At 67.5% G+C, this 57,671-nt stretch carries 45 protein-coding genes (2 of these 45 cut by a window edge); 20 read left to right on the top strand and 25 right to left on the bottom strand.

Annotation, left to right across the window (positions count from 1 at the left end; genetic code table 11):
• Positions 1-68 carry the beginning of a glycosyltransferase gene (locus FHS02_RS04645; protein ID WP_137313015.1) on the bottom strand. It extends 1,138 nt beyond the left edge of the window, so 68 of the gene's 1,206 nt are visible here — the first part of the coding sequence; the start codon lies at positions 66-68; its stop codon lies off the left edge, out of view.
• 347 nt (positions 69-415) lie between these two features.
• Here FHS02_RS04645 and FHS02_RS04650 point away from each other — a divergent pair, with 347 nt between their 5' ends.
• From FHS02_RS04650 to cphA, 5 genes are all read left to right on the top strand, one after another.
• Positions 416-1,852 (top strand): iron-containing redox enzyme family protein, encoded by a 1,437-nt coding sequence (locus FHS02_RS04650; protein WP_137313016.1) that lies wholly within the window; start codon positions 416-418, stop codon positions 1,850-1,852.
• A gap of 223 nt (positions 1,853-2,075) precedes the next feature.
• Positions 2,076-3,125, top strand: a complete 1,050-nt coding sequence (locus FHS02_RS04655; protein WP_229422547.1) for a methyltransferase — start codon at positions 2,076-2,078, stop codon at positions 3,123-3,125.
• Between the two features lie 24 nt (positions 3,126-3,149).
• A complete protein-coding gene (locus FHS02_RS04660; protein ID WP_137313017.1) occupies positions 3,150-4,046 on the top strand; it encodes an isoaspartyl peptidase/L-asparaginase in 897 nt (298 codons plus the stop codon).
• Positions 4,043-4,954, top strand: coding sequence for a cyanophycinase (locus tag FHS02_RS04665; protein WP_137313018.1), 912 nt, complete (start codon positions 4,043-4,045; stop codon positions 4,952-4,954). The genes FHS02_RS04660 and FHS02_RS04665 overlap by 4 nt, the downstream gene beginning before the upstream one ends.
• Positions 4,951-7,596: a cyanophycin synthetase gene (gene cphA / locus FHS02_RS04670; protein WP_137313019.1), complete on the top strand. Its 2,646-nt coding sequence runs from the start codon at positions 4,951-4,953 to the stop codon at positions 7,594-7,596. The genes FHS02_RS04665 and cphA overlap by 4 nt, the downstream gene beginning before the upstream one ends.
• A 21-nt stretch (positions 7,597-7,617) precedes the next feature.
• On the opposite strand, the gene FHS02_RS04675 is transcribed toward cphA, so the two are convergent.
• Both FHS02_RS04675 and FHS02_RS04680 read right to left on the bottom strand, forming a co-directional pair.
• Positions 7,618-8,628, bottom strand: coding sequence for an AraC family transcriptional regulator (locus tag FHS02_RS04675; protein ID WP_137313020.1), 1,011 nt, complete (start codon positions 8,626-8,628; stop codon positions 7,618-7,620).
• Entirely contained in the window at positions 8,625-9,521 is an 897-nt protein-coding gene (locus FHS02_RS04680; protein WP_137313021.1) for a GGDEF domain-containing protein, read from the bottom strand. The genes FHS02_RS04675 and FHS02_RS04680 overlap by 4 nt, the downstream gene beginning before the upstream one ends.
• Before the next feature lie 287 nt (positions 9,522-9,808).
• On the opposite strand from FHS02_RS04680, the gene FHS02_RS04685 reads away from it, so the two are divergent.
• The 6 genes from FHS02_RS04685 (at position 9,809) to FHS02_RS04715 (ending at position 21,255) form a co-directional block, all read left to right on the top strand.
• Positions 9,809-12,310: a TonB-dependent receptor gene (locus tag FHS02_RS04685; RefSeq protein ID WP_137313022.1), complete on the top strand. Its 2,502-nt coding sequence runs from the start codon at positions 9,809-9,811 to the stop codon at positions 12,308-12,310.
• A complete protein-coding gene (locus tag FHS02_RS04690; protein ID WP_137313023.1) occupies positions 12,310-14,130 on the top strand; it encodes a phytase in 1,821 nt (606 codons plus the stop codon). The genes FHS02_RS04685 and FHS02_RS04690 overlap by 1 nt, the downstream gene beginning before the upstream one ends.
• A gap of 171 nt (positions 14,131-14,301) precedes the next feature.
• On the top strand, positions 14,302-15,966 hold the full coding sequence (locus FHS02_RS04695) for an ATP-binding cassette domain-containing protein (protein ID WP_137313024.1): 1,665 nt from the start codon (positions 14,302-14,304) through the stop codon (positions 15,964-15,966).
• A gap of 134 nt (positions 15,967-16,100) precedes the next feature.
• On the top strand, positions 16,101-17,399 hold the full coding sequence (locus FHS02_RS04700) for an NCS2 family permease (protein WP_137313025.1): 1,299 nt from the start codon (positions 16,101-16,103) through the stop codon (positions 17,397-17,399).
• 674 nt (positions 17,400-18,073) lie between these two features.
• Positions 18,074-19,861, top strand: a complete 1,788-nt coding sequence (locus FHS02_RS04710; RefSeq protein ID WP_137313027.1) for a glycoside hydrolase family 2 protein — start codon at positions 18,074-18,076, stop codon at positions 19,859-19,861.
• Between the two features lie 110 nt (positions 19,862-19,971).
• Positions 19,972-21,255 (top strand): glycosyltransferase, encoded by a 1,284-nt coding sequence (locus tag FHS02_RS04715; protein ID WP_137313028.1) that lies wholly within the window; start codon positions 19,972-19,974, stop codon positions 21,253-21,255.
• A gap of 156 nt (positions 21,256-21,411) precedes the next feature.
• Here the strand turns inward: FHS02_RS04715 and FHS02_RS04720 are convergent, their stop codons facing one another.
• The 3 genes from FHS02_RS04720 to FHS02_RS04730 form a co-directional block, all read right to left on the bottom strand.
• On the bottom strand, positions 21,412-22,353 hold the full coding sequence (locus FHS02_RS04720) for an NAD(P)/FAD-dependent oxidoreductase (RefSeq protein ID WP_137313029.1): 942 nt from the start codon (positions 22,351-22,353) through the stop codon (positions 21,412-21,414).
• A 17-nt stretch (positions 22,354-22,370) separates the two neighbouring features.
• Positions 22,371-23,189: a hypothetical protein gene (locus FHS02_RS04725; protein ID WP_137313030.1), complete on the bottom strand. Its 819-nt coding sequence runs from the start codon at positions 23,187-23,189 to the stop codon at positions 22,371-22,373.
• A gap of 108 nt (positions 23,190-23,297) precedes the next feature.
• Entirely contained in the window at positions 23,298-24,479 is a 1,182-nt protein-coding gene (locus tag FHS02_RS04730; protein WP_137313031.1) for a DNA topoisomerase IB, read from the bottom strand.
• A 172-nt stretch (positions 24,480-24,651) separates the two neighbouring features.
• On the opposite strand from FHS02_RS04730, the gene FHS02_RS04735 reads away from it, so the two are divergent.
• Positions 24,652-25,398 carry a DUF481 domain-containing protein gene (locus FHS02_RS04735; RefSeq protein ID WP_137313032.1) on the top strand — a complete coding sequence of 249 codons (747 nt, stop codon included), beginning with the start codon at positions 24,652-24,654 and terminating at the stop codon, positions 25,396-25,398.
• A gap of 17 nt (positions 25,399-25,415) precedes the next feature.
• On the opposite strand, the gene FHS02_RS04740 is transcribed toward FHS02_RS04735, so the two are convergent.
• From FHS02_RS04740 to FHS02_RS04755, 4 genes are read right to left on the bottom strand one after another with little or no spacing between them, the layout of a single operon-like run.
• Positions 25,416-25,721 (bottom strand): hypothetical protein, encoded by a 306-nt coding sequence (locus FHS02_RS04740; RefSeq protein WP_137313033.1) that lies wholly within the window; start codon positions 25,719-25,721, stop codon positions 25,416-25,418.
• 14 nt (positions 25,722-25,735) lie between these two features.
• Positions 25,736-28,288: a cbb3-type cytochrome c oxidase subunit I gene (locus FHS02_RS04745; RefSeq protein ID WP_137313034.1), complete on the bottom strand. Its 2,553-nt coding sequence runs from the start codon at positions 28,286-28,288 to the stop codon at positions 25,736-25,738.
• Positions 28,285-29,268 carry a cytochrome c oxidase subunit II gene (locus tag FHS02_RS04750; protein WP_137313035.1) on the bottom strand — a complete coding sequence of 328 codons (984 nt, stop codon included), beginning with the start codon at positions 29,266-29,268 and terminating at the stop codon, positions 28,285-28,287. The genes FHS02_RS04745 and FHS02_RS04750 overlap by 4 nt, the downstream gene beginning before the upstream one ends.
• Positions 29,265-29,666 carry a c-type cytochrome gene (locus FHS02_RS04755; protein WP_229422548.1) on the bottom strand — a complete coding sequence of 134 codons (402 nt, stop codon included), beginning with the start codon at positions 29,664-29,666 and terminating at the stop codon, positions 29,265-29,267. The genes FHS02_RS04750 and FHS02_RS04755 overlap by 4 nt, the downstream gene beginning before the upstream one ends.
• An 82-nt stretch (positions 29,667-29,748) precedes the next feature.
• Between FHS02_RS04755 and FHS02_RS04760 the strand changes: the two genes are divergently transcribed.
• A complete protein-coding gene (locus FHS02_RS04760) occupies positions 29,749-30,612 on the top strand; it encodes a c-type cytochrome (RefSeq protein WP_137313036.1) in 864 nt (287 codons plus the stop codon).
• A 31-nt stretch (positions 30,613-30,643) separates the two neighbouring features.
• Positions 30,644-31,729 (top strand): AI-2E family transporter, encoded by a 1,086-nt coding sequence (locus tag FHS02_RS04765; RefSeq protein WP_229422549.1) that lies wholly within the window; start codon positions 30,644-30,646, stop codon positions 31,727-31,729.
• 43 nt (positions 31,730-31,772) lie between these two features.
• Here FHS02_RS04765 and msbA read toward each other — a convergent pair whose 3' ends face one another.
• The gene (gene msbA, locus FHS02_RS04770; RefSeq protein WP_137313038.1) at positions 31,773-33,584 is read right to left on the bottom strand and encodes a lipid A export permease/ATP-binding protein MsbA; all 1,812 of its coding nucleotides are present in this window, start codon (positions 33,582-33,584) and stop codon (positions 31,773-31,775) included.
• Positions 33,585-33,945: 361 nt separating this feature from the next.
• On the opposite strand from msbA, the gene FHS02_RS04775 reads away from it, so the two are divergent.
• Together FHS02_RS04775 and FHS02_RS04780 are read left to right on the top strand one after the other, a co-directional pair.
• Complete coding sequence (locus tag FHS02_RS04775; RefSeq protein ID WP_137313039.1) at positions 33,946-34,977, top strand: choice-of-anchor J family PEP-CTERM protein; 1,032 nt, start codon at positions 33,946-33,948, stop codon at positions 34,975-34,977.
• The gene (locus FHS02_RS04780) at positions 34,964-36,394 is read left to right on the top strand and encodes a PA domain-containing protein (protein WP_137313040.1); all 1,431 of its coding nucleotides are present in this window, start codon (positions 34,964-34,966) and stop codon (positions 36,392-36,394) included. Before FHS02_RS04775 ends, FHS02_RS04780 begins: the two co-directional genes overlap by 14 nt.
• A gap of 71 nt (positions 36,395-36,465) precedes the next feature.
• Here FHS02_RS04780 and FHS02_RS04785 read toward each other — a convergent pair whose 3' ends face one another.
• From FHS02_RS04785 to cyoA, 10 genes are all read right to left on the bottom strand, one after another.
• Positions 36,466-36,864, bottom strand: a complete 399-nt coding sequence (locus FHS02_RS04785; RefSeq protein WP_137313041.1) for a hypothetical protein — start codon at positions 36,862-36,864, stop codon at positions 36,466-36,468.
• 123 nt (positions 36,865-36,987) lie between these two features.
• Complete coding sequence (locus FHS02_RS04790; protein ID WP_137313042.1) at positions 36,988-37,995, bottom strand: 2-hydroxyacid dehydrogenase; 1,008 nt, start codon at positions 37,993-37,995, stop codon at positions 36,988-36,990.
• Between the two features lie 123 nt (positions 37,996-38,118).
• Positions 38,119-39,876 (bottom strand): putative bifunctional diguanylate cyclase/phosphodiesterase, encoded by a 1,758-nt coding sequence (locus FHS02_RS04795; protein ID WP_137313043.1) that lies wholly within the window; start codon positions 39,874-39,876, stop codon positions 38,119-38,121.
• 204 nt (positions 39,877-40,080) lie between these two features.
• A complete protein-coding gene (locus FHS02_RS04800; protein ID WP_137313044.1) occupies positions 40,081-40,620 on the bottom strand; it encodes a response regulator transcription factor in 540 nt (179 codons plus the stop codon).
• Between the two features lie 24 nt (positions 40,621-40,644).
• A complete protein-coding gene (locus FHS02_RS04805; protein ID WP_137313045.1) occupies positions 40,645-42,027 on the bottom strand; it encodes an ATP-binding protein in 1,383 nt (460 codons plus the stop codon).
• Positions 42,011-42,844 carry an SURF1 family protein gene (locus tag FHS02_RS04810; RefSeq protein WP_137313046.1) on the bottom strand — a complete coding sequence of 278 codons (834 nt, stop codon included), beginning with the start codon at positions 42,842-42,844 and terminating at the stop codon, positions 42,011-42,013. Before FHS02_RS04810 ends, FHS02_RS04805 begins: the two co-directional genes overlap by 17 nt.
• Positions 42,841-43,266 (bottom strand): cytochrome o ubiquinol oxidase subunit IV, encoded by a 426-nt coding sequence (cyoD, locus tag FHS02_RS04815; protein WP_137313047.1) that lies wholly within the window; start codon positions 43,264-43,266, stop codon positions 42,841-42,843. Before cyoD ends, FHS02_RS04810 begins: the two co-directional genes overlap by 4 nt.
• Positions 43,263-43,898 (bottom strand): cytochrome o ubiquinol oxidase subunit III, encoded by a 636-nt coding sequence (cyoC, locus tag FHS02_RS04820; RefSeq protein WP_137313048.1) that lies wholly within the window; start codon positions 43,896-43,898, stop codon positions 43,263-43,265. Before cyoC ends, cyoD begins: the two co-directional genes overlap by 4 nt.
• Entirely contained in the window at positions 43,891-45,894 is a 2,004-nt protein-coding gene (gene cyoB, locus FHS02_RS04825) for a cytochrome o ubiquinol oxidase subunit I (RefSeq protein WP_137313049.1), read from the bottom strand. Before cyoB ends, cyoC begins: the two co-directional genes overlap by 8 nt.
• A complete protein-coding gene (gene cyoA, locus FHS02_RS04830) occupies positions 45,875-46,930 on the bottom strand; it encodes a ubiquinol oxidase subunit II (RefSeq protein WP_137313050.1) in 1,056 nt (351 codons plus the stop codon). The genes cyoB and cyoA overlap by 20 nt, the downstream gene beginning before the upstream one ends.
• A 456-nt stretch (positions 46,931-47,386) precedes the next feature.
• Between cyoA and FHS02_RS04835 the strand changes: the two genes are divergently transcribed.
• Positions 47,387-48,736 carry an MFS transporter gene (locus FHS02_RS04835; RefSeq protein ID WP_137313051.1) on the top strand — a complete coding sequence of 450 codons (1,350 nt, stop codon included), beginning with the start codon at positions 47,387-47,389 and terminating at the stop codon, positions 48,734-48,736.
• Positions 48,737-48,831: 95 nt separating this feature from the next.
• Here FHS02_RS04835 and FHS02_RS31815 read toward each other — a convergent pair whose 3' ends face one another.
• Together FHS02_RS31815 and FHS02_RS04845 are read right to left on the bottom strand one after the other, a co-directional pair.
• On the bottom strand, positions 48,832-48,999 hold the full coding sequence (locus FHS02_RS31815; protein ID WP_217496910.1) for a PEP-CTERM sorting domain-containing protein: 168 nt from the start codon (positions 48,997-48,999) through the stop codon (positions 48,832-48,834).
• Positions 49,000-49,277: 278 nt separating this feature from the next.
• Complete coding sequence (locus FHS02_RS04845; RefSeq protein WP_137313052.1) at positions 49,278-51,791, bottom strand: sensor domain-containing protein; 2,514 nt, start codon at positions 51,789-51,791, stop codon at positions 49,278-49,280.
• Positions 51,792-52,123: 332 nt separating this feature from the next.
• On the opposite strand from FHS02_RS04845, the gene FHS02_RS04850 reads away from it, so the two are divergent.
• The gene (locus FHS02_RS04850; RefSeq protein ID WP_137313053.1) at positions 52,124-52,711 is read left to right on the top strand and encodes a hemerythrin domain-containing protein; all 588 of its coding nucleotides are present in this window, start codon (positions 52,124-52,126) and stop codon (positions 52,709-52,711) included.
• Between the two features lie 22 nt (positions 52,712-52,733).
• Here FHS02_RS04850 and FHS02_RS04855 read toward each other — a convergent pair whose 3' ends face one another.
• Positions 52,734-54,122, bottom strand: a complete 1,389-nt coding sequence (locus tag FHS02_RS04855) for an MFS transporter (RefSeq protein ID WP_137313054.1) — start codon at positions 54,120-54,122, stop codon at positions 52,734-52,736.
• 90 nt (positions 54,123-54,212) lie between these two features.
• A complete protein-coding gene (locus tag FHS02_RS04860) occupies positions 54,213-55,064 on the bottom strand; it encodes a class I SAM-dependent methyltransferase (protein ID WP_137313055.1) in 852 nt (283 codons plus the stop codon).
• A 156-nt stretch (positions 55,065-55,220) separates the two neighbouring features.
• Between FHS02_RS04860 and FHS02_RS04865 the strand changes: the two genes are divergently transcribed.
• Together FHS02_RS04865 and FHS02_RS04870 are read left to right on the top strand one after the other, a co-directional pair.
• The gene (locus tag FHS02_RS04865) at positions 55,221-56,225 is read left to right on the top strand and encodes an AraC family transcriptional regulator (protein ID WP_137313056.1); all 1,005 of its coding nucleotides are present in this window, start codon (positions 55,221-55,223) and stop codon (positions 56,223-56,225) included.
• A gap of 161 nt (positions 56,226-56,386) precedes the next feature.
• Positions 56,387-57,671 carry the 5' portion of an amino acid permease gene (locus FHS02_RS04870; RefSeq protein WP_137313057.1) on the top strand. It continues 86 nt past the right edge of the window, so 1,285 of the gene's 1,371 nt are visible here — the first part of the coding sequence; its start codon is at positions 56,387-56,389; its stop codon lies beyond the right edge, outside the window.

The following is a 57,671-nucleotide window of genomic DNA, read 5'->3' on the forward strand; positions in this document are numbered from 1 at the left end:
AGCGTCTTCAGCCGGGCCGCATGTCCCAGCCCGCCACCGATTTCCCAGGCAAGGTGTATGTGTGCCATGTTCTACCGTGCGTTCCAGTGTCCAAGGGGTCCTTTGGGCCGATGCCAGGGCCGCCGGTCGGCGGTGCGGTGGGTCGCCAATAAGTGGCGCAACCATTATACGAGAGCCGTGGGTGAGTGGAAATCTCATTCCTGTAATCCGTCTCTTACACGGGCACGGGATGCCAGCCGCTACTCAGCGCCGGGGCGGCACAGCATACTCGTTATACAGATGACAACGCTATTAATGGTAATCAACGCCCGCAATCACTGCACGCAATCAACGCACGCAATCAACGAATAGCCACGGAAGCCGCTCCAGGGTCACGCCACACGAGCCCCCTTCCCGCCCGCATAAAGAGACAAGAATGCCAGATACCGCCCTCGCTCAACGTCCCGCCTCCGGCACCGACCTCGGTGATGCCAAGGCCGTCTACCATGCCCTGTACGAAGGTGCCGATCCCGCCGTGGCCGCCAGCTACCTGGAAGACCGCCTCGCCGAGGCGGCCACGCTGCCTTGCGACCTGCCGGCCACCCTCGACGAGATGGGGCAATGGATCGCGCGCCACACCGATGCCGTCGGCACCGAGTATCGCGCCTACCTGGCGGCCCGCAAGAGCGGCGCGCCGCGCCGGTATTTCAAGACCCGCTCGCAGGCGCTGTACTTCCTGAAAGCCGTGGCGCCCACCAAGCTGGTCGATGGCGCATGGCTGTATGGCGTGCTCGACCGTTGGCAAGATCCCGACTACCAGGCCCTGATCCGCATCTACCTGGAAGAACTGGGCAACGGCGTGCCGGACAAGAATCACGTCACCATCTATCGCAAGCTGCTCGAACAGCATGGCTGCGAACACTGGCAGGGCTTGCCGGAGCCGCATTTCGTGCAGGGCGCGATCCAGCTGGCGCTGGCAGCGTCGGCGGATGATTTCCTGCCGGAACTCGTCGGCTACAACCTGGGCTACGAGCAGTTGCCGCTGCACCTGCTGATCACGTCGTACGAATTGAACGAACTGGGCATCGATCCCTATTACTTCACGCTGCACGTCACCGTCGACAACGCCGATACCGGCCACGCCCACACGGCGCTGGAAGGATTGAAGCGCGTGCTGCCGCGCGTGGGCGACAGCGCCGCGTTCCTGCGCCGCGTGGCGGACGGCTTCCGCCTGAACGACCTGGGCATCGGCACCGTCGAGGCGATCGCCTCGTTCGACCTGGAACGCGAAACCGTCGCCATGCTGGCGGCCAAGGCCGCCGTCGGCAAGAACATGCACTCGGATTACTGCCGCGTTGCCGGCCGCACCATCAACGACTGGCTGGCCGACCCCGCGCAGATCCCGCAATTCCTCGAAAAGCTCGAGCAGCAGGGCTGGATCCGCCGCGGCGAGCCGGCCGAGAACAGCCGCTTCTGGAAACTGATCCACGGCGAACGGGCCGAGATGTTCGGCGTGTTCAGCGCCTACGAACAGCAGTTGCTGGAAGACTGGATCGTCACGCCGCGCGGCGGCGGCGAGCCGCAGATCGCCCGCGTGCCGAGCCATCGGGCGCTGCGCCGCAGCCTCGATACGCTGGAATCCCCGCCTTCCCGCAACAACGCACCGCGCGGCGTGATCCGCCACACCTTCCCGGCCGACGAGCATGCATGGCAGACCATCGGCTGCGAACTGCGCCTGCTGGAAGCCCAGCTGGCCGCCACGGCGAGCAAGGACGAAGCGATGGCGCTGCTGATCGGCCTGATGGCGCCGAACCAGCACCACACGTCCGCCGGCCTGATGGCGACACGCGTGTTCACCCGGCTGGCGCAATGACCCGGCGACAGCGCCGCCAGCCGCCGCGACAGCCCGGCATGACGCCGGCAGCACATCCATCACCAGCACTTCGATGAGTACCGCATCGATCAGCACAGCATCAATCAGCACAGCATCAATCAGCACAGCATCAATCAGCGCCGCATCAGTCAATACCGCATCAATCAACAACATAACCAGAAACAGCGCCGGAAACAGCGCTACAACCAGCCGAGGGGATCCGATGATGAATGTGCTTGCCAGCGGGGGCTTTCCCGATTCCGGGACCGCCGCCGCGGTTTCCGACGACACGGGCGACCATGCAACCGCTGCCCCGCGCGCCCAGGCGCTGCCGGATCCGGCCGCGCTGGAAGAGCTGGGCCGGGCGCTGCGCGCCGCCGGCTACCGCTTCACCACGGTCACGCCGGCCACGCACAGCCGCGTGAAGAACCGCAGCGACCACGTGTGGGCGCGCAACGTCGCCGACATCTTCGGCTGGAGCCGGCCATTCCGCGCCGATGCACTGCCCGCCGACCTGCTGGCGCTGATGGTCCGCGCCGGCATCGCGCAGCCGCACCGCGACGGCTGGCGTTCCACGCTCCGGGCCTCCACGCTCGATGGCGAACTGTACTTCCACTCCGCGTACCCGACCAGCGAGGCCGATGCCGTATTCTTCGGCCCGGACACCTACCGCTTCGGCCGCGCGCTGCGCAGCGAGCTGGCCGTGATCGCCGCGGCCGGCCGCCCCGTGCGCCGTGCCGCCGATGTGGGTGCGGGTGCCGGGCCGGGCGCATTGACGATCGCCCGCCACTGCCCCGATGCGGAAGTGCTGGCACTGGACATCAACGACCGGGCGATGCACCTGTGCCGGGTGAACGCGCAACTGGCCGGGCTGGCCAACGTCGCTACCCGTCACAGCAACCTGCTGTCGGACGTGCCGGGCGAGTTCGACCTGATCGTGTCGAACCCGCCCTACCTGCTCGACAAATCCGAGCGCGCCTACCGTCACGGCGGCGGCGAGCTCGGTGCCGGGCTGTCGCTGGCGCTGACGAAGCAGGCGCTGACCCGGCTGGCGCCGGGTGGCAGCCTGCTGCTGTATACGGGCGTCGTGATGATCAACAACGACGACCCGTTCCTGCGCCGCATCGAACCGTTGCTGGCCCAGGCCGCCATGGACTGGCATTACGAGGAAATCGATCCCGACGTGTTCGGCGAAGAACTCGATACCCCCGCCTACGCCGAGGCGGACCGCATCGCGGCCGTCTGGCTGAAGGCGTCCCGCCCCCTGCACTGAACCCCCTATTTTTCCGGAAATTTCATGACCCGACAACTGCAAGCGACCGTCGTCACACACGGCGGCGCAGGCGGCAGCCGCGACCAGGACGACGGCTGCCGGTTTGCCGCCAATACAGGCCTTGACCGTCTTGCCGGCGGTGGCAGCGCACTCGATGCCGCCGTATCCGCCGTGGTGGCGCTGGAAGACGATGGCCGCTACAACGCCGGCAGCGGTTCCGTGCTGTGCCTCGACGGCCGCACCATCGAGATGGACGCGGCCGTGATGGATTCGCAGGGCGCGCTGGGCGCCGTCGCCTGCATCCAGCGCGTGAAGAATCCCGTGCTGGTGGCGCAGGCCATTACGCGCACGCCGCACTGGCTGCTGGCCGGCGAAGGCGCCGAACGCTTCGCCCGCACCGCCGGTTTCGCGATCCACCACGCGATCAGCGAACGGCAGCGCGCCAAACACGCCCGCCTGATGGCCACGCTGGGCGGCAGCGAGCCGGCCACGCCGGGCGTCGCCAATCGCGCCTTCAAGGATTACTGGAACTACGATACGCCGCCGGCCTTCACGCCGTGCGACACGGTCGGCGCGGTGGTGCGCGACGCCGCCGGCAACTTCGCCGTGGCCGGCTCCACCGGCGGTTCGGCACCGTCGCTGCTGGGCCGGGTCGGCGATACGCCGATCATCGGCAGCGGTTTCTATGCCGGCGCCGAAGGCGCCGTGGCCGTTACCGGCATCGGCGAGCACATCGTGCGCCACCTGCTGGCCCATACGGTCTATGCGTGGATCGCCGGTGGCATGGGCGTCGACGAGGCCGTGCGGCGCGGTGTCGACCTGCTGCCGCAGGAGATCGACGTCGGCGTCATCGCCGTCGGCCGGGAAGACGCGGCAATGCACAGCAACCGGGAGATGCCCTGCGCGGAGGCACGTGCATGAGCGGGCCGACTGAACATTTCGATCGCAGCCAGCATGGCCACCTGGTCATCGTCGGCGGCCACGAAGACCGTGAGAACAGCAAGCAGATCCTGTCCCGCTTCGTCCAGCTGTGCGGCGGCGCGCAGGCCACGATCGCCGTCATCACGGCCGCCAGCCGCGTGCCCGACGTGATGTGGGAACGTTACGACACGGTCTTCCGCGATATCGGCGTGCGCGAAGTGGTCCGCGTCGACCTGCCGGACCGTGCCACCGCCAACGACGCCGACCTCGCCGCCCGGGTACGGGCCTGCGACGGCATCTGGATGACGGGCGGCGACCAGAAGCGCCTGCTGGCGATGATCGGCGGCACGCTGCTGGACGAGGCGATGCACCGCGCGCTGAAGGAATCCGGCGCCTGCATCGGCGGCACCAGCGCCGGCGCGTCGGCGATGTGCGGCCACATGCTGGCCGACGGCAAGGCCGACCTGCTGCCGGAAAAGGGCTCCGTCAGCCTGGGCGCAGGCCTCGGCTTCGTGCAGCGCGTGGTGATCGACCAGCACTTCAGCGAGCGGCACCGCCTGGCCCGGCTGCTGACCGTGGTCGCGCAGAATCCCTACCTGCTGGGCATCGGCATCGACGAGGACACGGCGCTGGTCGTCGAGCGCGGCGTCGGCATCGAAGTGATCGGCGCCGGCAGCGTGACCGTCGTCGACGGCCGCACGATGATCTCGAACGTGGCCGACATCCCTGCGGGCGGCACGCCGCAGCTGATCGACGTGCGCCTGCACCTGCTGCCGACCGGCAGCAGTTTCGCGCTGCCCGAGGAAATCCACCATCCGCACCAGCTGCCGCCGGACGCCACGCGCGACACGCCGGCAGCCCTGACCGACTTCGTTCGCAACGTCACCAAGAGGAATCCCCTGTCATGAACATCCTGGACCAGCGCGTGCTGCGCGGCCCCAACCTCTACGCGACACGGCCGTGCCTGCTGACGATACTGGACCTTGCCGAGCTCCACGAAGTCGCCTCGAGCGATATCCCCGGCTTTACCGATGCGCTGCTGGCACTGATGCCCAGCCTGATGGCGCACCGCTGCTCGCCCGGCCACTACGGCGGTTTCGTCGAGCGCCTGCGCGACGGTACCTACATGGGCCACATCATCGAACATGTCACGCTCGAGCTGCAATGCCTGGCCGGCACCCCGGTCGGCTTCGGCCGCACGCGCCGCGTGCGCGGCCAGCCCGGCGTGTTCCGCGTGGTGTGCGCCTACAAGGTCGAGGCGGTGGCCGAACAGGCATTCGACCTGGCCATGGCGCTGGTGGGGGCACTTGCCCGGGGCGAGCGTTTCGACCTGGACGAACCGCTGGCCGCGTTGCGCGGCACGGCCGAGCGTCATGCGATCGGTACCAGCACGGCGGCGATCCTGAAGGCAGCGCGCCGGCGCCGTATTCCCTATTTCCGCATCACCGAGACAGGCAACCTGTTCCAGCTGGGCTGGGGCAGCCGGCAGAAGCGGCTGCAGGCCACGATGACGGGCGATGCCGGCAACATCGCCTGCCGCATCGCCAGCGACAAGGCGTTGACGAAGGCGCTGCTGAAGGAAGCCGGCGTGCCTGTACCGGGCGGCGCCGTGGTGGCAACCGTGGACGAAGCGCTGCGCGCCGCGCGCAAGCTGCGCGGCACCGTCACCGTGAAACCGCTCGATGCCAACCAGGGCAAGGGCGTCAGCACGCAGTGCAGGACGCCGGAGGAAGTGGCAACGGCCTTCGAAGCAGCCCGCAAGTTCTCGCGCAGCGTGATCGTCGAGCGTTTCATCGAAGGACAGGACTACCGCGTGCTGGTCGCCGGCGATGTCGTCGCGGCCGCTTCGCTGCGGCGCCCTCCCACGGTGGTCGGCGACGGCCGCCGGACGATCCGCGAACTGGTTGCCATCGAAAACGCCAACCCGGCGCGGGGCAAGGGGCATGCCAATATCCTGACGCAGATTCCCCTGGACGATCATGCACTGCAGGCCTTGCAGAAGCACGGCTACGGCTTCGACAGCGTGCCGCCGGTGGGCGTGCCCGTCACGCTGCGCGGCAATGCGAACCTGTCCACCGGCGGCACCGCCGAGGACGTGACGGACAGGGTGCCGGACGAGACCCGTGCTGCCTGCGTGCGCGCGGCGCAGAAGATCGGACTGGACGTGGCCGGCATCGACCTGGTCTGCCGCGACATCGCCCAGCCGCTGGCGGCGCAGGGTGGCGCGATCATCGAAGTGAACGCGGCGCCGGGCATCCGGATGCACCAGTACCCGGCCGCCGGCACGCCGCGCGACGCGGGCGATGCGATCGTCGCAGCGATGTATGGCGGCGACAACGGCCGCATTCCCGTCATCGCCGTGACCGGCACCAACGGTAAAACCACCACCACCCTGATGGCGGCCCATTGCGTGCGCATGGCTGGCCTGCGCACCGGCGTGACGACTACCGAGGGCGTGTACATCGATGGCCGGCGCATCGTCAGCGGCGACTGCAGCGGCTACTGGTCGGCGCGCACCGTGCTGACCGATCCGACCGTCGACTTCGCCGTGCTGGAAACGGCGCGCGGCGGCATCCTGAAGCGCGGCCTGGCGTTCGACCGGTGCGACGTGGCCGTGGTGCTCAATGTCAGCGCCGACCACCTGGGCCTCGAAGGGGTCAATACGATCGAAGAACTGGCGCGCGTAAAAGGCGTGGTGGCCAGCGCCTCTTCGCGCTGCGTGGTCCTCAACGCCGAGGACCGCCACTGCGTGCGCATGGCTGCCCGGCTGAGGGAGCGGCTCGAAGTGCTGTTCTTCGCGCTCGATCCGGACAACCCGGTGCTGCTGAAGCACCTGCACGGCGGCGGCCGCGGCGCCTATCTGCAGGATGGCGACCTGGTCATCGCCGACGGCGTGCGCCACCAGGTGCTGCTGCCGGCGGCCGCCATGCCGTCCACCCTCGGCGGTCACGCCCGCTACAACATCGCCAACGGCCTGGCCGCCGCCGCCGCGCTGCTGGCTTCGGGCTTCACGCTGGAGCGCATCGCGGCCGGGCTGGCCAGCTTCGTCTCGGATGGCCGCAACAATCCCTTGCGCAGCAACGTCTTCGACGTGCGCGGCGTGACCGTGGTGGTCGACTACGCACACAATCCGGCCGCCTATGCGGCGCTGTCCGGCATGGCGCGCGGCCTGTCGAAAGGCCGCACGGTCGGCGTGGTTACCGCGCCGGGCGACCGCCGCGACCAGGACCTGGAAGCGGTCGGCGACACCTGTGCGCGGGGCTTCGATGCGCTCGTGGTCTACGAATCGAACACCCGCGGGCGCGACGCCGGCGAATGCGCCCGGCTGATGCTGGCCGGTGCCGCCGCCAGCGGCAAGGCGCCGGAGCTGGTGCAGAGCCGGCTGAATGGCCACGAAGCGCTGCGGCACGGGCTGTCGCTGTGCCAGCCGGGCGACGTGATGGTGTTTGCCTGCGGTTCCTCGCTGAACGAGGTGGTCGAGGCCCTCCGGGAAAGCGATCCGGCCAGCGCCCGGCAGATCGCGGAACAGGCGGCGCTGGCGATGGCTTGAGTTCGCGGCTCAAGAACAGGGTCACGCCGACAGGCCCATCCTCAGCAACCACGGCGTCACGCCGGTCCAGCGCTTGAACGAGCGGCGGAAGTTCGCCGCGTCGTGAAAGCCCAGGTAGCGCGCCACTTCCTCGTTGTCGGCGCGCTGCGCATGAAACATCCACAGCGCTACATGCGTGCGCACCTGGTCCAGTTCGGCCTGGAAATGCGTGCCATGACGCGCCAGCTGGCGCTTCAGCGTGGCCGGGCTGACGCCGAAGTCGGCGGCAGCCCGGTCCAGCGAAGGCGCGGTGCGCACCCGCTCCAGCAGGTAGTCGTACAGCGCCGCCAGCAGCCCGGGCGGCCGCTCCGCTTCGCCCCCTGCGGCGCGCAGCGCGAGCGCGGCGGCCAGCGCGCTGCCGCGCGGCCACGGGCGGTCCAGCCACGCACCGTCGATCAGCATCGCATCGAACTGGCAGTCGAAGCGCAGCGCGCTGCCCAGGTGCACGTGGTGCTGTTCCACGTGCCGGGGCGCGGCGCGGTTGAAGCAGAAGCGCCACGGCAGCCGCTCGCCGCCCAGCCACCGGCACAGCGCCACCACGGCCGTCATGTGCATCTCCACCAGTGCCGGCCGCAGGCCCGGCGCGCCGTGGCTGTCGATCCAGTACAGCGCCGCCATGCCGTCCCACGTCTCGAACCGGGGCCGCAGCAGCGGCGTCAGGCGCGCGTGCCAGCGGCACAGGATCGCCAGCGCCTCGCGCAGCGTGGGAGCCTGCACCAGCGCATTGCTGGGCGCGCCGTCATGGCCCGGCAGCAGCTGCTGGCCCAGCATGAAGCTGGTGTCCGGGCTGTCCAGCATGCGCAGCGCGTTCGCCAGCAGTTGCAGATACTGGGCAGCAGCGACCAGCGCGCCGGGCCCGGGCGCCGGCGCCATGCCCGTGCCGCGCAGCAGCGCCGCTTCATCGACGTCGCGCGTAGCGGCATAGGCCAGTACCAGGGCCGGCTGCTGGTGCGCCGGAATCGACGGATCGGATGCGCCGCGCCACGCGATCACGCGTCCACCTGGCGGCACAGGTCGGCCAGTACCATGTCCGGGCTGCGGCCGGCCACGCCGCCGGCCTGCGTGCAGCTGTGGCGCAGCGTCAGCGGTACCGACCTGCCGGCGCCGCCGACGTCGCTCGCGGCGTTGCTGCCGACGCTACTCGTATAGTGCCGCATCATCGCCACCATCGCGCACAGGTGGCGCGCCGCGTCGCGCGCCGCGGCGTCGCCCAGGCCCGGCATCAGCACCGCGAAGCGGTCGCCCGCATAGCGGCACAGCAGGTCGTCGTTGCGCAGGTTCAGCAGCAGCATGTGGCTGACGGCCTGCAGCACGCGGTCGCCCTCGGCCTGGCCATGCTCGCGGTTGATGCGGTGGAAGCCGTCGATATCGAGCAGCACCAGCGCACAGGCGCCGCGCTGCCGTTCCAGCTGCGCCCGCAGGTAGCGGGCGTCGGCCAATTGCGTCACGCAATCGAACGCACGGTGGTCGCGGAACAGGCGTTCGCGTTTTTTCAGGTGTTCGGTCAGGCTGGCCTGTTCCTGGCGCCAGTACACCATGCCGGCGGTGAGCACGACCATGCCCAGCGGGACCAGCGCTTCCAGTGCGTGGTCCCACAGCGCCGCCTTGTCGACGGCGAAGATCTCGTCCATGCAGTCGGCCCAGGACCCCAGCATGATGGCCGCGAAGCCGGCAGCGAGCAGGCGCGTCACGTGGCCGTCCGGCCTGGCGCCCAGCACGATCAGGCACCACGCCGCGGCCACCAGCGCCGTGCCGCCCTCGCTGGCGATATCGAACCACTTCCATGCGGCGGATGCTTTGGCGTTGCCGCCGCCGGCATACACCAGCGTGACGAAGGTGCCGGCCAGGCCGGCGGCGATGAGTGTGTGGCGTTGGATCGTGTTCATGGCCGGCCAGCCTAGCCATCCGTTGTGACGGCTTGATGACAACGCGATGAAGCCGGACGGATGACGTTGCGGCGCCGCCCGGGGTGCGATCGGCTCACCATCGGCGGCGATTTTGCCGCAGCGGCGCGCGGGCGCCGTGCGGGCCCGCACGGGACGCCGGGTCAATTCAGCTCATTTCAGCGCATTCCAGCCCCCGGAGGGCCGGGTGGGCGCCGGCTGTCACCGATCGGTCACATGGGCTGCCTAGAATCCGCCCCACTTCAACCACTCGAGCAAGCCACCATCCCATGCGACATCTTGCCCTACCCGCCCTCGGCCTGCTGGCCGTCACCGGCGCCCATGCCGCCGGCGACCCGACGGTCGTCATCGCCGGCCAGCGCGTCAGCCTCGCCAACGCCATCGCCGCCCAGGAAAAGGCCGACAACATCGTCAGCGTCGTGTCCAGCGACGGCATCGGCGGCCTGCCCGACAAGAATGCCGCCGAAGCGCTGGCGCGGCTGCCCGGCGTGGCCGTGCAGCGCGACCAGGGCGAGGGCCGCTATGTCACCGTGCGCGGCCTGGGCCCGGAACTGAACGCGGTCACGATCAACGGCGCACTGGTGCCGTCGCCGGAGTCGGGAACCCGCGCCGTGGCCCTCGACGTGCTGCCGGCAGGCCTGATCCGCACGCTCGAAGTGTCGAAAACGCTGACCCCCGACCAGGATGCCAATTCGCTGGGCGGCACCGTCGAGGTGAAGACGCTGTCGGCCTTCGACCTGCCGGGCGCGCTGCTGACGGTCGGTGCCGGCGCCGGCCACGATACCAACACGGGAAAGAACAGCCCGAGCGCCAACCTGCTGTGGGCGCAGCGCTTCGCCGGCGGCAAGCTGGGCGTGGCCGCCGGCCTGTCCGGTGAAAAGCGCAAGTTCGGCTCGGACAACGTGGAAACCGGCGGCGCCTGGCGCGGCGACCGCCTGGAAGGTTTCGAACTGCGCGAATACCTGCCGGTGCGCGAACGCTATGCCGCCGCGCTGAACCTCGACTGGCGGCCCGATACCGCGTCCAGCTACGCGCTGCGCGGCTTCGTCAGCCGCTTCTCGGACGACGAGGTGCGCGACCGGCTGACCGTGAGCAACGTGGAAAACGACGACCTGGCCGAAGGCGAGACCGACGACGCGCGGCTGGAACGCCGCCTGCGCCAGCGCAAGTACACGCAGGAGATCCGCTCGCTGACCGCCAGCGCCGACCGCCGCTTCGACGGCTGGCGCCTGCAGGCCGAGGCCAGCGCCAGCCGCGCCACCGACGATGCGCCCGAGTCGATCAACGATGCGCGTTTCCGCGGCAGTTTCAGCGGCATCGGCTTTACGAATACCGTGGCGCCGCGCCTGGTCGCGCCGGCCGCCGCGTTCGATCCGGCCCGCTACAACCTGAACGCGATCACGCTGCAGCAAAGCTACGCCGAAGACCGCGCAAAAGGGTTGCGCCTGGACCTGACGCGCGAGCTCGACGACGGCCTGGCCATCAAGTTCGGCGCCAAGTCCAGCCGGCGCGACAAGGACAACGACACCAACCAGTGGACTTACGACAGCAGCAGCGCCACCAGCGCGAACTACTGGGGCGCCGGCCCGCGCTCGATGAGCGGTTTTGTCGGCACGCACCAGCTGGACTACGCGTTCGGCCCGATCGGCGCGGCGCTCGACCCGGGCGCCGTCCGCGCGCGGGTCGCCAGCCTGCCGCGCGCCGGGGCGCAACTGGCCGCCGAATCGGCGCTGGACGATTTCGAGATCAATGAAGACATCGACGCCGCCTATGTGCAGGGCACGCTGGCACGCGGCGCCTGGTCGCTGCTGGCCGGCGTGCGCGCCGAGCGCACCCGCTTCAGGGCGCTTGGCCGGCAGATCGCGATCACCGAGGACGACGAAGGCGAGGAAATCCAGACGATCACGCCGCGCCGCGCCGGCCGCTCGTATACCAACTGGCTGCCGACGCTGCAGGCGCGCTACGACATCGACCGTGCCACCAGCGTGCGCGCCGCCTGGAGCAACTCGGTGGTGCGCGCGAACTTCAGCCAGCTGGCTCCCGGCGTCAGCCTGGACAGCGCGACCGAAGCCACCATCGGCAACCCCGACCTGGCGCCGCTGACATCGCACAACCTCGACCTGGGCATCGAACGGGTGCTGGGCAGCGACGGCACGCTGTCCGCCTATGTCTTCCACAAGGACATCAAGAATTTTACCTACGCGACCAACCTGGCCGGCAGCGGCCAATGGACCGGCTACACCACCGCCACGTCGTACGCCAACGGCGACAGCGCCAGGGTGAAGGGTATCGAACTGGCCTGGCAGCAGCCGCTGCGCATGCTGCCCGCGCCATTCAACGGCTTGCTGGTGGGACTGAACGGCGCCATTACGCATTCGCGTGCCGGCATCGACAGCTTCGACGAGGATACGGGCGCCCGCGCCGGCCGCACGATCCGCATGCCGGGCCAGTCGAACCGCATGGCCAACGCGATGATCGGCTACGAACGCGGTCCGCTCAGCACGCGGCTGGCCGTCAACTACAAGTCGCCGTACCTGCTGGAACTGGGCGAGAACGTGCTCGACGCCAGCGGCGACCGCATCGTCGACGCCCAGACGCAGCTCGATTTCTCGCTGGCATGGCAGATCGACCGCCGCTGGCAGCTGTCGTTCGAGGCCAGCAACCTGAATAACGAGAAGTACTATGTGTACCAGGGCGTGAAGTCGCACAACGTCCAGTACGAACAATATGGCCGGACTTACCGGATCGGCCTGAAAGCGAGCCTGTTCTGATGAAGCCTGTCGTCATGATGTCGCTGCTGGCCACCGCGCTGGCAGCCCACGCCCAAGCCGTTCCCGAGACAGTGCCAGCCGGGGTGGCGAAAGCCCGCGACCTGGCGGCGCTGGCCGAGGGCTGGCTGATACTGGACAAGAACGCCGTGCGCCTGGTGGATGCGGCCGGCGCTGAACGGGCCAGCCTGCCGGTACGGGGCCGCCAGCTCGACGTGCGCACCGGCGCGGATGGCGCGGCCCTGGCCATCGTCACCGATGCCAATGCCGAGCGCGTCATCCCCCTGCGCGCGGACAGCCGCGCCGGCACGCTGGCCGCCCTGCCCGCGCTGCCGGAAACCGGCTACGGCATCGAAGCTGCCTGCCTGTACCGCGATGCCCAGCACCTGACCTACACCTTCCTGATCGGCAAGGATGGCCAGGCCGAGCAATGGCTGATGGATGGCGACGCGCCGCGCCGCATACGCCGGCTGGCGCTGCCCCCGCACGTGCAGGCCTGCCGCGTCGACGATGCGACGGGGACGCTTTACGTGGCCGAGGAAGGCATCGGCGTATGGGCTTACCGGGCCGACGCCGAAGGCGCCCCGGCACGGCGCGCCGTCGCCCTGGCGCCGCCCTACGGCAAGCTGGCGGATGGCGCGCAGGCGCTGGCCGTGGTGCCGGGCGGCGTAGCGGCCGCCGACGGCATGGGTACGCTGCATGCATGGCGCCGCACCGCCGATGCCTGGACAGCGGTCGGCGTGGCCGGCAAGGGCGTCGAGAACCTCGCCACCGATGCCGGCGGGCGGCTGCTGGCGCGCGGCGACGGCGGCTGGCGGCGCGTACCCCTGGCGTTGAAGGCAGCGGCGCCCGTCGCGCCGCTGCCCGTGGTGATGCCGCGCGCGCAAACCGAGCCGGTGGCGCGCAACGGCGATGCGGCCGACGATCCGGCCATCTGGCAGCATCCGGCCGACCCGGCCGCATCGCGCGTGCTGGGCACCAACAAGAAGCAGGGCCTGCTCGTGTATGACCTGCAGGGCCGGCAGCGGCAATTGCTGGAGGCGGGCCGGCTGAACAACGTCGACGTGCGCCAGGATGTCGCGTTCGGCGCCGAGCGCTTCGACCTGGCGCTGGCCACCCGGCGCGACGACAACCTGATGGTGCTGTTCACGATCGCCGCGGACGGCACCGTGGCCGAGGCGGCGCGGCTGCCGACGGAACTGGACGAGATCTACGGCGCCTGCGTGTACCGTCCGGCCGGCGGCGGCCTCGACGCCTTCGTCAACGACAAGGACGGCCGCTACCTGCACTACCGGATCGGCCGCGCCGGCGGCCGGTTCACCGCGCAAGTGGTGCGGCGCTTCCGCACCGCCAGCCAGCCGGAAGGCTGCGTGGCCGACGAAGCCAGCGGCCAGCTGTTCGTCGGCGAAGAACGGCGCGGGCTGTGGGTGACCAGCGCCGACGCGGCGCGCGAAGCGAAGCTGACGATGGCGCTGCCGGCCGGCGGCGTACTGAAGGCGGACGTCGAGGGTGTCGGGGTGTACCGTGCCGACGGGCGCAGCTACGTGGTGGTGTCCAGCCAGGGCAACGACAGCTACGTGGTGCTGGACGCCACCGCGCCGTACAAGGTCAGGGGCGCGTTCCGCATCGGCGTGAACGTGGTGGATGGCATCGATGGCGCCTCGGAGACCGATGGACTGGAAGTCACGTCGGCCAACCTGGGCGGCCCGTACGCGCGCGGCATGCTGGTGGTGCAGGATGGCCACAAGCGCATGCCGGACGGCCCGCAGAACTTCAAGCTGGTGGCGTGGGACGACATTGCCCGCGCACTCGGCCTGGATTGACACGCAGCGTCGAACGTCTATACACTTCTTCCCTGCCCGCCGGCCTCCGGCGGGCAGCCCGCATCGACCGATCACCGGAGCACTCCCCCCAAATGACCATCTGAGCCCTCGTACCGTATGCCCCGCGCCGTCGTCACGGCCGGATCGTTCACGCGCTCGACAAGGCTCCTCATGGCTCGCTCCTCCTCCGCCACATCGGCGAACCCTTCCGCGCCCGCATCGGCAGCACCCATCATCGAACTGCATGGCCTCACGCTGCGCCTGGCCGGCGGCCGCACGCTGTTCGACAACCTGACATTCACTTTCGCCGACCGCCGCACCGGCCTGGTCGGCCGCAACGGTGCCGGCAAGAGCATGCTGGCACGCGCGATGGCCGGCCTGCAGGAACCCGACGCCGGCCGCGCCGATGCCCGGGGCACGGTGTACTACCTGCCCCAGCGGATCGACGTCGATACCGGCACGACCGTCGCTGACGTGGCCGGCCTCGGAACGCTGTTCGCCGCGGCGAACCGCCTGGCCGCCGGCCACGGCACGCCGGAGGACCTGGCCCTGCTCGACGGCCGCTGGACCGTGGCGGCCGATTTTGCCGCGGCGCTGGCCGATGCCGGCCTGCCGTCCCTTCACGGCGGTGTGCCGGCCGCCGGGCTGTCCGGCGGCCAGCTGGTCCGCGTGGCACTGGCCGGCGCGTTCCTGTCCGCCGCCGACGTGCTGATCCTGGATGAACCGACCAACCACCTCGACCGCGATGGGCGCAACTGGCTGCGGCGGCGGCTGGACGCCTGGTCCGGCGGCGTCATCGCCATCAGCCACGACCGTGCACTGCTCGACGCGATGACGGCGATCGTCGAACTGGACGAGCACGGCCTGCACGCGTTCGGCGGCAATTTCACCCATTACCAGGCGCAGCGCGACGCGCAGGCCGTGGCCGCCCAGGCGGCGCTGGACCACGCGCGCACGGCGCGGCAGGCCGCGTTGCGGCAATTGCGTACGCAGCATGACGCCCGGCAGCAGCGTAATGCCCGCGCCAGCCGCGCCGCCAGGGATGAAAACCAGGCCGCGATCCTGCTCGGCCGCCGCAAGGCCGGCGCCCAGGCCAGCGCAGGAAACGCGGCGCGGCAGGCCGCGGCCCTGCGCGCCCGGCTCGACGATGCAGTGGGCTCCGCGGCGGCCGGCGCCGATACGGCAGCGCTGCCGGCGCTGCTGCTGGACGACGCCGCGGTACCGGCCGGCCGCACCGTGATCGTGTGCGAGGGCGCCGTCGCGCCGTGGCCGGCCGATGCGCTGCCGCTCGACCTCGTGCTGGCCGGCCCCGTGCGGGTGGCGATCGCCGGACCGAACGGCTGCGGCAAGAGCACGCTGCTGAAGATGCTGGCTGGCGACGTCGCGCCGCGTGCCGGCTTATGCTCGGCTTGCGTGCCGTCCGCCTGGCTCGACCAGCACGCCGAACGCCTGCTGCCGCCGGAGTGGAATATCCTGCAGCGCCTGCGGCAACTGGACTGCCCGCTGGCCGACGCGGTGCTGCGCAGCCGGCTGGCGCTGCTGGGGCTCGATGCGGCGCGGCTTGCCACGCCAGCGGGGGCGTTGTCCGGCGGCGAGCGGATCAAGGCGGCGCTGGCCTGCGCACTGTGGCAGCGCAGCGCCGCCCGGCTGCTGCTGCTCGACGAGCCCGGCAATCACCTCGACCTGCCGGCGCTGCGGGCGCTCGAGGAAGCGCTGGGGGCGTGGCCCGGCGCGTTCGCGATCGTTTCGCATGACGACCGCCTGCTCGCGGCGCTGCGGCTGACGCATGTGCTGCGCTGGCACCCGGCTGGCTGGCGGCTGGAGACATGCCATTGAAAAGTCGATGCACAAAAGCGCTACGGCATTATATTAGTGCAATACTTATTACTATATGCCCTTGCAAATGGCTGCGCTGTCGGAAGCGGATGGTATGCTTCGGCCGATAACACAACAATTGGGGAGAACACGACGTGTCGATCGCTGAAAAATTGTTCAAACTGAAGGAGGCCGGCACCGACGTGCGCACCGAAGTGGTGGCCGGCGTGACGACCTTCCTGACGATGGCGTACATCATCTTCGTCAATCCGGCGATCCTGGCCGATGCCGGCGTGCCGAAGGATGCGGTGTTCGTCGCCACCTGCCTGGCGGCGGCGCTCGGCACGCTGATCATGGGGCTGTACGCGAACTACCCGATCGGCATGGCGCCCGGCATGGGGCTGAATGCCTACTTTGCCTACGCCGTCGTGCTCGGCATGGGCGTGCCATGGCAGACGGCACTGGGCGCCGTGTTCATCTCCGGCTGCCTGTTCCTGTTCATTTCGATCTTCGGGCTGCGCGAAATGATCGTCAAGGGCATTCCCGCCTCGCTGCGCACGGCGATCACGGTGGGCCTCGGACTGTTCCTCGGCCTGATCGCGCTGAAGAGCGCCGGCATCGTCACGGCGAACGCGGCCACGATGGTGACGGTCGGCGACCTGCACAAGGCACCGGCACTGCTGGCCATCATCGGCTTCCTGCTGATCGTTGCGCTGGACCGGCTGCGCGTCAAGGGCGCCATCCTGATCGGCATCGTCGTCGTCACCGTGCTGTCGTTCTTCTTTGGCGGCAATACCTTCAACGGCATCTTCTCGGCCCCGCCGTCGCTGGCGCCCACCTTCGGCAAGCTCGATATCGGCGGCGCGTTCGGCACCGGCATCCTGAACGTCGTGCTGGTGTTCTTCCTGGTCGAACTGTTCGACGCCACCGGCACGCTGATGGGCGTGGCGGCCCGCGCCGGACTGCTGGTCGAAGGCAAGATGCAGCGGCTGAACAAGGCGCTGATGGCCGACAGCACTGCCATCGTCGCGGGTGCCGTGATGGGCACTTCGAGCACCACGGCGTATGTCGAAAGCGCGGCCGGCGTGCAGGCGGGCGGCCGTACCGGCCTCACGGCCGTCGTCGTCGCACTGCTGTTCCTGGCGGCGCTGTTCATTTCGCCACTGGCCGGCGTCGTACCGGCCTACGCCACTGCGCCGGCGCTGCTGTTCGTGTCCTGCCTGATGCTGCGCGACCTGGCCGACATCGAGTGGAACGAAAGCACGGAAAGCATTCCGGCGGCGGTCACCGCGCTGCTGATCCCGTTCACCTATTCGATCGCCCACGGCATCGCCTTCGGCTTCATCACCTATGCCGCGCTGAAGCTGCTGACCGGCCGGGTGCGCGAAGTGCGCGCCGTGGTGTGGGTCATCGCCCTGGTCTTCCTGTTCAAATACACCTGGCTGGGCGCCTGAACCGGCCGAACCGTTCCCACGGTCCCGGCGCAGGTGCGGCCGGCACCGCAAAGAACGGGGCCAGCACTGCAAGAAACAGGGGCCGGCACTGCAAATGATGGGGCTGGCACTGCGAATAATTGCTTTCAAGGTGTCAGTTCCTGACCATCCCCGTTGCGGGACGACTCCTACACGAATTTAACCGCTGGTTAGCGTTCCCTCATAGCGCCGGCCAGATGCCCCGCGAAGTAACCAAAAGTTACGAACTGATGAGCCGAAAACGCTCTTAGTTGCCGCGCGGAATTGACTTATGGGGAAGTCAATACTTGATAGGATTACCACTCGAAGCCATCGAGAACGGAACCTGTCACATGCCCCGCCACGCGTACTGTCATGCAGCAACAGCCCTGCACCGGCCTGCCGGACCGGCGGGCGGCACGTGCGGGTTCGCGCGGAGGATTGCATGAGCATGGTACGCGGCGCCACCGGTCTCTTCGGCCCATCGGCCCCGCTGGCGCTGCCTGGCGGTCCGGCCATGCTTCAATCCCTGCCGCCGCTGAAGATCCACGACGCCGGTGCGGCCGCGACGCTGCCGATTTCCGTTACCGATGACAAGCCCCCGATGACAAGCCCGGCTACCGGCCCCATGGCTACTGGCCGCATGGCTACTGGCACGATAACTACAAGAGGATCCCATGAGTGACTTCGAATATCCGCGACCGCAACTGGTCCGCGAAAAATGGCAAAACCTGAACGGGACGTGGCAGTTCGTCTTCGACGACGAGCGGCGCTTCTGCCGTCCCGACGAGGGCATCGAGTGGAAGCAGCAGATCCAGGTGCCCTTCGCACCCGAGACGAAGCTTTCCGGCATCCACGACATGGGCTTTCACACCATTGCCTGGTACCGTCTCGAATTCGACATGGAAGGCCGCGGCGAACGCACGATCCTGCATTTCGGCGCGGTCGACTACGAAGCCAAGGTATGGGTCAACGACCGCCTGGTAACGACCCACCAGGGCGGCCATACGTCGTTCTGCGTCGACATCACCGATGCGCTGGTCGAAGGCACGCGCCAGGTGATCGTGCTGCGCGCGGAAGACGATCCGCACGACCTGGCCAAGCCGCGCGGCAAGCAGGACTGGCAGCTGGAACCGCATTCGATCTGGTACCCGCGCACCACCGGCATCTGGCAGACCGTCTGGCTGGAACAGGTTCCCGCGACCTACCTGAAGGGCATCAGGTGGACGCCGCATTTCGATGGCTTCGAGATCGGCTGCGACATCCAGGCCGCCGGCGACCGCCGCGAAAAGCTGACGGTGGAAGTGAAGCTGTGGCACGGCGACGTGCTGCTGGCCGACGACGAATACAAGCTGATGGGGCAGGAAGCGCACCGCAAGATCGCCATTTCCGACCCCGGCATCGACGATTCGCGCAACGACCTGCTGTGGAGCCCGGAACGGCCGACCTTGCTCGACGTGGAACTCACCCTGCGGTGCGACGGCGAAGAGCTGGAAACGGTACGATCCTATACAGCACTGCGTTCGGTGGCGATCAACCGTGACCGGTTCATGCTCAATGGCAGGCCCTACCCGCTGCGGCTGGTGCTGGACCAGGGTTACTGGCCCGACAGCGGCATCACGGCCCCGGACGATGCGGCACTGAAGCGCGATGTGGAACTGGCCAAGCTGATGGGCTTCAACGGCGTGCGCAAGCACCAGAAGATCGAGGATCCGCGCTACCTGTACTGGGCGGACAAGCTGGGCCTGATGGTGTGGGAAGAAATGCCTTCCGCGTATTCGTTCAGCCCGAAGTCGATGACGCGGCTGATCAAGGAATGGCAGGAAGCGATCGAGCGCGATTACAGTCACCCGTGCGTGATCGTGTGGGTGCCGTTCAACGAGTCGTGGGGTGTGCCGAACCTGACGTCGATGCAGGCGCACCGCAATGCCGTGGAAGCGCTGTATCACATGACGCGGATGATGGATTCGACGCGGCCCGTGATCGGCAACGATGGCTGGGAGGCTTCGGCCACCGACATCCTCGGCATCCACGATTACGACAGCGATCCGCAGCGCATCAAGGCGCGCTACGAGGTCAGCGATCCGGCCCGCACGCTGTTCGACCAGCGTCGCCCTGGCGGCCGCATCCTGACGCTGGACGGCTTCCCGCATCGCGGCCAGCCGATCGTGCTGACGGAGTTCGGCGGCATCGCCTTCGACACGAAGGCGCCGGACATCGACACGTGGGGGTATTCGCGGGCGAATACGGCCGAATCGTTCTACGAGCACTACACCGCGCTGCTGAAGGTGGTGAACGAGACGCAAATGTTTTCCGGCTTCTGCTATACGCAGTTCGCCGACACGTACCAGGAAGCAAACGGGCTGCTGAACGCGGACCGCACGCCGAAGATTCCGTTCGAGAAGATCAGCGCCGCTACCCGCAGCGTCCAGCTTGTCGCACAGGATCCGCCTGCACCGGCCTAGCATCGTCGGGCAATGGGGCGCGCGCCCCCTGCAGGCCCCGGCGCGCGGCAAGTAGCTTGACCTAATTTACGACCCACAATTAACGACCCATTATGGGCAAGGGAGAAACCATGTCGACCATTATCGTGTTCTGCCATCTGCGTTGGGACTTCGTGTTTCAGCGTCCCCAGCATCTGCTGACCCGCCTGGCCAAACATTACAAGATCGTGCTGGTGGAAGAGCCGATTCACCACGACGGCGAGAGCTTCATGAAGACCTGGGAGCCGGTGCCGAACATCACCGTCTGCCAGCCGCACACGCCGGTGCAGCAGCATGGTTTCCATGACGACCAGATCCCGCTGGTGCAGCCGATGGTCGCCAAACTGGTGCCGGAAGGCGAAGATCCGATCGTGTGGTTCTATACGCCGATGGCGCTGCCGCTGCTGCCGCAGCTGCATGCCAGCCTCGTCGTGTACGACTGCATGGACGAACTGTCCGCCTTCAAGAACCCGCCGCGCCAGCTGCTGCAGCGTGAAACCGCCCTGCTCAACATCGCCGACCTGGTGTTCACCGGCGGCCCGAGCCTGTATGAAGCGAAGAAGAACCGCCACTCGAACGCTCATTGCTTCTCCAGCTCGGTGGATGCGAAGCACTTCGCCCACGCGCTGGACCGCGCGGCCAGCCATCCCGACCAGGAGCACATTCCGCACCCGCGCCTGGGCTTCTACGGCGTGATCGACGAGCGCTTCGATACCGAGCTGACGGCGAAGATCGCCGATGCGAATCCCCACTGGCAGATCGTGCTGGTCGGCCCGGTAGTGAAGATCGACCCGGCGCACCTGCCGCAGCGCCCGAACGTCCATTACATGGGGCAGCGCGGCTATGAGGACCTGCCGAAATTCCTGGCCGGCTGGGACGTGTGCCTGATGCCGTTCGCGATCAACGACGCCACCAAGTTCATCAGCCCGACCAAGGTGCTGGAATACATGGCAGCCGAGCTGCCGATCGTGTCGACCCCGATCCGCGACGTCGAACAGCCCTACTCGCACGTCGTGGCGATCGGCCACACGGCCGAGGAATTCGTCGCCCACGTCGAAGCGGCGCTGGCCCAGACGCCGGAACAGACCGCGGAAATGGAGCGCAAGATGCGCGACGTGGTGGCGAAGACGTCGTGGGAAAACACGGCGACGCGCATGCGCGACCTGATCGAGTCGACCACGCCGGCCCGCAAGTTCGCCCGCCTGACCGCACCCGAGATGTCGTACGGCGAAGCGCCGCACAACGCGCCCAACGTCAACCCGCTGCGCACCACCGCCACGAGCACCAAGGTGGGCTCGCTGATCGGCGGCGCCACGTACCAGGCGGCACCGGCAGTGGCGGCAGCCGGCGCGCAGCCGGCAGCGAAAGCGGAGTAACTCCGTGCGGGAACCGCAAGGTTCCCGGACATGACAACGGCGGCCATTGGCCGCCGTTGTGCATTCAGCGTCTGCATTCAGCGTCTGCATTCAGCGTCACGTAATCGACGCCACGCAATCAAGCTCGCGTAATCAAGGGCACGTGGATCAGCGGAGTCAGGTGCCGCCGATGGCAGACTCCGCACACCGTTGCCGCTGCCGGAACTGCCATGGCAATGCATTGTGGATGGCGGTCGCCGCCACGGCCGCCTGGCCGGTGGCCACGCTGATCTGGTTCAGGCCCAGCACCACGTCGCCGACCGCATACAGGCCCGGCACGGTGGTGCGCCCGTGGTCGTCGACGACCAGCTTGTCGCAGTCGCCGCACTTCGCACCGAGCGCCTGCGCCAGGCCGGAACGGGCCTTCTCGCCCAGCATCGGATAGAACACGTCGAAGCGGTGATCGGTGCCGTCCTCGGTGTGGAGCACCGGTTCCATCGCCTCCGTCAGCGTCACCCCCTTCAACGGCGAGTCGATGTAGCGCACGCCGGCAATGCGCAACTGCTCCGCTTCGCGCGGCGACAGCGGCGCCTCGGGTTCCCGTTCGAACAGCGTCACGTCGCAGGAGAAGGTGCGCATGAACAGCGCGTGGCCGGTGCGGTTGTGCGGCTGCGACGCCACGGCGACACGCTTGTCGAGGATATCGTAGCCGTCGCATACGGGGCACAGGCGCACGGCGCCGGCGGCGACGGCTTCGGGCCAGCCGTCGACGGGCAGGCCCGCATCGGCGACACCGGTCGCCAGCAGCACCACGGGAGTACGGATCTCGCCGCCATCGTGGCGGGCCACGAATACGTCGTCGACCTTGTCCAGCGAGGTGATCTCGATATCGTCGACCGCCCCGCCATAGCAGGCGAGCTGCTCGCGCAGACGGCCAAGCAGCTCGCGGCCCGGCACGCCGCCGGGAAAGCCCGGGTAGTTATGGCTGATCGGGATCAGCGACAGCCGGCTGTGGCCCTTGTCCGCGACGATCACGTCGCGGCGGAAGCGCCGCAGGTAGACCGCGGCGGCCAGGCCGCCGGGTCCGCCGCCGATGACCAGTACTTCGCAGGCGCGCATACCGCTCACCGGACTGCTCAACGGGTGGTGCCGCCCGTGGTGCCCGTGCCGGACGTGCCCGTCGTCGTACCCGAGGTACCCGTGCCGGCGGCGCTGGTGCCGGTCGTGCTGCCGCTGGTGCCGGTCGTGGTGCCGCTGGCGCCGGTGCCGGTCCCGCTGGTACCCGTCGTGACGCCGCTGCCTGTGGTGCCGAGCGTGGAGGCGCCGCTGGCGGAGGTGCCGCTGCCGACGACGCCGGGCGTCGTGCCTCCGGCCCGGTTACCCAGCGTGCCGCGCGTGGTGGCCGAACGGTTGGTGCCGGCAGGGGTCACGCTGTTGAACGTGCCGCCCGTGGCGGCACCGGCCGGCGTGCCGGTCGGGTTCAAGGTACCGGTCGAATTCATCGTGCCGGTCGAGTTCATCGTGCCGGTCGAATTCATCGTGCCGGTCGAATTCATGGTAGCCGTGCCCAGCGCGCCGGGAGCCGTGGCCGCGTTCGGTACGCTCGACGGGCCGATGGTGCTGGCCGACGAACCGGTCTGCCCCTGCGGCAGCGTGGCACCGCTGGTCGCTGGTCCGATGGAGCCCATCGGTGTCGTGACGCCCGGCGTGCCGATGGCGCCGGTGGCCGGCGCCACCGAACCGCCCAGTGGCGCGGGGGCCGTGGCGCGGTTCTGGATCGCCGGGGCGGTACCCCGGTTGACACCGCCGGCAACGCCGGTATTGACACCGGTATTGACACCCGTGTTGACCTGGCCGCCAGCCGCCGGCGTGGTGACGGTCTGCGCGGTCGCGGTCGCGGCGGCCAGCAGGACCGCCACCATCAATGCCGAGTTCCTTTTCGAATGCGTCTTCATGACATGCTCCTTTTATTTTCGTGGTGCGCCGATTCTGTCACGCCGGCCGGTGCACGACCGTAGGAGCACGCCGCATCGGCCGGTCGGAACGGTTCCCGCGCTTGCCGCTCAGGCGGCGGCCAGCACGCGCGCCGCCTTGCGCGGCGCGGCCGGCTTGCGCTTGCCGGCGCCCTTGGCGGCACCCTTCCCAGCGCCCTTGCCCGCCTGCGACTTAACCTCGGCCGCGGCCCTGGCCAGCCGTTCCTGCAGCAGCGCCAGCACGGCCGCCTCTTCCGGTTGCAACGCGTGCAGGTCGCTGGTGAACTCCTGCTCGGCGCGGGCGCGCAGCGCGGCCAGTTCGGCGCCGTCCATGTAGGCTTGCAGTACGGCCGGGTGCACATAGCACTTGCGGCACACCGACGGCGTATTGCCCAGTTTTTTCGCCACCGACTCGATGGCCCGCACCACGTTCTTCTTGGCCTGCGTTTCGGAATCGAATTTCTCGAAGGCCTGCAGCGCCATCGCCGCCAGCACGGTGCCCGACCAGGTGCGGAAGTCCTTGGCGGTATAGTCTTCGCCGGTGATCGTGCGCAGGTAGTCGTTGACGTCGGACGAATCGATCGCGTGCGTCGTGCCATCGTCGTCGACGTACTGGAACAGTTCCTGGCCCGGCAGGTCCCGCATCCGCTCGATGATGCGCGCCAGGCGGCGGTCGGCCACCTTCACGTCGTGGAATACGCCGCTCTTGCCGCGAAAGCGGAATTCCACTTCCCGGCCGTCGACCCGCACGTGGCGGTTGCGCAGCGTGGTCAGGCCGAACGACTTGTTATCGCGTGCATATTCCTCGTTCCCGATGCGCATCATGGTGTGCTCGAGCAGGTAGACGATGGTGGCCAGCACCTTTTCGCGCGGCAGTCCGGGCAGCTTCAGCGCCGCCTCGACCGCCTGCCGGATGCCGGGCAGCGCCTGACCGAACGCGATCATGCGCTCGTACTTCACATCATCGCGCACGCTGCGCCAGCGCGCGTGGTAGCGGTACTGCTTGCGTCCGCGCGCATCGCGGCCGGTGGCCTGCAGGTGGCCGTTGGCCTGCGCGCAGATCCACACGTCGGTCCACGCCGGCGGAATCGCCAGCGCCTTGATGCGGGCCAGCGTGGCCTCGTCGTCGACGGCGCTGCCGTCCGCGGCCAGGTAGCGGAAAGCGCCGGCGGTGCCGGCGCGGGTCAGGCCCGGCTTGCCGTCGGTGACATAGCGCAGCCCTGCCGCGCGTGCCGCCAGCGGGGGATCGGTGACCAGTTCTTCAGGTTTCATCGGTACTGCTCCTGGACATGAAGCGCTCAACGTGAAGCGAGTGTGCCAGCGGCCGGCAGGGCGTTCCGTACGGTAGGCAACATGCGTAGCATATTTACAATGTCGGGTTGGGCGCGCTGCGGGATGCTGGGTTACAATGCGGGTCCACCGTTTTACCAGACGCAGACAGCCAATGATTCCACGCTCTGTACTCATCCTCGCGATGGCCTTCGGGCATGGCGCAGCGTTCAGCGCCGACACGATCGAAGAACGCACCTGGAACACGTCCGCCGAGCTGGGCGCCATCACCACTTCCGGCAATACCAACGGTACTTCCGTCACCGGCAAGATCGATACGCGGCAGGAGCTGGAAGACTGGAGCAACCAGTACATCCTGTCCGGCTTCTTCAAGGAAGACCAGACGCAGACCAGCGAAGGCGACAAGCGATACGTCCGCTCGGCCGAGCGGTTCTCGCTGTCCGCCCGCGCGGCCTACAAGCTGATGGAAGAAGGCGAACGCCTGTTCGTGCTGGGCTCCCACGTGGACGACCGCTTCGGCGCCTATTCGCGCTACTCGTCGCTGTCGGTCGGCCGCTCGACGCGCCTGCTGAAGTCGGACGACAAGATCGTCGAGGTCGAACTGGGTCCCGGCTACTTTTCCGGCGTGCGCGCCACCGGCGAGGACGAGGATGGCCTGACAGTGCGCGGCGCCGCCAACATGCGCTGGCAGATCAGCGATGCGGCCCTGTTCACGCAGACCCTGGCCGTGGAACGCGGCACCTCCAATACCCACTCGGTGGCCGAGACGGCGCTGTCGACCAAGATCAACGGCACGATGCAGATGAAGGCGGCGTTCAGCGCCCGCAATGATTCCAATGTGCCGGTCGAGAAGAAGAACACCGATACGCAGACGTCGCTGACGCTGGTGTATTCGTTCTAGTGTCCTGAATCGCCGCCTCAGTCACAGCCCCCGAAGGCCAGCAGCGGCATCGCACTCCATGCGATCGCCGCGAACGCAAGGATGGCACCGCCCAGCCGTGCCATCCGCAGCACGCCGCGCGGTGCCGCGCCGCTCTCCCGCCATGCCCGCCAGCACAGCCACCCCGCTGCGGCCAGCGCCAGCAGCGTGACGGCCAGCAGCACGGTCCAGGTGCCGCGCCGGCAGCCGCTGGCCGCGAACAGGTAGCAGAAGAAGAAGTGCGCCGCCCACAGCACCAGCGGCGCCGTGCCGTGCCACAGCTTGTTCCAGAACCGGTCACCCATGCTTTCTCCCGGATTCACCCCATCAGCCGCGGCCAGAGGTGCACGGCGACGCCGGTGACTGCACCCTGCAGCACCGTGTAATAGAAGATCAGCGCCGTGTTGTCCAGCGAACCGCGGCTGTGCGGCGTCAGGTGCCGGCACAGCGAGCGGGCGATCACATAGGCGCCGCAGATCGCGCACAGCAGCACGTGCAGCCCCTGGTAAGCGACCAGCGTCGCCACCGCCGCGCTCCACGCATGGCTGGTGGGGCTCAGTCCGCTGCCGACCTGCCCGGCCAGTTCCAGGCCGAATCCGGCCGCCGCCAGCACGATTGCCGCACCGATCAGCCAGCGCAGCGTGGCCTGCCCTGCCGCGAGCGGCCGGCGCCGGGCCAGCGCGACGAGGATGCCGCCGCCCGCCACCAGCAGGAACGACAGCGCCGCCGGCCATGGCGCCGCCAGCCGCGCGCCCGGCGGCGGGCAGACGTCGAGCCGCATCGACACGTGCACGTAGGCGAACAGGAAGGACAGGAACACGCCCGCGTCGACGATCAGCATGATGATCGTCGCCCACCACGAATGGCTGGCAGGCCCCGTTGCGCCGACCGGCAGCACGACATCGTTGCCGGCGTCGTCTTCTCCCACCTTGGCGTCGCGACACGGCGCCGGCTGGTCCTGTTCCCACAGCCACGCGAGCAGCGTGACGATGGCGACGACGCCGCAGATCCACGCCACCATCGTCTGCTTCGCCGTCAGCAGCAGGAAGAAGCCGGCCGTGCCGGCCGCCGACAGGAACGGCAGCCAGCTGTCCGTCGGCAGTACCAGCAGGTAGCGCAGCCGCCCGGTGACAGGCGTGGTGACGATCGTTTCGCGCTTGCCGGTGACGGTGCCGGGCAGCCAGTGCGCGCCCTGCTCCACCTCGCGCATCATGTCCGGACTGGCCCACAGCGGATCGGTCGACTCCACCTGCGGGATGCTGCGCGTGGCATAGTCTTCGGACGGCAGCCATTCCAGCGTGCCGGCGTTCCACGGGTTGCCGGGGTCCTTTTCCGGTTTCATCAGCGCGCGCACCATGCCGCCGAAAAACAGCGCCACGCCGGCGGCGAACACGAACGCGCCGATGGTGGACAGCATGTTCAGCAGCTCCCAGCCCAGCCCCGACGGATACGTGTAGACGCGGCGCGGCATGCCCAGCAAGCCCGTGACGTGCATCGGGAAGAACGCCAGGTTGAAGCCGCCGAACATCAGCCCGAACGACCAGCGCGCCACGCGCGCCGGCACCGCGTGGCCGTTGACCAGCGGCAGCCAGTAGCACAGCGCCGCGAACAGCGGGAACACCATGCCGCCGATCAGTACGTAGTGGAAGTGGGCGACGATGAAGTAGCTGTCGTGCACCTGCCAGTCGTACGGCACCACGGCCACCATCACGCCGGTCAGGCCGCCCAGCACGAAAATGAACAGGAACCCCAGGATGAACAGCGCCGGCGGCGACATGGCCAGCCGGCCGCGCCGCGCGGTGCCGTTCCACAGCGTGCCGATCCAGGCGAACAGCTGGATCGCCGTCGGCACCGCCACCGCCATGCTGGCCGCGGAAGCAAAGCCCGCCTCGAGGTGTCCCAGGCCGGTGGTAAACATGTGGTGGGCCCACAGGCCGAAGCTGAAGAAGCCGACCGCGACCATCGCCACGATGACGGCGCGCCGCCCGACCAGCGCGGTGCCGGCGATGGTCGGGATCATCGTCGACACCATGCCCGCCGCCGGCAGGAAGATGATGTACACCTCGGGGTGCCCGAAGAACCAGAACAGGTGCTGCCACAGGATCGGGTCGCCGCCCCGGTCGGCAATGAAGAACGGCCAGTCCCAGGCGCGTTCCAGTTCCAGCAGCGCGGTACCGGCGATCACCGCCGGGAAAGCGAACACGATCATCACGCCCACCACCAGCATCGCCCAGGCGTACACCGGCATGCGCAGCAGCGTCATGCCGGGCGCGCGGGTAAACAGGATGCCGACGATCAGCTCGATGGCGCCGGCGATCGCGGAGATCTCGATGAAGCCGATGCCCAGCAGCCAGAAGTCGGCGTTCAGGCCGGGCGAGTAGGCCTTGCCGGTCAGCGGCGGGTACATGAACCAGCCGCCGTCCGGCGCCAGGCCGACGAACAGCGTGCAGAAGAAGCCCAGCCCGCCGAACGCGTAGGCCCAGTAGGCGTAGGCGGACAGCCGCGGGAACGGCAGGTCGCGCGCGCCCAGCATGCCCGGCAACAGGTAGACCGCCACCGCCTCCACCACGGGAATCGCGAACAGGAACATCATCACGGTGCCGTGCATCGTGAAGATCTGGTTGTAGGTGCCGGGTCCGAACAGGCTGTTTTCCGGCACCGCCAGTTGCAGGCGGATCAGCAGGCCCAGCACGCCGGCCAGCACGAAGAACAGCAGCGAGGTACCGATGTACAGCAGGCCGATCGTCGTGTTGTTGACGGAACTGAGCAGGCGCCAGCCGCGCGGCGTGCGCCAGACGTCTTCCAGGCGCTGCAGTTCCTGCGGCGGGCGCGGCAGCCGGTTCGGCAGCGCTTTCTCCATGCCCTGGGTCATTTCAGCGACTCCAGCCAGGCCGCCAGCGCGCGCAGTTCATCGCCTTCGAGGCCGCTGGCGGCCGGCATCCGCACGCCCGGCTTGTGCGACTGCGGGTCGGCGATCCAGCCGGCCAGCGTGCCCTGGTGCGTGGGCAGCGTGCCGGCGGCCAGGTACAGGCGGCTGCCTACATGCGTCAGGTCCGGCCCGGCCGTGGCGGCGTCCGTGGTCCGTCCGGCCACGCCGCGCACCGCGTGGCAGGCATCGCAGCGCCGTTCCAGGAATGCCTGCCGCCCGCGCGCCAGTTGTGCGGTGGCCGGCGCCGCGGCCGGTCGCGCCTGCGCCGCCAGCCACGCATCGAATTCGGCCTGCGGCTGCGCCACCACGTGCAGCGCCATCTTGGCGTGCTGGGTGCCGCAGAATTCGGCGCACTGGCCGCGCCAGGTGCCGGGCCGGTCGGCCTTCAGCATCAGGCCATGCACGCGCCCCGGTACCATGTCGACCTTGCCCGCCAGCGCCGGTACCCAGAACGAGTGGATCACGTCGCTCGTGGTCAGCGCCAGGTAGACCGGCTGGCCGGCGGGGATGCGGATCTCGTTGGCCAGGACGACGTCGCGCCCGGTGGCCGGATCGATGTAGCGCACTTCCCACCACCACATCTTCGCCGTGACCGCCACGCGCAGCGGCGTCAGCGAGGAAGGCTGCGACAGGCTCTTCGTGCTGGCCAGGCTCCACGCGAGCAGCGCCGTGAGCACGACGAACGGCAGCAGCAGGCCGCCGCCGGCGATCCACACGCGCGGACCGATCGCGCCGCGGGCACGCAGCGCGCGCGCCACCAGGCACATCACGCCGACCAGGATGACGACGGAACCGAGCGTCATCGTCCAGCCCAGCTGGTCGATCAGCGCGGCGTCCGGCCCGGCCGGCGCGAGCGCCGATTGCCGGGGCGCGCCCGCCCCCGGCTGTGCCGCCGGATGCGCCGTCGTAGGTGGCGCCGTCATCTAAGCGTGTAGAGATAGGCCGCCATGTGGCGCGCGTCCTCGGGCGACACGCCCAGGTTCGGCATCAGCGTTCCGGGCTTCACACCGGGCGGATCGACGATCCACCGCACCAGCGGTTCGGGATAATTCGGCAGGCGCCCCGCCACGTAGCTCTGGCGACCGAACGTATCGAGCGGCGGGCCGGCCGTGCTGCGCGCCGCCTCGACGCCGGGAATCGAATGGCAGGCGCCGCATTGGAACTGCATCAGCAGCGCCTTGCCGCGCGCCGGGTCGCCGCCGGCCACGCGCTGCACGGGCGCCGCATCGTCGCCGCAGCCGGCAAGGGCGCAGGCCAGAGCGCACGCCAGTGCTGCAAGCAGCCAGGCAGCGCCGGTCGGGCATCGTGGTGTTTCGCGCACGTACTGTTCCTGCAGAAAACGGAAGAATCCATATAATAAAGCAAACACATCATGGATTTTTTTCAACGGTGCGCACCCCTGCATGGCTTCCAACCGACTTCGCCTGATCGTCAAGACCGCCGTCGCGACGGCCCTTTCGCTGGCCGCCGCGGCCGCCCTCGTCGGGTGGATCGTGCTGGAATCCGGCTGGTACAACGTGGCCGCCACGCAGCAGCACTTCCAGCCCGTCTACACGGTGCTGGAAAAAGGCATGCGCGAATCGGTGCGCTTCCACGCGCGCGAGGTGGCCACGCCGCCGCTCGCCGACGCCGCACGGGTGGTGCGCGGGGCGCACCTGTACCACCAGCATTGCGTGCAATGCCACGGTGCGCCGGGCGTCGCGCAGAGCCCGGTCGGCAAGAGCATGCAGCCGATTCCCGGCCCGCTGGTGGACGCGGCGCGGCGCTGGCAGCCGCGCGAACTGTACTGGATCACGCGGCACGGCATCCGCATGGCGGGCATGCCGGCCTGGGAATTCCACCTGCGCGACGAACAGCTGTGGGACCTGGTGGCCTTCCTCCAGCAGTTCCCGGGGCAGACGCGCGACAGCTACCGCGCGCTGGTCGAGGAATCGGCTGCCTCCGGGCAGTCGCCTGCCCTGTCGCCGGCACGGACCGTGCCGAACCATCCGGACGTCGAGCGCGGCCGCATGGCCCTTACCCAGTATGCCTGCCAGGCCTGCCACGCGATCCCCGGCGTGACGGGGCCCGATACCTTCGTCGGCCCGCCGCTGGCGGGACTGTCGCAGCGCAAGTACGTGGCCGGCGTGCTGCCCAATACCGCCGACAACCTGGCGCGCTGGATCCGCGTGCCGCATGAAATCGATCCCCGCACGACCATGCCCACGCTCGGCGTGACCGAGCGCGATGCGCGCGACATGGCGGCCTACCTGCTCAGCCAGGAGTAGCGCAGCGAGCATCGAGCACAAGGAGAGCAACGTGGAACGACACCAGGAACCCGACACCGGAAAACCCGCCGAACACCGCTTCACGCGCCGCGTCGCCCTCGTCAACGGCATCACGATCATGACGATCCTGGTGCTGGCCGCCATCTGGTTCGCCTACGATGCGCTGCTGCTGGTGTTTGCCTGCATCCTGTTCGCGATCCTGCTGTATGAACTGGCCGGCACCGTGCACCGGCGGCTGCACATCGGCCGCAATGCGGCGCTGGCGGCGGTGGTCGCCGCGCTGCTGCTGGTGTTCGGCATCGGCGGCTGGCTGATGGCGCCGCAGATCGGCGAGCAGGCTGACAAGCTGGGCGCCGCCGTTCCCGACGCGCTGCAGCGCTTTCGCGCCGCGATGGAAGAACAGCCGCTGCTGAAGCGCCTGATGGCCAGCGTACCGTCGCCGGAACAGATGCAGAAGCAGCTGGGCCAGCTGGTGCCCAACGCGGGCCTGTTCTTTTCCGGCCTGCTGGGGGCGGCCGGCAATGCCGTCATCATCCTGTTCGTCGGCATCTATTTCGCCGCCCAGCCGCACATCTATATCGACGGCTTCATCACGCTGATACCGCCGCGCAAGCGCGCGCGGGCCCGCGAGGTGATGGATGAACTGGGCCGCACGCTGTCGCGCTGGCTGCTGGGCAAGGCCGCCTCGATGCTGCTGGTGACGATCCTGTCGGCCGCCGGCCTGGCGCTGCTGGGCGTGCCGCTGGCCCTGATCCTCGGGCTGATCGCCGGCCTGCTCGATTTCATCCCCTACCTGGGACCGCTGATGGCCGGCGTGCCGGCGATGCTGATCGCGTTTTCACACAGTCCGCAGCAGGCACTGTACGTACTGCTGCTGTTCGGCGCGATCCAGCTGGCCGAAGGCTACCTGCTGTCGCCGCTGATCGAGAAGCGCACCGTGTCGCTGCCGCCGGCACTGACGATCGTCATGCAGCTGCTGTTCGGCGCGCTGTTCGGCATGGCCGGCGTGGCGCTGGCCACGCCGCTGACCGCCGTGCTGGCGGTGCTGGTGACGATGCTGTACGTGCAGGACGTGCTGAAGGATCCGGTACGGACACCGTCGGAAAAGCACGACTGATTCCGGGCCCGGGGCGAAGACAGGTGCCCGCGCTGCTTCTCCGTCAGTGGCTCAGCTGCTTCTGGGTCTGGTACAGCCGCGCGTAGGCGCCGCCCTGCGCCAGCAGCGCTTCGTGCGTGCCCGTTTCGGCGATCGTGCCGGCATGCATGACGACGATGCGGTCGGCGTTCTCGATCGTCGACAGCCGGTGCGCGATGACGACCGTGGTGCGGCCTTCCATCAGCCGCTCCAGCGCCGCCTGCACCTGGCGTTCCGATTCCGTGTCGAGCGCGCTGGTCGCTTCGTCCAGGATCAGGATCGGCGCATCCTTGTACAGCGCGCGCGCGATGGCCAGGCGTTGCCGCTGGCCGCCCGACAGGCGCAGGCCGTTCTCGCCGACTTCGGTGGCATAGCCCTGCGGCTGGCGCACGATGAACTCGTGCGCGTAGGCGGCCTGCGCGGCCGCCTCGATGCGGGCCTGGTCGGGTGCCGGGTCGCCGTAGGCGATGTTGGCGGCCAGCGTGTCGTTGAACAACACCACGTCCTGGCTGACCAGAGCGATCTGGGCCCGCAGGTCGGCCAGCCGGTAGTTGCGCAGGTCGACACCATCGAGCAGGATGCGCCCGCCGCCGACGTCGTAGAAGCGCGGCAGCAGGCTGGCCAGCGTGGTCTTGCCGCTGCCCGAGCTGCCCACCAGCGCGACGGTCTCGCCGGCCGGGATGTCCAGCGACACATTGGCCAGCGCCGGCGAGGCGTCCGCGGCGCCGTAGCGGAAGCTGACCGACGCCAGTTCGATGTGGCCGCTGGCGCGCGCCAGCGTGTGCATACCGTCGTCCATCTCGACCGGCGCGTCGATCACGCCAAACACGGATTTCGCCGCCGCCAGGCCGCGCTGCAGCGGTTCGTTGAGCTTGGTGAGGTTCTTGACCGGCGACTGCATGGCCAGCAGCGCCGTCATGAACGTCGCGAAGTCGCCCGCGGTCAGTGCGTTGGCCTGCGCGCGCAGCAGCGCGAAATAAATCACGGCCGACAGCACGACGCCGATCAGCATCATGATGATGCCCGAGTTCATGGCCGCCGTTGCCGCCTGCTTCACGGCCAGCCGCCGGTTCAGTTTCACCACGTCGTCGAAGCGCCGCTGCTCGTATTGCTGGCCGCCGAAGATCTTCACGACGCGCTGCCCGCCGATGCTTTCATCGAGCACGCGGGTCAGTTCGCCCATCGCATGCTGCCCGCTTTCGGAAAGACGGCGCATGCGCCGCCCCGCGAACGTCACCACGGCCGCCACCAGCGGCAGCAGGGTCAGGCAGAACACGGCCAGTTGCCAGTCGTATACAAGCATCGTGACCAGGTAGCCGATGGCCAGGACGGAATCGCGCACCGCCACGTTGATCACGTTCAGGCCCGCCTGCGATACCTGGTTGGCGTCGTACGTCACGCGCGACAGCGTGGTACCGGTCGACGACTGGTCGAAATAGCCGTTCGGCAGGCGCAGGATGCGGGCGAACATTTTCTCGCGCAGGTCGGCCTGCACCTGGTTGCTGAGCCATGCGGAACCGTAGTCGCCGGCAAAGCTGCTGACCATGCGCAGGATGGCAAGCGCCATGATGATCGTGGGAATCGTCCACAGCGCCGCCTGCCCTGCGCTGACCGGCAACAACTGGCCGATCCAGTCTTTCACGGTCGAGGCCACGGCGTCGCCGGCGCCATGCACGATGCCCTGCCCGCCCAGCGCATCGATCACCGTCTTCAACTGCGTGACAAGCAGCACGTCGGTCAGTGAGGCGACCCCGACCGCAAACAGGGTCACGGCAAGCGCGCCGGAATAAGGACGGAATTGCAGCAGCAGGCGGGAATACAGTTGACGGCTCGACACGTGGCGGCAGGGCAAGGGATAAAGGCAGCATTGTACCTGCGATCGATGCACCGATGAAATTCGGGCTGCCACGCTTACCGCAGTAACATTATTTACATTTCATTACAACGCATGGGCATTTCGATAAGTCAAGGGTTCGTTCCATGCCTGTCTGGCGAGCCCTGCAACCACGCTGCAACCCGCATGGATGCTGGGGTTTCACCTGTGCAAAAACTATCGCGTTGCTTTTTCGATACGAATCAAAAAAACATCTCGAATTGTAAGCGCCACGTGCTGAACTCGGCAGTTGATCGACTTATACTCGAATTGCAATTTGCAAAACAATTTGCTTCCTCTTCCATAAGCCAATGAAAGTGAATCAATGAAAACCTTCCTCACTCTCTTTGCATCGGCGGCGCTGACACTATCGGCAGCTGCGCATGCGGAAACGCCCCCGACATCCCTCAGCGAAGGGTTCGACGACATCAGCGCGTTGGGCGGCTGGGTGCTGGACGCCGGCTCGACCAGCTGGTTCCAGGGCAACGCGCAATACGGCTCCCAGGCGGGCGCCGCGGGTTCCTACATCGCTGCGAACTATAACGTCGCCGATCTCGACACCGGGCTCGTCGACAGCTGGCTGATCTCGCCGGAATTCACTTTCACGGCGGCCACGCGCCTGACGTTCTATACCCGCGACAGCGCCGAGGAAGGTTACACCGACACGCTTGACGTCCTGCTCAGCAGTGGTAGCGGTACCACCACTGCCGGATTCACCACGTCGCTGGTTTCGATCACGGGCGAATCCTATCCCGACGGCTGGACCCGGTACACCTATGACTTCACCGGCGCAGGCACCGGACGCCTCGGCTTCCATTACTCGGGCGATTATGAGACCGCCAGCTATATCGGCATCGACAGCGTGGCGATCGCCGCCGTGCCGGAGCCGTCGACCTGGATGATGCTGGGGCTGGGCCTGGCCGCCGTGGGCTTCGCCGCGCGCCGCAGCCGCCGCACCGCAGCCGGTGCCGGCCTGGCGCTGGCCGCGCTGGGCATGTCGCAGGGCGCGATGGCCCACGACGTCACGAAAGACCAGGGCATGGTCGTCGTGCGCGATGCCGAAACGGGTAAGGTGCGCGCCCCGACGGCGGAGGAATACCGCGCCCTGGTGCCTTCGGCGGCGGCGGCGCATGAAGCCAAGTCTGCCCGCGGCATCGTGACGCGGCCACAGGCGGTGGTGATGAAGAACGGTACCCGCAAGATCAGCGTGGAGCACAAGGCCATCTACTCGGTCATCACGAAGAACCCGGACGGCACCATTGCCGAAGCCTGCGTCACCGGCGAAGACACCGCCAATGCACTGATCAACAACGCGCACGCCGCGCAAGCCAAGGGACACCGCCATGAAGCGCAATAACACCAGCATGAAGCACATCGTCGCGGCCCTGGCCGTTGCATTCGGCACCCTCGGTGCGGCGCAGGCCGCCACGATCATCATCGTCAACGGCAACGCAGCGGGCGTAGGCTTCAACGATGAGACGCCGGCCACGCCCGTCGGCGGGAATACCGGCACCACGCTGGGCGAGCAGCGCCTGATCGCGTTCACCTACGCGGCCAATCTGTGGGGCGCGAAACTGGAAAGCACGGTACCGATCCGCATCCAGGCCAGTTTCGAGCCGCTGACCTGCACCGCGACCGGCGCAGTGCTGGGCTCGGCCGGCACGCTGGAAGCGTTCGACGATTTCCCCAACATCCCGAAAAAGGACACCTGGTATCCCGGCGCGCTGGCAAACAAGCTGTCCGGCGAAGACCAGAATCCGGGTCTTGCCGATATCCGCGCCCGCTTCAATTCGCGCCTCGGCCTGTTCCCGGACTGCTTCCCCGGCTCGCCGTTCTACCTCGGGCTGGACGGCAACCACGGCACGGAGACCGACTTCGTCGCCGTGCTGCTGCACGAGATGGGCCATGGGCTGGGCTTCCAGAGCTTCACCGACGAGGAAACGGGCGAATACCTGGATGGCAAGCCGGCAATCTGGGACCACTTCATGACCGATAACCGGACCAACCGCAAGTGGACCGAGCTGTCCGAGGAGGAGCGTGTTGCCAACGCTGTCAGCGTCGACGGCCTGTCGTGGGATGGCCCGAACGTGAATGCCGCGGTGCCGGACGTGCTGGGCCCGCGCGGCGTGGTCACGATCGGCGGCCCGGCGGCCGGCAGCGCGGCCGGCGAAAAGAGCTTCGGCGAAGCCAGCTTCGGCCCCGGCGTCACGGCAGCCAACGTCACCGGCCAGATCATGCCGGTGGTGGAAAACCGCGCCACCAATACCGGGCTGGCCTGCGCACCGCTGTCGCCTGCCAATGCCAAGGCCGTGCAGGGCAATATCGCCCTGGTCGACCGCGGCACGTGCCCGTTCGTGGAAAAAGCCGCGTTCGTGCAGGCAGCCGGCGCCATCGCGATGATCGTGGCCGACAATGCGCCGGGCGACCCGGCCGGCATGAGCGGCAGCGATCCGGATGTGACGATTCCCTCCGTGCGGGTTACGCAGGCCACCGGCCTGGCATTGAAAGCCGCACTGGCATCGCGCAGCCGTACCAGTTCGGGCGTCACCGCCACGCTGGGCGCCGATCCGACCCGCCTGGCCGGCACGGACAACCAGAAACGCATCCTGCTGTACGCGCCAAGCACGTTCTCGCCGGGTTCCTCGGTGTCCCACTACACCACGGCCGCCACGCCGAACCAGCTGATGGAGCCGTCGATCAACGACGACCTGACGCATGAACTGGTGCCGCCGAAGGACCTGACGGTGCCGCTGCTGAAGGATCTCGGCTGGTAATCGCCACGATGCAACCATGAAGGCCGGGCTGTCGCCCGGCCTTTTTCACGTCCGCACCATGGACGCCCGCATCATTCGGCCTGCGGCACTTTCGCCAGTGCCTGCCGCAGAACCCCGTGCGCGATCGCCACCTCGGGCGCGTCGTGCAGCAGCGCCAGGTAGCGCTTGCGGAAATCCTCGTCGATCGGCGGGCGCGGCCCGACCAGGCCCTCGAACGCGGTGCGGTACTGCGCCGCCTCCGTTGCCTCGACGATTTCTTCGTCGTCGAGGCGCTCGTCCAGTTCCGCCATCAGGCCGGACAGTTTCAGCAGCCAAGCGAAATGCGGATGGTTCGTTACCAGCTGCAGGTGTTCGAGCACGCCGCCGACGGCGCCGAAGTACTGGGTCTCGACATCCAGCATGGCCTTGTGCAGGCCGCGGGCGCTGCGGGCCAGGTCGCGCAGGTCCGCGCGCAGCGATTGATCGGTCATGGTGCTGTCCTTCCTGATGGGCTCGAAACGATCATCATAGCCGCTCGGCAATCGCCCTGCAGGAAACTCCCCCGCCACTCCTGCGACCGCCGTGCCTGGTCCGCCATGCGCCGGCTTGCCGGCTCAGCCTGCCGGCAGCAGGTTCGCGCACTGTCCGCCAGCCTGCCAGCAGCGCAGATTGTCGTACGTGATCGCGGCGATCTCACGCAGTGCCTCGATCGTGAAGAATCCCTGGTGTCCCGTCACCAGCACGTTCGGGAACGAGGTCAGCCGGCCGAACACGTCGTCGGCGATGATGTCGGACGAGTGATCGCGGAAGAACAGCGCGCTTTCCTGTTCGTAGACATCGATCGCCAGCGCACCCAGCCGGCGCGACTTCAGCGCGTCGATCACGGCAGCCGTGTCCACCAGCGCGCCGCGCGACGTATTGACGAGCATCGCGCCCTCTTTCATCCGCGCCAGCGTGGCAGGGCCGATCAGGTGGCGCGTCGCATCCGTCAGCGGGCAGTGCAGCGATACGATGTCCGACTGCGCCAGCAGGTCGTCGAGCGGTACCATGCTGCCCAGTTCCGCGAACCCCGGCGCAGGATACGGGTCGTATCCCAGCACCCGGCAGCCGAATCCGCGCAGGATGCGTGCGGTTGCCAGCCCGATCTTGCCGGTGCCGACGATGCCCGCAGTCTTGCCATGCAGCGTAAAACCAACCAGGCCGTCGAGCGCAAAATTGCCTTCGCGAACGCGATTGAAGGCCCGGTGCGTGCGGCGGTTCAGCGTGAGGATCATCGCCAGCGCGTGTTCCGCCACCGCTTCCGGCGAATAGGCGGGCACCCGCGCGGCGAACATGCCCAGCCGCGCCAGCGCGGCCAGGTCCACGTTGTTGAAGCCGGCGCAGCGCAGCAGGACGGCGCGCACGCCCAGCGCGTGCAGCCGTTCCAGCACGGCGGCATCGAGGATGTCGTTGACGAACACGCAAACGGCATCGCATTCCTGCGCCAGCACCGCGGTGCCCGTGTCGAGCGCGGTATCGTGGTAGTCGATCGCCAGGCCGGCGGGACGGGCTTCCTCGAAGAAGCGGCGGTCGTAAGGCTGGGCACTGAACATTGCCAGCCGGAGGGTGTGCGGAACGGTCATCGTGCCTTCTTCCGGTAAGCGGCGGCTGCCGCGTCGGCGCCAGTATGGTCCAGAAGCGCGCACGATGCCAGCGGACGATGGTCGACGGATGATGATGGAAGCTGCAGGGCCGGCCCGGAAGGATCAGTGCGCCGCGGCCTCGCGGTACCAGAGCGCGAACTGCGCCGGTTCCAGCGCGCGCGCATACAGCCAGCCCTGCGCCTCGTCGCAACCGGCGGCGCGCACCAGCGCGGCCGCTTCCGCTGTCTCGACTCCCTCGGCCACCACCCGGTACCCGAGGTCGTGCGACAGCGACGCCATGGCGGCGACCAGGGCGCGCTTGCGCGCGTCGGCCTCGATGCCGCGCACGAAGCCCTGGTCGATCTTGACCACGTGGGCTGGAATGCTCTGCAGGTAGGCCAGGCTGCTGTAGCCGGTACCGAAGTCGTCGATGGCGATGCGCACGCCCGCGGCGTGCAGCGCAGCCAGCGTGCGGTCCGCCGCGGCCTGGTTGCCCATGGCCGCGCTTTCCGTGATCTCCAGCTCCAGCCGGTCGGGCGTCACGCCATGGGCCTGCAGCCGCGTCACGATCTGCAGCGCGAAATCCGGCTCCAGCAGGTTCGGCGCGGCGACGTTGACGGACAGCGTCAACGCGATGTCCGCATCCTGCCATGCACGCAGTTGCCGCAGCGCGGCGTCCACGATCCACGCGGTAGCGGGCCGGGCCATCGACGTCTGTTCGACGATCGGCATGAACTCGCCGGGCGAAATACCGCCCAGCTCCGGGTGGGTCCAGCGCAGCAGCGCCTCGGCGCCGACGCAGGCGCCGTTAGCCAGGTCGATGCGGGGCTGGTAGACCAGCCGGAGCTGGTCGTGCGCCGCCAGCGCATTGCCGAACTCGGTGAGCAGCGTGAAGCGCCTGCGCCACGCGGCATCCTCGGCCGGCGAGTACACCGCCACCGGCGCACCGGCCGCATAGGCATCGTGCACGGCGCCCTGCGCGGTACGCAGCACGTCCAGCGCATCCGTGCGGCCCACGGCGAACGGTGCGATGCCGGCTGCGGGCGACGTCACGAAGCGCGACGTCGACCATGCGTCGCCGCTTTGCAGCCATCGCTCGATGCGCACGCGGCAGTCGTCCAGCGACAGTTCAGGCGCCATGACCACGATGAACTGCGTGGCCGCGACGTGATACATCCTGGCCGCCGCGCCGAATTCGGCGCGGAACGAGCGCACGGCCTCGGTCACCAGCCGGTCGACGTAGGAAGAGCCCATCACGCGCGCCGCGTTGGCCAGCTGCTCCGGGTTCGCCAGGTGCACCAGCACGGCCAGCCGCGCTTCGCCGGCCGGGCGGTCCTTTTCCAGGTCGCCCATGTCGTCGATGTACTGGTTACGGTTGGGCAGGCCGCTGATCGGGTCGATGCGGCCCATTGCATGCTGCAGCTCGATCTGCGACATCGCCATCGCCGCGAGGTCCGTCAGGGCATCGCGCTCGGACTGCGTGATCTGGCGCGGCGTCGTGCCGAGCACGCACATGGCGCCCAGCGCATGCCCGTCGCGCGTCGTCAGCGGTGCACCGGCGTAGAAGCGCACGCCGTTGCGTGCCAGGTGGCTGTCGCGGAAGTGCGGGTCGTCGAGAAGGTCCGGAATGACAAGGAACCCGGCCGTATCGGCCACGGTGGCACACGGCGCCCGCAGGCGCGGGATGGTCCAGTGCTCGATGCCGACGCGCGACTTGAACCACTGCCGGTCGGAATCGGTCAGCGACACGGCGGCAATGGGCAGGCCGAATACCTGCGCGGCCATGCGCGTGATGCGGTCGAACGCTTCGGACGGGGGCGTGTCGAGCAGGTCGAGTTTGCGCAGCGTGTCCAGGCGCGCCGCTTCGGTATGGCAAGTCATGTAGTCAACTCAGGATCGGGCGCCGGAACGGCGCGTGAACTGCGATGCGTGGCTTGGGCACCAGGGACGCCAGCGCGGAAATTGATATTGGCGCAAAGCAACATCATTGTACCGCGAATTCCGCACCGGAGGTGGGACATGGCAATCGTGCGCCGCCGCAGTGTCGCGCGGCCGCCACCGGCGGCCGGCGCCGCTGCCCGGGCCCTACTTGACGCGCTGTTTTTCCAGCTTGCGCGCCAGCGTGCGGCGGTGCATGCCGAGACGGCGCGCCGCTTCCGAGATATTGAATTCCGTTTCGGCCAGCACCGCGTGGATGTGTTCCCACTCCAGCGTCTTGACCGACGTGGCGCGCCCCGTCACCTCCACCTCGGCGCTGCCGGCCACGTGCGCAAAGGCGGCTTCGATATCGTCCGTATTGGACGGCTTGGCCAGGTACTGGGCGGCGCCCAGCTTGACCGCCTCGACGGCCGTATTGATGCTGGCGTACCCTGTCAGCACGACGATCAGCATTTCCGGGTCGTGCTGGTGCAGCATCTGCACGCAGGCCAGGCCGGAGGAATTGCCCTTCAGCTTCAGGTCGACGACGGCATAGCCGGGCGTGTGTTCGTCCAGCAGCGCGGACGCCTCGTCGACGTTCGCGGCATGCAGCACGTGGTAGCCGCGCCGCTCGAACGAGCGGCCCAGCGTGCGGGCAAAGGCTTCGTCGTCCTCGACGATCAGCAGGCAGCGTTGTTCTTCGGTCATGTCAGGTGAGGCCCAGGTAAAAAGTCATGCCGGAGGCGCTCCGGGATCGGCGAGGCCGGCGGGCGTATCGTCGAGCGCGATGGAGGACAGCGGCAGGCGGATCACCACCTCGGCGCCGCCCTCCTCGCGGTTGCGCGCGCCGACCGTGCCGCCCAGCGTGCGGGCCACGTTTACCACCAGGAACAGGCCCAGCCCGCTGCCCGGCTTGCCCTTGGTCGAATTATACGGCTTGCCGATCTGCGCCAGCACGTCCGGGTCGAAGCCGGGGCCGGCATCGAGCACGCGCAGGATCAGGTGGCCGTCCTCGCGGGTGGCTTCCAGTTCCACGCGGGCCGGCGATGCCTCGACGGCGTTGTCGAGCACGTTGCAGATCATCTGCTTCAGCGTTTCGTCGAATACCACGGGCAGGTCGCTCTTCATGCGGTTGAAATAAAAGAAATGCTGCACGGGGCGGGTGCTGCGCCACTCCTGCGCCAGCTCGTCGAGGAAAGTGGCCAGCGTGGTCTTGGTGGACGACTCGCCGCGCGTTTCGCCGGCCGACAGCAGGATGCCGGACACGATCGCCTTGCAGCGCTTGAGCTGGGCCTGCATTTCGCCGATCTCTTCGAGCAGTTCCGGATTGCGGGCGAATTCCGGCATGCGCTTCCAGTCGCCCAGGATCACCGACAGCGTGGCGAGCGGCGTGCCCAGCTCGTGCGCGGCGCCGCTGGCGAGCAGGCCCATACGCACCACGTGCTCCTCCTCGGCGGCGCGCTGGCGCAGGTCGGCCAGCTGGGCGTCGCCGGCACGCAGGTTGGCCGTGATGCGGGTGATGAAGAACACCAGCAGCGCGGCGTTCAGCATGAAGCAGATCAGCATGCCCTGCACGTACAGCGACAGCACACCGCCCGCGTGTTCGACGTCGAGCGGCAGCGGCAGGTGGTTGCGCGACAGGCCGGCCAGGCAGGCAGCGGTGATCAGCACGAATGTCCACGCGTACGCCGGTGCCAGCAGCACGGCGGACAGGATCACCTGCAGCAGGTACAGGAAGGCGAACGGATTGGTGGCGCCGCCGGACAGGTAGAGTTGCGACGTGAGGATCGCCACGTCCACCAGCAAGGCCATGAAGAGCTCGGTATTGCGCACGTAGCGCACTTCGTGCCAGCGCAGGTGGCTGGCCACGTTGAACGCGATCAGGCAGGCCAGCACCTGCAGCATCGGCACCAGCGGCAGCACGATGTCATACAGGTAGATGGCGGCGGTGATCGTGGCCACCTGCCCGACCACGGCGATCCAGCGCAGCTGGATCAGCTGCATCATGTTCTTGTGGCCGGCCGCGTACTCGACGCCGGCCGCCGCCACCTGCGCGCGGCGGCCGTCCGGCTTGCGCCGTTCCCCGGCGCGGCGCTGCTCAGTCTGTTCCGTCATCCGCTCCCCTCGTCCTGCGCCGGTCGTGGCGCAGCACGAGATAATAGCCGCCCGCGACCATCGCGGCCAGCCCGAACCAGGTCAGCGCATACACCAGGTGGTTGTTCGGGAAGGCGATCACGGTCAGGCCGCCGGTCGGTTTTTCCTCGGCGTCGCGGGGATGCTCCTGCCCTCTGGGCGCATCGATGAAGAACGGTGCCGCCTGCGGCATGCCCCGCGCGGCCGCCATCGGCGCGATGTCGCGCGTGTACCAGCGGTCGTTGGCCGGGTCGTTCTCGCGCAGGATGCGGCCCTTCGGTTCAGGGAACCGCAGCAGTCCGGTGATGTCGACGGGCGTGCCGCCGGCCGCGCAAGGATCGGGTCCGGCCTTCGGCGGCGCCGGCAATTTCAGGTCGCCCGAGCGCATCGGCACGAAGCCGCGGTTGACGAACACGATGCCATCGTCCGTGCACAGCGGCGTCATCAGCCAGAAGCCGATGCCGAGCGCGGTGGTGGTCTGCACGCGCGTGGTGTAGTCGTAGAGGAAGGTGCCGCGGATCGTCACGCGCAGGTATTCGTGCGTGTCGACGGCCACGCGTGGCCAGTCGGCGGCGCGCGGCGCCGGTACCGGGTCGGCATGCACCCGCGCGTCGACGCGGGCGATCAGGTCCTGTTTCCACTGCAGGCGCTTGACCTGCCAGCTGCCGAGGAAAGCAAAGGCGCAAAAGAAAAACGCCGCAGCGGCGGCGAGGGCGATGCGGGTTCCCCTGGAGGGACCCGCTGCCCGCGCGTTCTGCTGCGGCGTCGAACTTGCGCCACCGTGTGGCGCGTCGTTCATGGCATGTCGTGCGCCTGCTGCGGCGAACTGATATGCGGCATGTTCGGCATCATGTTCTTGTTCATGTGGTACATGACCCACAGCGAACCGGCCAGGGTGATGACGACGATGATGATCGTGAAGATCAGGGCCAGCATGTTCCAGCCACCCTCCGACTTCGCGTTCATGTGCAGGAAGTACACCATGTGCACGACCATCTGCACGGCGGCGAAGCCGAGGATCACGAAGCCGGTGGTGGCCGGATCCGAGATGACGTTGTTCATCACCAGCCAGAACGGGATCGCGGTGAGGATCACGGACAGCACGAAGCCGATCACGTAATCCTTCATCGAGCCATGCACGGCGGAACCGTCGTGGTGATCGTCGTGGCCGTGGCCGTGGTCGTCATGACCGTGACCGTGGTGGTGTTTGTGGTCGCTCATGGCAGCACTCCCATCAGGTAGACAAAGGTAAACACGCCGATCCAGATCACGTCCAGGAAGTGCCAGAACAGCGACAGGCAATTCAGGCGGCGCAGGTTTTCCGGAATCAGGCCATGTTTGCTGATCTGGAACATCAGCGTGACCAGCCAGATCGCGCCGAACGTCACGTGCAGGCCGTGGGTACCGACCAGCGCGAAGAACGCCGTCAGGAAGCCGCTGCGCTGCGGGCCCGCGCCCAGGTGGATCAGGTGGTGGAATTCATAGATTTCCACCGCCAGGAACAGCAGGCCGAAGACGCCGGTGATACCCAGCCACAGCAGCGTGCCGGACTTGTTCTTCACCTTGGCCTGCAGCATCGCAAAGCCGTACGTGATCGACGAGAACAGCAGGAACGCCGTGTTCAGCGCGATCAGCTTCAGGTCGAACAGCTCGGCGCCGCCCGGGCCGCCGGCGAAGTTGCGACCCAACACGGCGTAGGTCGCGAACAGGCAGGCGAAGATCAGGCAGTCGCTCATCAGGTAGATCCAGAAACCCAGCATGGTGCCGTTTTCCGGATGGTGCTCGCGCACCAGGTAGCGCGAGCTCGGGTCGGCGCTAGCCGCGCCGGCGGAGGTTACGTAGGTATCAGACATGGCTTCCCAGCAAAGCGGTATGGCGTTCTTCGGTACGGGTCACTTCTTCCGCCGAAATGTAGTAATCGCGCTTGTAGTTGAACGTGTGGACGATGATCGCGACCATCATCGCGACGAAGGCGGCGATGACCAGCGGCCACATGTGCCAGATGATGCCGAAGCCCATCGCAGCCGACAGCGCCGCGATGATGAAGCCTGCACCGGTGTTGGCCGGCATGTGGATCTTCACATAGTCTTTCAGCGGACGCTGGTAGCCGTTCTTCTTCATGTCGGCCCAGCTGTCGTTGTCGTGCACGACCGGGGTGAACGCGAAGTTGTAGTCCGGCGGCGGCGACGACGTCGACCACTCCAGCGTGCGGCCTTCCCACGGATCGCCCGTCACGTCGCGCAGCTGCTTGCGGCGCAGGAACGACACGAAGAACTGCATCAGCATCGCGCCGATACCGCCGGCGATCATCAGCACGCCCAGGAACGCAACCACGAAGTACGGCTGCATGGCCGGATCTTCCAGCATGTTCAGGCGGCGCGTCACGCCCATGAAGCCCAGTGCGTACACCGGCATCCAGGCGACATAGAAGCCGACCACCCACAGCCAGAACGATACCTTGCCCCAGAACACGTCGAGCTTGTAGCCGAACGCTTTCGGGAACCAGTAGTTGATGCCTGCGAACAGGCCGAACAGCACGCCGCCGATGATCACGTTGTGGAAGTGGGCGATCAGGAACAGCGAGTTGTGCAGCACGAAGTCGGCCGGCGGGATTGCCAGCATCACGCCCGTCATGCCGCCGATCGTGAAGGTGACCATGAAGGCCACGGTCCACATCATCGGCAGTTCGAAACGGATACGGCCGCGGTACATCGTGAACAGCCAGTTGAACAGCTTCGCGCCGGTCGGGATCGAGATGATCATCGTGGTGATGCCGAAGAACGCGTTCACCGATGCGCCGGAACCCATCGTGAAGAAGTGGTGCAGCCAGACCAGGTACGACAGGATCATGATCACGCAGGTCGCGTACACCATCGAGGTGTAGCCGAACAGGCGCTTCGAGCAGAACGTCGACACCACTTCCGAGAAGATGCCGAAGCACGGCAGGATCAGGATGTACACCTCGGGGTGGCCCCAGATCCAGATCAGGTTCACGTACATCATGGCGTTGCCGCCCATTTCGTTCGTGAAGAAGTGCGTGCCCAGCAGGCGGTCCATGCCCAGCATGGCCAGCACCGCGGTCAGTACCGGGAAGGCCGCCACGATCAGGATGTTGGTGCACAGCGCGGTCCACGTAAACACCGGCATCTTCATCAGGTCCATGCCCGGCGCGCGCATCTTGACGATGGTGACGATCAGGTTGACGCCGGACAGCAAGGTGCCGACCCCGGCGATCTGCAATGACCAGATGTAGTAATCCACCCCCACGTCAGGCGAGGCGAGGATGCCGGACAGCGGCGGATAGGCCAGCCAGCCGGTACGGGCGAATTCGCCGACGAACAGCGAAGCCATCACCAGCGCGGCGCCCATCGCCGTCATCCAGAACGAGAAGTTGTTCAGGAACGGGAACGCCACGTCGCGCGCGCCGATCTGCAGCGGCACCACGTAGTTCATCAGGCCCGTGACCAGCGGCATCGCCACGAAGAAGATCATGATCACGCCGTGGGCGGTGAAGACCTGGTCGTAGTGGTGCGGCGGCAGGAAGCCGGCATTGTCGCCGAAGGCGATGGCCTGCTGGGCGCGCATCATCAGCGCGTCGGCAAAGCCGCGCAGCAGCATGACCAGGCCCAGGATCATGTACATGATCCCGATCTTCTTATGGTCGATACTGGTCAGCCAGTTGCGCCACAGGTTGCCCCAGACGCGGAAATACGTCATCGCACCCAGCAGTGCACCGCCACCCAGGATGACGGCGGCGAAGGTGACGAGCAGGATCGGCTCGTGGAGCGGAATTGCTTCCCAGCTCAGCCTGCCGAAGAAGGCATGGTTTTCAGTTGGATACGCTTGCATTGTTGCTCTTCATGGAAAGTTGGGTCTTGTCCGCGGGCGTCGTGCAGATTTCCGCGTCGGCTTGCGCCAGCTTGGCAACCTCGCTGGCACCCCGCCGGCGCGCTTCCTGGTGGGCCTTGTGCTTGGCGTTGCGGTTGGCGTCTTCATGCATCTGGTGCGCCATGCATGGCGTGCCCGGTTCGACGCACAGGTTCAGGATCGCGTCGTACAGCGTGTTGTCGACGGTGGCCCAGCGGCGTATCGGATCCTTTTCGCTGGGCTTGGCCAGCTGCATGTAGTCCGGACGCTGCAGCGAACCGCCTTCGGCCTTCACCTTCGCCACGTAGGCGTCGAAGTCGGCGTGGTTCATCGCGTGGTACTTGAAGCGCATGTGCGTGAAGCCGGAGCCGCTGTAGTTCGACGAGAAGCCGTCGTACGTACCGACCTTGTTCATCACCGCGTTCAGCTGGGTTTCCATGGCCGGCATCGTGTAGATCATGCCTGCCATTGCCGGGATGTAGAAAGCGTTCATCACGGACGACGCGGTCATGCGGAACTTGATCGGACGGTCGATCGGCGTGGCCAGTTCGTTCACGGTGGCGATGCCCTGCTCCGGATAGATGAACAGCCACTTCCAGTCCAGCGCCACGACCTGCACTTCCATCGGGCGCACGTCGGCCGGCAGCGGACGATTTTCATCGAGGCGCTGCAGGGGGCGGTACGGATCCAGCAGGTGGGTGCTGATCCAGGTGATCAGGCCCAGCACGATAATCAGCAGCAGGGGCACGCCCCAGATCACGAGCTCCAGCTTGGTGGAGTGATCCCAGTCCGGATCGTACTTCGCGGACGTGTTGCTTTGACGATAACGCCAGGCGAACCAGAGCGTTAATGCAATGACGGGAACGACGATCAGGCACATCAGGAGGAACGATACGATCACCAGATGAGCCTGCTGCGCCGCGATATCACCGGACGGATTCAACACCACCGTATTGCAGCCGGTCAGCCACAACAGGGAGAGAAGACCCAGTCCACTGCGAACAATGGATGATTTCATTAAGTTATGTGCGCTACAGAGGATTGAGAACATGCTACTGTACCGTCACAGGCGTGCGAAATGGAATTGGACACTTTGTCTCACCCCGGCTGGTATCTTGAACGTGCCTTGACCGTATCTTGAACGTACCTTGAAGGTATCTTGAAGGTATCTTGAAGGTGTCTCGAAGGCATCTCGGAGCAGCGTTGAAAAACTGCATCGAGCGGATCCAGCACCGAGCAGGTTCTGTACTGAGCAGGTTCTGTGATTTGCACGCGAACGCGGGCGCCGGAAAATTGCATCGCTATCATGATTAGTGAAGATCAGTAAAGATTAGCCATGATTATCAATGATGCGATTTTTCATTTATGTAGTGCGGCGCACAGTCGGCAATGCACAGTCGAGGTAAGGTTTCATCGTGGATTCAACTTGTCCAATCCGGTTCGCAAGAACCTGGTACAACCATGAGAGACGAATATGGCAACGACTACCTATGACGGAAGTAACATCCCGGCGGATTATCAGCCAAGTCCCACCAGCAGCGGCGCACGCAACATTAATGCTCGCGATGGCGAAATACACCCCGGCGAAATCGCCGTCGGCGTGGTGATCGGCCGAGCGTCCGAATATTTCGACTTTTTCGTCTATGCGATCGCCTCGGTCCTGGTCTTCCCTTCCTTGTTCTTTCCGTTCGACGACAGGCTGACGGCCACCCTGTATTCGTTTGTCATCTTTTCGTTCGCCTTCATCGCGCGGCCGATCGGCACCGTGTTCTTCATGTGGATCCAGCGCCGGTTCTCGCGCGAGGGCAAGCTGACGGGCGCCCTCTTCCTGCTCGGTATCTCCACTGTCGGCATTGCTTTCCTGCCATCGTTCGCCGACGCCGGCACCACGGCCATCGTGCTGCTGGCGCTGTTCCGCATCGGCCAGGGCCTGGCCCAGGGCGGTTCGTGGGACGGCCTGCCGTCGCTGCTGGCGCTGAACGCGCCGCAGGACAAGCGCGGCTGGTATGCGATGCTGGGCCAGCTCGGCGCACCGGCCGGCTTCATGGTCGCCGCCGGCATTTTCGCCTACATGATCGGCAGCGTGTCGGCGCTGGACTTCCTCGACTGGGGCTGGCGCTTCCCGTTCTTCGTGGCATTCGCCATCAACGTGGTCGCGCTGTTTGCCCGCCTGCGCCTGGTGTCGACACCTGAATATTCGCGCCTGCTCGACGAACGCGAGCTGGAACCCGTCAGCCTGTCCGAGCTGTCGCACACCCAGGGCCGCAACGTGATCATCGGCGCCCTGGCCGCGCTCGCCAGCTACGCGCTGTTCCACCTGGTGACGGTGTTCCCGCTGTCGTGGGTGCAGCTGTACTCGACGCGCACGCTGGACGGCTTCCTGTGGCTGCAGTTCTGGGGCGCAGGCGTGGCGCTGCTGGCCACCATCGCCTCCGGCGTGATCGCCGACCGCTTCGGCCGGCGCACCACGCTGGGCACGCTGGCCGCGCTGATTGCCGTGTTCTCCGGCTTCGTCCCCACGCTGATGCAGGGCGGCGACTCGGGCCAGAACATCTTCATCATCGTCGGCTTCGCGCTGCTGGGCCTGTCGTACGGCCAGGCCGCCGGCGCGGTGACCGCCAACTTCGCGCCGCGCCACCGCTACACCGGCGCCGCGCTGACGTCGGACCTGGCCTGGCTGGTCGGCGCCGCGTTCGCACCGCTGGTTGCGCTGGGCCTGTCGGCTCACTACGGCCTGGGCTATGTCAGCCTGTACCTGCTGTCGGGCGCTGTCGCGTCGCTGGCTGCCCTGTCCGTGAACCGGGCGCTGGAAATCAGGAACTGACGCTACCGCCGATCCGATGAAAAAAGCCGGGAACCCAGGTTCCCGGCTTTTTTGCTTTCATGCTTCACCGCCGTGGGGCGGGCGGCTTGCCCCGATCACTTTTGCTGCCGGCCCCTGCGCGCTGCACCCAGCAGCAAACCGGCGCCCAGCATCGCGTAAGTGGCCGGCTCGGGAACCGGCGAAATCTGCGTAACGGTCTTCACGGTATGACTGGCGAACGTCCGGGTGTAGTACTCGCCCGGCATCTGATAACCGAAATCCACCTGCCTGATGCCGTACGACGTGTCGTAACTGGTACTCTGGCCGACCCACCATGCCTCGCTGCCCGGTGCTGTCGAGTACCAGACATTGCTGCCTGCAGTTCCAGTCCCCCGCCTCGTTTCCAGGCCTGCAACAGTATATTTTTATTATTGTTTTTCTTCTAATAAACCTAAAGAAAGGTGTCAATCGGGCGCCACACCAGTAAATTGCAAGGCGTGGCGCGCGATGACGGAACCGGTCGCGGAAAGGTTATCGGTCGCCTCCGCCCTGCGTGCGCCGTTCACCCGTCGGCGTGCAGCAATTCCCCCGCCTCGTCCCCCGGCACCGGCCGGCTGCACAGGAAGCCCTGGATCTCGTCGCAGCCCTGCTGGGTCAGGTATCCCAGCTGGTCGTGCGTTTCCACGCCCTCGGCGATGATGCGGCAGCCCAGGCTGTGGCCCAGCGCGATCATCGAACGGACGATCGCCGCCCCGGGTGCATCGTGCAGCATGTCGCGCACGAAGCTGCGGTCGATCTTCAGGTAGTCGAGCGGGAAGCGGCGCAGATAGGACAGGCTCGAATAGCCGGTACCGAAATCGTCGATGGACAGGCGCACGCCGCTCTCCTTCAGGTGGCGCATGGCGCCGATGACGGCCTCGATATTCTGCATCATCAGCGATTCCGTCAGCTCCAGCTCCAGGTATTCCGGCGCCAGCCCGCTGCTTTCCAGCGCATCGCGCACTTCCTGCACGAAGCCGGCCTGCCGGAACTGCCGGGCCGACACGTTGACGGCGACGGGCACCCGCGGCAGGCCGGCATCCTGCCAGGCCTTGGCCTGGCGGCACGCTTCGTACAGCACCCATTCGCCGATCTCCACGATGCGCCCGGTCTCCTCGGCCACGCCGATGAAACGGTCCGGCTGCACCAGGCCCAGCTCCGGCTGGCGCCAGCGCAGCAGCGCTTCCAGGCCGGCCACGCGTCCGGTGCCGCAATCGATGCGCGTCTGGAAGTACAGCACGAACTCGTGGCGCGTCAGCGCATTGCGCAGGTGCCCCTCGATCAGCGTGCGCTCGGTGACGCGCGCATTCATCTCGCTGGTGTAGAACTGCAGCTGGTTGCGGCCGCCATCCTTGGCACGGTACAGCGCAATGTCGGCGTGCTTGAACAGCGAAGGAGCGGTATCCCCATCGCGCGGATAGACCGAGACGCCCATGCTGCAGGTCAGCGCCAGGTCGTGCGCGTCCAGCCGCATCGGTGCGCTGACCGCGTCGAGCACCGCCTGCACCATGCGCGGCGACAGGGTGCCGTCGCTCTGTCCCGGCTGGTCTGGCAGCAACAGGATGAATTCGTCGCCGCCCAGCCGCGCCACGGTATCGGAATCGCGCAGCGCACTGCGCAGCCGCGCCGCCACCGTCTGCAGCAGGCTGTCGCCCACGGCGTGGCCGAGCGTGTCGTTGATCAGCTTGAAGTTGTCCAGGTCCAGCACCACGACCCACAGCTGGTGCTCGTAACGCGCCGCGTAGGCGATCGCCTGTTCGAGGCGGTCGTGGAACAGGTTGCGGTTTGGCAGGCCGGTCAGGGCATCGTGCGTGGACTGGTGTTCCAGTTCGGTCTGGTAGCGCTTTGCCGCGGTAATGTCGTTGATTACGCCGACCCAGTGCGTGGTCGCGCCGTGGATGTCGAGCACCGGCGCCACATGCAGCTGGTTCCAGAACAGCGTGCCGTCCTTGCGGTAATTGCGCAGTTCCACCGTGACTTCGCGACCGGCCCGCAGCGCCTCCCGAAGGGCCGGCATGCCTTCCTGGTCGCGGTCGTCGCCCTGCAGGAAGCGGCAATCCTTGCCGATCACCTCGGCCAGTTGGTAGCCGGAAATGCGCGCGAACGCCGGGTTGGCATAATCGATCACGTCGTCGTTGCCGGCCCGGCGGGTGATCAGGATCGCGTTGACGCTGGCATCGATGGCCCGGCTTTGCAGGCGCAGCTTCGCGCCGGCCTCCCGGCTGGCCGTGACATCCTCGATCGTGCCGAGCAGGCCGACGATCTCGCCGTGCCGGCCGTGCAGCGGCAGCTTGTTGACGAGGTGCCAGTGCTGGCGGCCATCGGCCGCCGTCAGCGTCTGTTCGCGCCCGCGCACCGGACGGCCCGTGCCGATCACGGCGAGGTCTTCCACTTCCTGTTCCGCCTGCGGCACAGGGCCGTGCCGCCACGGCAGGTCGTGGTCGCGCTTGCCGACGACGCTGGCCGGGTCGTCCAGGCCGATGGCGCGCGCGAACAGCCGGTTGCAGCCGGCATAGCGCAGGTCGAGGTCTTTCCAGAATACCTGCAGCGGCATCGTGTCGATCAGGCGCCGGTACAGCTGTTCGGACTTGTACAACGCCCGCTCGGTGGCCATCTGCTGCGTCACGTCGAGCGCGAACACGAGCCGGGCCCGCCGCCCTTCGTAGATCAGCGCATGGGACGAGATCCGCACCAGGATCGGCCGGCCGTCGCGCTTCAGGTGTGTCCAGACGCCGGCCGATTGCGGCAGCGCATGGGGGGCACTGGCAATCTCGGCGCTCAGCCGCGCCTGTTCGGACGGCGGCCGGATATCGCGGATCGTCATGTGCAGGAATTCCGCTTCGCCATAGCCGTAATGGCGGCAGGCGGCGGCATTGACGCGCAGGAAGCGCAGCGTCACCAGGTCATAGATCCACATCGGCTGCGGATGGTCCTGGAACAGGTCGTCGAAGCGCGTCAGCGGGCGCCTGCTGCGCCATCCCCGCCCCTGCATGGGGAGCGTGCTGCGCGTCGCGGCACGGTGCTGGAATCTCATCATCGGCTCCTGGTGTCCTGGATGGCGGATTCGTTCGATAATCCGAGAATCGCCTCAATACTGCGTTGCACATGCATGCCGGGCTCCCGGCCATGCCCTGCATTACGCCCTGTCTTGAACGACAGTCGTGCACCGGCTGTCTTGAACTGATTCCTTCAAACTATCAAACAACGACCTGCCAATGCACGACACCGGCGCTTGTTCTTGTTTGAACTATAACCTGCCGCGTCTGCTTTGTGCGCAGTGCGCCGACATTCGGCTGAGCGCTAATCCTACGCAAGTGACAGGCATCCTCGCCTAAGATGAATTGTTGACGGAACTTCAAGGAGAAGAAGATGTTTTCACTGAACAAGCTCAGCCCGACGATTACCGACATGATCCGCTTCGATCACTCGCACACGCTGGTGACCTTCCACCAGTACACGACGACGCAGAAGCCGAGAGTGAAGAAGGCCCTGGCGGAAACGATCTGCACGGCCCTGGAAATCCACGCCACGCTGGAAGAGGAGATCTTCTACCCGGTCATGCGCCAGCTGGAGGGAGCCGATCCGACGATGCTGAAGGCGGAGCCGGAACACAACGAGATGCGCCGCCTGATCGCGCAACTGCGCGCCACCCGTCCCACGGACGCCAGGCATGACGAGCTGGTGCACGAACTGATGCGCGACGTGATGCACCACGTGGCCGACGAGGAAACCGTGCTGCTGCCGGACGCGGAACGCCACTTGAGCCGCGATCGCCTGAGCGAGCTGGGCGCGGAAATGACCCGCCGCCGCATGCAGCTCGTGGCACCGCAGGCCGGCAAGCTGGCCAAGGAGCAGGCGATCGGCTTCTCGGGCAGCACCGCCGCCGTGGTGCTCGGCGTAGCCGGCGCGGCCTTTGCGGCACTCAAGCTGTTGCCCCGCAAGCCGGCCCAGGCCTGATTGCCCCAGCACGCCTGAACGCTCAAGTCCGTCCCACCACCTGCGCCCCGGCATCGGCCGGCAGGCGCAGGCTGTCCGTTACGCCCGCCAGGGCGACGGCGCCCATCGCCACCAGCGCGAGCCGGAACACCGCAACGTCGGCTGGCGCCCAGCCGGCCAGTACGCCAAGTTCCAGCAGCAAAGCCGCCCCGGCGATCCCCAGCCCTGTCGTGACCTGCGCCACCACGGAAAACAAAGTCGACGCGCCGCTCATCTGCGGTGTCGGCACGTTGGCGAATGCCAGCGTGTTCAGCGCGGTGAACTGCATCGAACGGAACATCCCGCAGAAAAACAGTACGCCGCCGATGGCAACGAGCGGGGTGTCCGGCCGCAGCAGCGCGCAGGCCGGGAAACTCGCGGCCAGCAGCGTGCCATTCCATACCAGCACGTTGCGCAGGCCGAAGCGGCGCATGGCCCAGCCGGTTGCCGGCTTGACGGCAAGGTTGCCGGCAAACAGCGCCAGCAGCAGCATGCCGGCGACCGGGCCGGACAGGCCGAACGATACCTGGAACATCAGCGGCAACAGGAACGGCGCGCTGCCGATCGCGATGCGCGACAGCGAGCCGCCCCGCAGCGAGACCGCGAAGGTGCCGATGCGCAGCGGACGCAGGTCCATCAACGGCGCGGCAGCGCGGCGGAAGTGCCGCGCGCACCACCACAGCAGCGCGCCGCCGCCCAGCAGCGCCAGCGCGGCAGCCGTCCAGCGTCCCTGGGCCGGCAGTTCCACACCCACCATCAGCAGCGTGCAGGCCAGCGCACTGCCGGCAAAGCCCGGCAGGTCGAACGGACGCGGGGCCGCGCCGGCAGCGGGAATCACCATCAGCGCCGCCACGAACAGCAGCACGCCCAGCGGCACGTTCAGCAGGAAGATCCACTGCCAGCCCCAGTGCGCCGTGATGAAGCCGCCCAGCGCCGGGCCGATGATGGGCGCGGCCAGCCCAGGCCACGTGATGGTGGCGATGGCCCTTACCAGCCCTTCCTTCGGCGTGGCGCGCAACACGACCAGCCTGCCGACCGGCACCATCAGTGCGCCACCGATGCCCTGCAGGATGCGCGCCGCGGTGAAGGCCGGCAGCGACCCGGACAGCGCGCACAGCACGGAAGCGGCGGTGAACACGGCAATCGCCGCGCCGAACACGCGGCGCGGACCGTAGCGGTCGGCCAGCCAGCCGCTGGCCGGGATGAAGGCGGCCAGCGCCACGAGGTAGGCCGACAGCCCGACCGACATGTGCGCCGGTTGCGCGCCGAAGCTGTGCGCCATCTGCGGCAGCGACGTGGTGATCGCTGTCGCATCCAGGTTTTCAAGGAAGAAGGCGGCGGCAACGAGCCAGGGAACGGCGCGGGCGCGCCGCTCGGCGGGACGGTCGGTCATGCAGCGGATTGTTGTATGAAAACAGCACTATAGCCGATGCCGTCCATCCGCCGTCCGGGCGCTCATTGCCTGGCGCTCACCGCCTGACGCTCATTCCTTCAGGATCACCGCCTCCAGGTAGGCGGCCGGGGCCACCAGCGATGCGCCGCCGGAAAGGTCGGCTTCACGCGCCAGCGCCTCGAGGTCGCGTCTCAGTGCCGCCTGCCCGTCGCCATCGAGGGCGGCAAAGGCCTTCAGCACCGGGCCATAGTAATCGCGGAACACCTGCATCATGTGGGCCGGGGAGCGGTAGCGGAAGTTGAACTCGCGCCGCGTGCAGCGGATGTCCGCATCGCCGAAAAGCTCGCGCAAGTGGCCCTCGGTGCCCCACAGCGGCGGCCCGGCCACGCCGGCCGGCGGCGGAACATAGCTGCCCACCACCTTGAACATCTTGCCGATGAAGCCGTCGGGGGTCCAGCTGGCCACGCCGATGCGCCCGCCCGGGCGCGTCACGCGCAGCATCTCGGCCGCGGTGCGGCGATGGTCGGGCGCGAACATCGCGCCGAACGTGGACAGCACGCAGTCGAACTGGCCGTCGCCGAACGGCAGCGCTTCCACATCGGCCACCTGGAACGCCACGTCGAGGCCTTCGGCCAGTGCGCGGGCGCGGCCTTTCTCGAGCAGGTCCGGCACGTAGTCGGTGGACGTGACGCGGGCAAAACGGCGCGCCGCCGCCAGCGTGGCGTTGCCGTTGCCGGCGGCCACGTCGAGCACGCGCTCGTCGGCGCGCACGTCGGCCGCCTCGGCCAGCAGCTCGCCGACGATCTGCAGCGTGGTACCGACGATTGCGAAGTCGCCGCTGGCCCAGGTGGCCTGCTGGCGCGCCTTGATGGCGGCGAAGTCGGGTGCCGGCGGTGGCGTGGCGGCATGGGCGGCGGCGGATAGGTCAGCCAGGTCGGTCATTCTGTTCTCCTTCAGCTTGTCATGGATGGATGCCGCGCGGCGGATGCCCTCGAGGCCTTGCCATTATTGCCAGCCTGCGCTGCTTGACGCTTGTCCGGCCGTCGTTCATGCTTGACCAAACGTCCGCAATATGGCGATCCGGGCGGGGAGGCAGGCATGGCGGTCGACACGCTGTCCGATGTGCTGCGCACCGTGCGCCTGCGCGGCGCCGTGTTCTACGCGGTGACCGTGGGGCCGGAATGGGCCGTCGAGGCGCCCGCCTCGGCCGAGCTTGCCGCAATGGTCGTGCCCGGCGCCGGCCGCGTGATCGAATACCACGTGCTGATCGAAGGGACCGCCTGGGCGTCGCTGGCCGGCCAGCCGCCGGTGCGGCTGGCACCCGGCGACATCGTCATGTTCCCGCAGGGCGATGCGCACGTGATGGCCAGCGCGCCGGGCGTGCCGCCACTGCCGTTCTCGATGGACTGGATGCGCGCCACCCACGATCTGCCGAAACCCCTGCCGCTGGCGATCGACGGCGCCGCCCTGGCCTGGGGCGACGCGGCACGCCGGCCCGACGGCCACAGCGACATCGTCTGCGGCTTCCTCGGCTGCGACCACGGCCCGTTCAACCCGCTGCTGGAAGCGTTGCCGCGGCTGCTGCACGTGCCGGCGGACGGCGACGGCGCGTGGCTGCGCCACGCCATGCTGCAGGCCGCCTGCGGCGTGAGCGGGCCCGGCGCCGGTCCCGGCGGTGGCGCGCTGGCCGAACGCATCAGCGAAACCATGTTCATCGACGCCGTGCGCCGCCACGCCGGCAGCCTGCCCGAACACGCCACCGGCTGGCTGGCCGCCCTGCGCGACCGCCAGGTGGGCCGTGCGCTGGCGCTGATCCATGCCGATCCGGGCCATCCGTGGAACGTGGCCCGGCTGGCCACGGCCGCCGCGCTGTCGCGCTCGGCATTCTGCGAGCGCTTCGTGCGCCTGCTGGGCGTGTCGCCCGCGCGCTACCTGGCGCGCTGGCGCATGGAAGTGGCGGCCACGCTGCTGCGCCAGGGCCAGGTACCAGTGGCCACCATCGCCTTCGAGGTGGGCTACGAATCGGAAGCGGCGTTTACGCGCGCGTTCGCACGGCTGGTCGGCATGCCGCCGTCGCGCTGGCGCGCAGTATCGGTTCACTGAGCGGTTCACTGAGCGATTCACTAGGCGGATCACTGAGCGCGGCATTTCCCGCCCCTCGCGCTTCTCACGCACCGGCGCTTTCGCCTTCCTGCTTCACCTTCCTATTCCACATGTTGCCAATGCGATAGAATCGTGCTCTTTGAACACGATCGGCGGAAACCATGGCAGCAGACATCGACAATGGCCCCGGCCTGAAGCGCGGGCTGAAAAGCCGGCACATCCAGCTGATCGCGCTGGGCGGCGCGATCGGTACCGGGCTGTTCCTCGGCATTGCGCAAACCATCCGCATGGCCGGCCCGTCGGTGCTGCTCGGCTATGCGATCGCCGGCGTCGTCGCCTTCCTGATCATGCGCCAGCTGGGCGAGATGGTGGTCGACGAACCCGTGGCCGGGTCGTTCAGCTTCTTTGCCGACAAATACTGCGGCCCGCTGGCCGGCTTCCTGTCGGGCTGGAACTACTGGGTGCTGTATGTGCTCGTCAGCATGGCCGAGCTGTCCGCCGTCGGCATCTACGTGCAGTACTGGTGGCCGGAAATCCCCACCTGGGTGTCGGCGCTGGGGTTCTTCGTCATCATCAACGCGATCAGCATTACCAACGTCAAGGCGTTCGGCGAGATGGAATTCTGGTTCGCCATCATCAAGGTGCTGGCCATCGTCGGCATGATCGGCTTCGGCCTGTGGCTGCTGGCGTCCGGCAGCGCCGGGCCGGAAGCGACGGTGGCCAACCTGTGGCAACACGGCGGCTTCTTCCCGAACGGCGTGGCCGGGCTGGTGATGGCGATGGCCGTGATCATGTTCTCGTTCGGCGGGCTGGAACTGGTCGGCATCACGGCGGCCGAGGCGGACGATCCGTCGCGCACCATCCCGAAGGCCACCAACCAGGCCATCTACCGGATCCTGATCTTCTATATCGGCGCGCTCGGCGTGCTGCTGTCGCTGTATCCATGGCAAAAGGTGGTCGAAGGCGGTTCGCCGTTCGTGCTGATCTTCCAGGCGCTCGACGCGAAAGCCGTGGCGCACGCGCTGAACGCGGTCGTGCTGACGGCCGCGCTGTCGGTTTACAACAGCTGCGTGTACTGCAACAGCCGCATGCTGTACGGCCTGGCGCTGCAGGGCAATGCGCCCCGCTCGCTGCTGAAGGTGAACGCGCGCGGCGTGCCGCTGGCCGCGCTGGGCGTGTCGGCCCTGGCCACCGCCGTGTGCGTGAGCGTCAACTACTTCATGCCGGGCAAGGCGTTTGAACTGCTGATGGGCCTGGTCGTCTCGGCGCTGATCATCAACTGGGGCATGATCAGCTGGATCCACCTGCGCTTCCGCGCCGCCAAGCGCGCACTGGGCCTGGTCACGGGCTTCCCCAGCCCGCTGGCGCCGCTGGCCAACTGGCTGTGCCTGGCATTCCTGGGCGGCGTGCTGGTCGTGATGTACCTGACGCCCGGCCTGCGCGTTT

This window comes from Pseudoduganella umbonata, from assembly GCF_014192225.1.
Taxonomy (GTDB): Bacteria; Pseudomonadota; Gammaproteobacteria; order Burkholderiales; family Burkholderiaceae_D; genus Rugamonas; species Rugamonas umbonata.

Bases quoted from the DNA above. Each gene is read 5' to 3' on its own strand.
- FHS02_RS04650 (WP_137313016.1), top strand. From the start codon at position 416: ATGCCAGATACCGCCCTCGCTCAACGTCCCGCCTCCGGCACCGACCTC.
- FHS02_RS04655 (WP_229422547.1), top strand. From the start codon at position 2,076: ATGATGAATGTGCTTGCCAGCGGGGGCTTTCCCGATTCCGGGACCGCC.
- FHS02_RS04660 (WP_137313017.1), top strand. From the start codon at position 3,150: ATGACCCGACAACTGCAAGCGACCGTCGTCACACACGGCGGCGCAGGC.
- FHS02_RS04665 (WP_137313018.1), top strand. From the start codon at position 4,043: ATGAGCGGGCCGACTGAACATTTCGATCGCAGCCAGCATGGCCACCTG.
- cphA (WP_137313019.1), top strand. From the start codon at position 4,951: ATGAACATCCTGGACCAGCGCGTGCTGCGCGGCCCCAACCTCTACGCG.
- FHS02_RS04680 (WP_137313021.1), bottom strand. From the start codon at position 9,521: ATGAACACGATCCAACGCCACACACTCATCGCCGCCGGCCTGGCCGGC.
- FHS02_RS04685 (WP_137313022.1), top strand. From the start codon at position 9,809: ATGCGACATCTTGCCCTACCCGCCCTCGGCCTGCTGGCCGTCACCGGC.
- FHS02_RS04690 (WP_137313023.1), top strand. From the start codon at position 12,310: ATGAAGCCTGTCGTCATGATGTCGCTGCTGGCCACCGCGCTGGCAGCC.
- FHS02_RS04695 (WP_137313024.1), top strand. From the start codon at position 14,302: ATGGCTCGCTCCTCCTCCGCCACATCGGCGAACCCTTCCGCGCCCGCA.
- FHS02_RS04710 (WP_137313027.1), top strand. From the start codon at position 18,074: ATGAGTGACTTCGAATATCCGCGACCGCAACTGGTCCGCGAAAAATGG.
- FHS02_RS04715 (WP_137313028.1), top strand. From the start codon at position 19,972: ATGTCGACCATTATCGTGTTCTGCCATCTGCGTTGGGACTTCGTGTTT.
- FHS02_RS04720 (WP_137313029.1), bottom strand. From the start codon at position 22,353: ATGCGCGCCTGCGAAGTACTGGTCATCGGCGGCGGACCCGGCGGCCTG.
- FHS02_RS04725 (WP_137313030.1), bottom strand. From the start codon at position 23,189: ATGAAGACGCATTCGAAAAGGAACTCGGCATTGATGGTGGCGGTCCTG.
- FHS02_RS04730 (WP_137313031.1), bottom strand. From the start codon at position 24,479: ATGAAACCTGAAGAACTGGTCACCGATCCCCCGCTGGCGGCACGCGCG.
- FHS02_RS04735 (WP_137313032.1), top strand. From the start codon at position 24,652: ATGATTCCACGCTCTGTACTCATCCTCGCGATGGCCTTCGGGCATGGC.
- FHS02_RS04740 (WP_137313033.1), bottom strand. From the start codon at position 25,721: ATGGGTGACCGGTTCTGGAACAAGCTGTGGCACGGCACGGCGCCGCTG.
- FHS02_RS04745 (WP_137313034.1), bottom strand. From the start codon at position 28,288: ATGACCCAGGGCATGGAGAAAGCGCTGCCGAACCGGCTGCCGCGCCCG.
- FHS02_RS04750 (WP_137313035.1), bottom strand. From the start codon at position 29,268: ATGACGGCGCCACCTACGACGGCGCATCCGGCGGCACAGCCGGGGGCG.
- FHS02_RS04760 (WP_137313036.1), top strand. From the start codon at position 29,749: ATGGCTTCCAACCGACTTCGCCTGATCGTCAAGACCGCCGTCGCGACG.
- FHS02_RS04775 (WP_137313039.1), top strand. From the start codon at position 33,946: ATGAAAACCTTCCTCACTCTCTTTGCATCGGCGGCGCTGACACTATCG.
- FHS02_RS04780 (WP_137313040.1), top strand. From the start codon at position 34,964: ATGAAGCGCAATAACACCAGCATGAAGCACATCGTCGCGGCCCTGGCC.
- FHS02_RS04785 (WP_137313041.1), bottom strand. From the start codon at position 36,864: ATGACCGATCAATCGCTGCGCGCGGACCTGCGCGACCTGGCCCGCAGC.
- FHS02_RS04790 (WP_137313042.1), bottom strand. From the start codon at position 37,995: ATGACCGTTCCGCACACCCTCCGGCTGGCAATGTTCAGTGCCCAGCCT.
- FHS02_RS04795 (WP_137313043.1), bottom strand. From the start codon at position 39,876: ATGACTTGCCATACCGAAGCGGCGCGCCTGGACACGCTGCGCAAACTC.
- FHS02_RS04800 (WP_137313044.1), bottom strand. From the start codon at position 40,620: ATGACCGAAGAACAACGCTGCCTGCTGATCGTCGAGGACGACGAAGCC.
- FHS02_RS04805 (WP_137313045.1), bottom strand. From the start codon at position 42,027: ATGACGGAACAGACTGAGCAGCGCCGCGCCGGGGAACGGCGCAAGCCG.
- FHS02_RS04810 (WP_137313046.1), bottom strand. From the start codon at position 42,844: ATGAACGACGCGCCACACGGTGGCGCAAGTTCGACGCCGCAGCAGAAC.
- cyoD (WP_137313047.1), bottom strand. From the start codon at position 43,266: ATGAGCGACCACAAACACCACCACGGTCACGGTCATGACGACCACGGC.
- cyoC (WP_137313048.1), bottom strand. From the start codon at position 43,898: ATGTCTGATACCTACGTAACCTCCGCCGGCGCGGCTAGCGCCGACCCG.
- cyoB (WP_137313049.1), bottom strand. From the start codon at position 45,894: ATGCAAGCGTATCCAACTGAAAACCATGCCTTCTTCGGCAGGCTGAGC.
- cyoA (WP_137313050.1), bottom strand. From the start codon at position 46,930: ATGAAATCATCCATTGTTCGCAGTGGACTGGGTCTTCTCTCCCTGTTG.
- FHS02_RS04835 (WP_137313051.1), top strand. From the start codon at position 47,387: ATGGCAACGACTACCTATGACGGAAGTAACATCCCGGCGGATTATCAG.
- FHS02_RS04845 (WP_137313052.1), bottom strand. From the start codon at position 51,791: ATGATGAGATTCCAGCACCGTGCCGCGACGCGCAGCACGCTCCCCATG.
- FHS02_RS04850 (WP_137313053.1), top strand. From the start codon at position 52,124: ATGTTTTCACTGAACAAGCTCAGCCCGACGATTACCGACATGATCCGC.
- FHS02_RS04855 (WP_137313054.1), bottom strand. From the start codon at position 54,122: ATGACCGACCGTCCCGCCGAGCGGCGCGCCCGCGCCGTTCCCTGGCTC.
- FHS02_RS04860 (WP_137313055.1), bottom strand. From the start codon at position 55,064: ATGACCGACCTGGCTGACCTATCCGCCGCCGCCCATGCCGCCACGCCA.
- FHS02_RS04865 (WP_137313056.1), top strand. From the start codon at position 55,221: ATGGCGGTCGACACGCTGTCCGATGTGCTGCGCACCGTGCGCCTGCGC.